Here is a 44492-nt window from a genome sequence, read left to right as displayed (position 1 = left end):
GCCGCCGCCACACCCCTGCCGGTGCGGGCCCCCGCCACCACGCCCGAACGGCGGCCGACCGCCCCCGCGCGGCACGGTGAGCTCCCCCGGCGCGTCCCGCCCCGCACGGACGCGGAGCAGACCGCCCCCGCCTCCGAGGCGCGACCGGCACAGCCCGGCCAGCCGCTGCGCCGGCGGGTCCGGGGGGCGACGCTCGGCAGGACCACCCCGACGGCCGACCGGGGTGCCCAGGCCGTGCGCCGGCCCGTCGACGCCGACGCGGTCCGTTCGGAACTCGACGACTTCGAGGCCGCCGTACGCAGGGCTGAGCAGGACAGCGCTCCCACCCCGACCGATCCAGCACCATCGCACCACCAGCAACCCCGGAAGGAGTCGGGCAGTGACGACGCCGACAGGTAAGAGCAGTTCCGAGCGGGAACCCATGGATCTGACGGCCGCCGCGGCCGACTTCACCTGGCTGCTCGACCGGTTCGCCACCCAGACCGCCGGCGTCGTCGACGCCATCGCGGTGTCCTCCGACGGCCTGCTGATCGCTGTCTCCCAACTGCGCGAGCAGGCCGACTCCGAGCGACTCGCGGCGATCGTGTCGGGTGTCACGAGCCTGGCCGCCGGCGCCTCCGGCAACTACGGCCTCGGCGGCCTCAACAAGGTCATCATCGACTTGGAGGGCGGCCATGTCCTGGTGTCGGCCATCGGCTGCGGTGCCGTCCTCGGCGTGGTGACCTCGAAGGAGGCGAAGCTCGGCAACATCGCCTACGAGATGACCCTCTTCGCCAACCGGGCGGGGAGCGCGCTCACCCCCCAGCTGGTGCTGGAGCTCAAGAAGAACGCCGGCGCCACACCGGCCCGCTGACCCGTCCGACAGCGCGAAGGCAGGGATCCAGGGCGTGAGAAGAGGAGCATGATGGCCGGCGGCGAACCAGGACCGGGCGACGAAGCAGACGGCCGCGCCCAGGGCCCGTCGGAGCCGGCCGGCCGCGCACCCGCGATCCGGCCGTTCCTGCTGACGGCCGGCCGGGTGGCGGGGGGCGGGGCCGGGCCCCCGCTCCCGGTCGAGACCCAGGTCGTGGCGACCTCGGCCGGGCTCGCCGCCCTGCGCTCGCTCGCCTTCGAACAACACGACATCGTCGCCGCCTGCCGCCGGCCGCAATCGGTGGCGGAACTCGCCGCGGGACTGCGCCTCCACCTCAACGTGGTCCGGGTGCTGGCGGAGGACCTGCGGGCCGCCGGACGGCTGGCGGTCCACGTCCCGAACGCCGGGACCACCCAGGACATCTCCGTACTGCGAAGGGTTATTGATGGTCTCCGTGCCGTCCCCGACTCACGGGACACACTCCGTGACAGCGGTTGAACAGCCGCCGGTACCGGTCAAGTTGGTCATCGCCGGCGGCTTCGGCGTCGGCAAGACCACGGCCGTCGGCTCGATCTCCGAGATCCGGCCGCTGACCACGGAGGCCGCCATCACCGAGGTCGCGGCCGGCGTCGACGATCTCTCGCACACCCCGGGCAAGACCACCACCACGGTCGCCATGGACTTCGGGTGCATCACCATCGACCCGACCCTGAAGCTCTACCTGTTCGGCACTCCGGGCCAGGACCGGTTCGGGTTCATGTGGGACGACGTGGTCGAGGGCGCTCTCGGCGGTCTGGTGATCGTGGACACCCGCCGCCTGGACGACTGTTACGCCGCGGTGGACTACTTCGAGCACAAGGACATCCCGTTCGCCGTCGCCGTCAACGCGTTCGACGGCGAGGTCCACCACAACCTCGACGAGGTGCGGTGGGCGCTGGACGTCTCCGACCACGTACCCCTGATCGTCTTCGACGCACGCGCCACCGGCTCGGTCCGCGACGCACTCCTGGTCGTCCTCGAAGTCGCCCTGTCCCGCGCGGAAGACACCATGACGGGCTGAGTGCCGGGGCCGGTGCCCGAAACCACCCGACGTCAGCAGGGCGCCGCCGGCCACAGCGAGCACCCACGATCGGCACATTGACGAGGAACACCGATCCCCACCAGAAGTGCTCGATCAGCAGTCCGCCCAGGAGCGGCCCCACGGAGACTCCCATGCTGTTCGCCGCGGTCCACAGGCCGATCGCCACCGACCGCTCCCGGTCGTCGGGGAACACTGCCCTGATGATGGCGGGCGTGCTCGCCATCATCATCGCGCCCGCGATCCCGAGTGCCGCCCGAGCGGCGATCAACTGCCCCGGGGAGGCCGACAGTGCCGCGCCCGCCGACGCGAGCCCGAAGACCACCATGAGCAGGCTGGCGCACAACACGCCCAAGGCCGCCCATCGGTGGGGGGCGTCTGTGTGGTCTCAGTCAGGAAGTGCCCCCTCGGGTGGAGTACGCACTCACTGGGGCCGGCCAGAGACTGCGGGACATCATCGGTCACCTCGACGCATGGGGCAGCTGGTACCGCCAGCACCTGAAGTCTCAGGTGCGCGACGATGACCAGACGCCGACCGAAACCTGAGCCCCATGGCAGTGGCAACGGTCGTCGTCAAGCCGGCCGAGCTCAGGCGGGCAGGTGGGTGCGGGCGAAGGCGATGGTTGCTTCGATCTGCTTGATGCGTTCGTCGGCGACGAGTGAGCCGTGCCCCGCGTCGTACCGGTACACCTCGTGCCGCTTGCCCAGCGAGGCGAGGCGGTTGACGTAGTTGTCGATCTGCCGGATCGGACAGCGGGGGTCGTTCTCACCTGCGATCACCAGCACCGGTGCGGTGACACGGTCCGCGTACGTGAGGGGGGAGGACGCCCGGTATCGCTCGGGCACGTCATCGGGTGAGCCGCCGAAGAGCGAGCGGTCGTACGCGCGCAGCGCCTCCATCTCGTCCTCGTAGGCTGCGAAGTAGTCCGCCACCGGCATGGTGCTGATGCCGACGGCCCAGTTCCCGGGGCGGGTGCCGAGCCCCAGCAGGGTGAGGTAGCCGCCCCAGGAACGGCCGGACAGGACAAGGCGCTTGGGGATGGCGAGGCCGCTGGCGACGGCCCATGCGCGGACGGCCTCGATGTCCTCCAGCTCGGTCAGGCCGGGGCGCCCCTCGATCGCGTCCCGCCATCGGGAGCCGTAGCCCGTGGAACCCCGGTAGTTCACCTGGACGACCGCGAAGCCGTGGTCGACCCAGGCGGCGACCACGGGGTCGAAGGCGTCGTCGTCGTAACCGATCGGACCGCCGTGTACCTCGAAGACGCACGGGAGCGGGCCGTCAGCCCCCGGGGGCCGGGAGACCAACGCGTGGATACGGCCCCCGGGGCCCTCCACCCAGGTGTCGGTGACGGGGACGGAGGGCGGAGCCGCCGGTCCCGGCGGGGCCAGTACGGTGCCACCCGAGGTGGACCGGACGACCGGAGGGTGCGCGGCGTTCGACCAGACGAACTCCACGCTGCCGTCCGGGCGGGTCCCGGCTCCCCTGATGACGCCCTTCGGGGTGTCCAGGCGGGTCAGGCCGCGGGCTTCCGCGGTGCCGAGTTCCAGCCGGTAGAGCTCGTCACGGGCGTGATGGGTGTGCCAGATCAGCAACGCCGAGCCGTCCTGGTACCAGGCCGCGCTGACCTCGCCGGGCAGGTCGAGTGCGAGCTCGCGCTGCTCACCGGTGGCGACGTCCCAGATCATGGGCTCGGGCCTGCTGCGGCGCTCGTGCTCGATGAGCAGCCTGTTGTCACCCGGGACCGGGGAGAACGCCATACCACCGAGGCCCTTGCCCGGGCCGTCCCAGATACCGCCGAGGCCGCGCCCCTCGCCGTCCCACAGGTCCGCGACAACCCTGCCGTCCAGGCTCAACACGCGCACTGCCTTGTGCCGGCTGTCGCCGTGTTCGCTGTGGCCGATCGCGACGAGGGTGTCGTCGGCGGACATGGCTCCCACGTGGGCGTCCGAGGGGTGGGTGTAGAGCGTGCGTGGTTCGGTTCCCGGGCGGCAGACATGGACGGTGGTCCCGCCGGTCACGGTGGTGCCGAGCACGGCCAGGCCGTTCGCGCCGAGGGCGAGGCCGGCCTGGTAGGCGGGGGCCAGGCCGGGCACGGCGGGTTCCTCGTGCTCCCCGCCGAACGGCCGGCGCATCCAGACGCCGCACTCGTCTCCGCCGGTATCGGCGAACCACCACACCCAGTCGCCGGCCGGGTCGATGAAGCCCAGGGCGGTGCCGTGGGGGCGGTCGGTGAGCCTGCGTCGTGCGTCGCTCGCCCGGTCCCACTCGTACAACTCCCAGGTACCGGTGGCGTTCGACCGGTAGACACAGCGGTCGGGGGCGTCGCGCGCCCAGCGGGGCACCGTCACATGGGCGACTCCGATGCGTGCCTTCCAACGCTCGTCATCGACCCCGTCAACCATCTCAGCCACTGACGACTCCGTCCGCACTCCTGGAACTCCACTTTTCGGCGTCGAACACCGCGCCACGCAGCAGCAGGACGACGGCACACAGACCGGTCACCGCCCCCGCGCAGATCACGGCGCTCGGACTGAACAGCTCTGCCACCGCACCACCCGCGGCGAAGCCGAGCCCCTGCCAGAACATGAGCCCGGCCGTCTGGAGGCCGAGCGCCCTGGCCCGCAGTTCCTCGGGCACCACCCGGAGCAGCAGCCGGTCCTGGCCGAGCTGGGTGCAAAACCCCAGCCCGCACACGAACAGCACAGCGATCGCGGGCACCAGACCCGGGCGGAGCGCGAAGAGGAGCATCGGCACGAACACCAGCAGGGCGGCCGGCCCGATCATGCGGATCTGCCGTTCCTTCGGGACCAGCCAGTTGGTGAGGACCTCGCCGGTCACCGTCCCGAGCGGGATCGCGGTGAGCAGAAGTCCCGCGGCGGTCGCCCCTCCCCCGAGGCCGGCGGTGTACGGCACCGCCAGCGCCTCCGGTATCACTGCCAGTGCGGGGACCGCCCAGCCGAGGAGCAGCATGCGGCGTACGGCCGGGCTCCGCATCACCGCGCCGAGCCCGTCGAGGGAGTCGCGCAGCAGGGAGGTCCGCCCCGTGGTCCCACTGTCGTCGTGGAGCCTTCGTTCCCTGGTCCCCAGCCGCAGCAGGAGGGCCGAGAAGAGGAAGCAGCCCGCGTTGATGAGCAGCATCACCTGCGGCGAGAAGGCCGCCATCAGCAGGCCGCCGACCGCGAATCCGCCCAACTGTGCGCCCTGGGCGACCAGTCGCATGAGGCTGCGGCCCGGCACGTAGGCGTCGCCGGGGAGTACGTCGGGCAGGGTGGCCGCGCGGGCGCCGGAGAACACCGGCTCGATCAGGCCGAGGGCGAAGGCCAGCGCCAATACGGCGGCCACCGGGGTGCCGGACAGCGAGAGGACGAGGACGAGCCCCGCGGAGAGCAGATTGCAGCAGACCAGCAGCCGCCGGGCCGGGAGCCGGTCGATGAGCGCGGACAGCAGGGTGCCCGCGATCAGATGCGGTGCGAGGACCAGCGCGAAGACCAGTGCCGACAGCAGCGACGAGCCGGTGCGGGAGTAGACGAGCATGGTCAGCGCGAAATTCGCGGTGACCGCTCCCGCCATGGAGACGATGTGTGCCGTGAAGATCGCCCGGAATTCGGGTATGCCGAGCGCCGTGCGGTACCTGCTCACGGAGCGAGTTCCAGGGGAAGTTCCGCGAGCGTGCGGACGGTGGCGAGTTTCTTGTGTACCGCGGGACCGGCCGGCTTGATGGTGGTGCCGCGCGCCACCAGTACGGTCAGCAATTCACGCAGGAGCAGATGGGCGAGCAGTGACCCGGTGCAGGCATGGGCGCCGTAGCCGAAGGTGAGATGGTGGTTCGGCCACCGGTCGAGCCGTACCGTGTCAGGGTCGTCGAATTGCTCGGGGTCGCGGTTGGCGGCGGCGAAGAGCATCAGCATTCCCTGGCCGCGGCGCACCTGTACACCGTTGAATTCGAGGTCCCGGACGGCCAGCCGGGTGGTTCCCTGGATCGGCGCCTCATAGCGGAAGAACTCATGGGGCGCCCGGTCGATCGCCTCGGGGCTGCCGAGCTGGTCGGCAAGGAGGCTCGCGTCCCTGGACAACACATTCAGCGCGTTGCCGAGGGAGGCCGGTACGGCGGTGAATCCGTTGACGACGAGGGTACGCAGCGAGTTCATCGCTATGTGGCGTGGGACGCCGGCGGCCATGGCGTGGCCCACCAATGCGCGGATGGGGTGGCCCGCGTCCATCCCGGTCACCCAGCCCTCGATCATCGCGGCCAGTTGACGCTGTGCCGCGACGCCCGGCTCCCTGGCTGCCGGGTTGAGGCCGGAGTCCATGGCCGCGGTGATGGCCTCGGCCATCGGCCGGACGGTGGCCAGGTCGAAGGGCGGAACCCCGATGGCCTCGGGGATGAACCAGCGGGCCAGCGGCTCGGTGAACTCGGTGATCGCATTGAAGGGCCCGTCCGGCCGCGCGTCGAGCATGGCCGCTATGTGGTCCCTGGTGCGGGCGGCGAGGCCGTCCGAGGCCATGTCCCGCAGTGACGCGGCGAGTACTCCGTAGATCGCGGTGTGGTCGGGCGGGTCGATGGTGTGGACGTCCAGCGCGGGGTCGGGGACGGTCTCGCCCGCCCGCCGCCAGTCGGCCGCGAAGTTCTCGTGGTCCAGGAGCACTTGGCGGCAGTCCTGGTACGAGGTGAGCACCCAGCTGTCGAGCTTCTGGTTCCACACGGGTGCGCCGGCCGCCCGCAGGGACGCGTACACCGGATAGGGGTCGAGCAGGGTGTGCGGGTCGAGTGGGTGGTATTCGACGGCGGCGTCGGTTGTCATGGCTCTCACTCTCAGCGTTCAGGCTCAGCGTTCTGGAACGTGACGGGCAGCCGGTCCGGATAGCGCAAGGTGGCACGCGGCACCCTGACGGGCGGGGCGGCGAGTCGCGGGGGCACGGGTGCGGCCAGCAGCTCCTGGACGAGTGCCCGGATGATGATCCGGGCGAGGAGTGCGCCCGAGCAGGCATGAGGGCCCCAGCCCAGGGAGAGGTGCCGGTTGGGGTGCCGGTCGAGCAGCAGCGCGTTCGGTGCCACGAACCGTTCGGGGTCGCGATTGGCGGCACCGAAGAGCGCCAGCACCAGCTGACCGCGCTCGACGGTGACGCTGTCGATCTTGGTGGTTTCCACGCAGGCACGGGTGGTGCCCTGAACCGGGCCGTCGTACCGGAGGAGTTCCTCCACTCCGGAATCCAACCGGGCGGGGTCACGCAGGCGTTCCAGCGCGCCGGGGTGTTCGAGGAGGGCGAGCACGGCGTTGGCGGCCGCGCCGACGGTGGTGCTGAATCCGGCCAGGAAGAGCACACGCACGTTGTTCCACACCGCGTCTTCCGTGATGCCCGCGGCGCCCGCGCCGTCGAGGACCTGGGTGAGGAGACCCGGCCCGCGGCCGGCGGTGAACCACTCGTTCATGAGCTCGTTGATCCGGCTTCGGGCCGCCATCGCCGGTTCCAGCACCTCGGGCAGCAAGCCCGCGTCCATGCCGCGTACGAGCGCGTCGGACAACTCGGCGAAGGCGGCGACCGGCGGGGGATCCACCCCGAGCAGCCGGCACACCGCCTGGAGCGCCACCGGACGGGCCACTTCGGCGGTGAAGTCGAAGGAGGGCGCGTCGGCGAGCCGCTCGAAGACCGCGGCCGTGTCCCGGACCGCGAAGGCCGCGATCCCGTCGAGGTCCTGGTCGCGGAAGGCAGTGGTGAAGAGCCTGCGGACCGGTGTGTGGTCGGGCGGGTCGAGTTCCTGCATGCTCAACGCCGCGGTGGGTGGCGCCTCATGCCCCGCCCTGCGCCAGTCGCTGGCGAAGAGGTCCACATCGCTGAGCACTTTGTGACAGTCCGAGTAGCGCGTCACGATCCACGAGCCGAAGCGCTCACTCCAAAACACCGGCGAATTCTCCCGCAGCCGCTCATAAACGGGATACGGATCGGCCACCGTGGCCGCATCAAGCGGATCGTAGTCAGACACATTCCGTCCCGAGCGAGTGAGATGAACACGAGACCCACGCAAATCAAAAGTCGCGCGGGCCGGGGTCCGGAGACCCCGGCCGACGCCTCATATACCTCAGTACGCGTAACGCATGATGGCACCCCCTTGCCGTAGCGCGACGGCCCATTGCAAACGGAATCCACAAATCCGCAAAGGGGAATCTGAATTTCCGCCCCAAGGGCAACCGGCGAACTCCCGCCGGACGCCAAGACTCTATTCACATGGGAATTCGTCGCACGAGACACCCGATTTGACCGCAATAGTAGATTGCTGAGCTAGGGAAGGTTTTGAGCCATCGTCAAAATCCCACAAAGCTGTACGCATCGACGTCGAAACGTGACCCACATCACGAGTCGCAGTGATGACTATCGGCCACTGAGGCCGAATAACACTCACGGAATGACTAATTCGACCTTGCGAAAATTCCGAAACCGATCTGCCGATTCGCCGCTTCGTTGTGGCGTGAGCGCTCGCCGTGAGCGCTCGACCGTGAGCCCCTGCCGCCTTGGCCGGAGAGACCGCTGGGGCCGGCCCGCTCCGTGGCGGCCCGGCGGTGACTCCCCCCGCGGCCCGGGCCGTCGGTCAGACCTCCGTCGGACTCGGCGTCCGGCATCACCGGCCCCGTCCACGGCCGACGTCGGGTCCGCGGGTGACGTCGTGGACGCGCATGCTCGCCACGCCGGACAACGAACGCACCACGCCCTCCCGGGAATACCGCGCCTCACCTGCGGAGAAGGAAACGGGAAACAGCACCGTTCGCCTTGTCCGTCCGGCCGGGGCTGCTGCACGCTTTCGTGCGCACCCCGTTCGCCCGGATGGACGGTCATGGAGGTTCCCGTGCCACAACCGTCCCTCAAGTTCGGCGAGGAACTGAGGAAACGGCGTTTGGACGCCGGACTCAGCCTCACCGCACTGTCTTCCGCCGTGCACTACAGCAAGGCGCAGTTGAGCAAGGTCGAACGAGGCATCAAGGCGCCCAGCCGCGATCTCGCCCGGCTGTGCGACGCCGCCCTCGGGGCCGGCGGAGCACTGATCGCCCTGGTCGCCACATCCGGTGCCGGCACACCGGATGAACCGGCGGAAGGCGGAATCGATGAGGAGGAGTGGACGATGCAACTGTCACCGGACGGCTCGGGCTGGTTCCAGCCCCTGGGCCGCCGCCGGGTCGTGGCCGCCGGCGCCGCCTCGTTGATGAGATGGCAGACCGGCGGTGCGGGCCCGGTCCCGCAGGCAACGGGGGCCGGAATGCTGGAGGCGTCCCGCTCCCTGTTCACGCACTATCGGCGGCTCGGCCAGAGCGTCGAGCCCGGCGTCCTTCTCCCCGGCCTGATCGCGCAGACCCACACGCTGCGGGAACTCTCGGCGCATGCCGATTCCCGCACCCGCGGGGAGCTGCTGGCACTCGGCTCCCGGTACGCCGAATACGTCGGCTGGCTGGTGCAGGAAACCGGAGACGAACAGGCGGCACTGTGGTGGACCCAGCGTGCGGTGGACCTTGCCGCCGCCGGTGGTGACCGGGCGCTGGCCGGCTATGCCCTGGTCCGTCGGGCGTTGGTCACGATGTACCAGGACGACGCCGAACAGACGGTCGCGCTGGCACAGCGGGCGCAGAGCGGCGCGCTCCCGCCCCGGATCCGCGGGCTCGCCGCACAGCGCGAGGCACAGGGCCATGCGCTCGCGGGCGACCGCGACGCCTGTCAGCGGGCCCTGGACAAGGCCCGGTTGCTGCTCGCCCGCCAGGATGACGATGCCGACGCACCGGTGATCGGCCCCATGCATCTGCCCGACTCGGTCGGCATGGTCACCGGCTGGTGTCTGTTCGACCTGGGCCGCCCGCGGGAGGCGGCCGAGGAACTGAACCGGCAGCTCGCATGGGTCGCCCCCGACGCGGTGCGGACGCAGGTGCGTTACGGCGTACGCCGGGCGCTCGCCTACGCGGCGGACGGCGAGATCGACCATGCCTGCACCTTGACGAAGTCACTGCTCGATGGGGTGGCGGCCGTGCGCTCCGCGACCGTCACGATCGATCTCCGGCGTCTCGCCCGTGTCCTGGCCCGCCATTCGGATCACGCTCCGGTGCGCCAACTGGCGCCGCGCCTGGGCACGTTAACCCGCTTCACCCATTCCTGAGGAGGAACTCCCATGGCCGATGTGTTCATCAACTACCGGACGGGCGACGGCAATGAAACCGCCGCCCTGATCGACAACGAACTCTCCAACCGCTTCGGGAAGGACCGCGCCTTCCGCGCCTCGAAGTCCATCCCTCCCGGCACCGCCTATCCCGACGCCCTGCTCACGAGCTTGCGCCGCAGCGCACTGCTTCTGGCGGTGATCGGGGCCGACTGGATCAACTTCCGGGCCAGGCTCCGTGACCCGGAGGACTGGGTGCGGAAGGAGATCCTGGAGGCGTTCGCCTGCGGACTTCCGGTGATCCCCGTCCTGGCGGGCAGGACGACGGAACGCCTGAAGAAGGACGATCTGCCGGACGAGCTGGCGCGGCTGGCCGAGCTGCAGTCCGTGCGGCTGGACACGCAGAACGCCGAAGCCGATCTGAAGCGCCTCGGTGACCTGGTGGCCGAGATGGTTCCCGAGCTGCATGACCTCGAACACGCCGAGGCACCGGTCCCCGACCCTGGCTCGGTGTCCAACTCGGCCGGTGACATCCACGGAACGGCCGTGCAGAGCCGGGACTTCACCGGAGACGTCGGCGGCACCGTTATCAAGGGCTCGACCGGCCCCGTGCACTCCGGCAACGGCAACCTCTATCAGAATTCCCGCCATGTGTCGGGCGGCCGGCACTACTCGGGCGACGGCATGACGAATGTCGAAGGCGACCATCACGGTGACATCCGGCACCGGTTCGGCGGTCCGAAGCAGAGCGAGGACGACGAGCGGTGAACGAAACGTTCACACGGATCGACCATTCCACCGGCTCGGTGCATGCCGGCTACGGCGATATGCACCACCACAACTACTTCTACAACAGCTACACCGCAAGCCCGTTCGGGCAACAGACGGCCCCCCGAAGTCCCCGCCGCATCGCCGACGACCAACTCCGCCTGCTCAGACAGCGGTTCGTCGACCCCGAGGGGATGGGCGAAGCACGCCGTCTGCTGGCGGAGCGCAGCACCGTGATCCTGCATGGCCCGTCGGGGAGCGGCAGAACCGCCGCGGCACGCGTCCTGTTGTACGAACTTCACCGGGACTCCGGCATCTTCCGCGAATTGCTGCCCGGCGACGAAGGAGAGGCCACTCTCACGGATCCCGGGCTGGTCGGCGCCGGTGACCGGCTGCTACTGGACCTTGCCGAGGCCGACGGCGCCGGATGGGCGAGGAACCGCAGGGACCTGTCCGCGCTCCGCAAAGCCGTACACGAACAGCAGGCCCACCTGGTGGTCGTCATGCCGTACGACGGCACTCTGGAATCCGACCTCCAGTTCTACCGTGCCAAAATCTCCCACCCTCCTGCCCAGGAGGTGTTCCGGCGCCACCTACGGCTCCATCAGATACCGCATGAGGAGTACCTGCAATCCGCGCCCGCATTGGCGGATTTCCTGGACGAGCAGCCTTCGATCGAAGAGATCGCGGACTTCGCGGACCGCGTGCGGCGGGCCCGCGCGGAGCATCGGACGCCCGACGATTTCGCCGGCTGGTGCGAGCAGGCTCGGGACGCGCGGAAGGCCTGGCGACAAGAGGTCGCCGGCCTCGTCGCCGAACAGCCTGAGGCGTCACAGCGAGCCTTGCTGTGCACCACGGCCATGCTGCACGGCGCGCACGCCGACGTGATCCACCACTCCACCGAACTCCTGCTCCGCACCCTCAAGACCCCGCGGAGCACGCTTTCCTCCATCGAAGGCAAGGACCTCGCCGAGCGCCTGAAGGAGATCTCCGCGTCGGCCGGGCGGGACGGCCACGTACGGTTCGACCAGCTGGACTTCGACGCCGCCGTTCGCGCCCACTTCTGGGACCACCTGCCCGACCTCAGGCGCCCTCTCAGCACCTGGGCCCTCCGGACCGCGGAGCTGGTCGATCCACACGTCACCTCGGACCTCCGCGGAGAGCTGGTGCAACGGCTCGCCGACCAGTATCTGCGCACCGGGAAGTGGAGGGAGCTTGCGAACCTGGCCGAGGAATGGGCCGCCGCCGACACCACGAGCCGGGCTCGTCCGGAGGCAGCCGTCCACGCACTCACCTGCGGCCTGGAGAACAAACGGTACGGAGGGGGTTTCCGGCAGCTGATCTACACCTGGTGCCGGGACAAGCAACTGTCGGGAGAGCTCGCGTACGTCCTGCTCCGCGTCTGCACCGACGTGATCGCACCGACGCATCCCGACCAGGCAATGGTCCGGCTGCACCACCTCGCCCGCCGTGAGCGCGGTGCCACGCCCGCACTGGACGCCCTGAGCGATGTGGTGACGACGAGCAGCAGGCTCAGGCGCCGCATGCTCGCCCGCCTCACCCGGCATTCGTCCGTGCCGGCTGCTGACGCCCGTCTCTTCCTGCGGATCTGCGACCCGGTGCCGCTGACGGACCCGGGCGGCGCGCCCCGCGCGCTGGCGGACGAGGACTACGTACAGGGCTGTGTGACCTTCGGCTGGCGGGAGGTGTTCGCCCAGCTGCCGCGGTCGTACTGGCAGCCGTACGCGCAGCGCTGGCTGCACACCGCGTCCGACACCGGCGATCACCACGACCTGCTGCTCGACCTGCTGGTCGACGCCGCCGCCGGGGACGGCAAACGCCTCGCGACGCTGTACGCCGTGGCCCGCTCAGCCGAACCCACCACCTCCGGTGGCCCGGCACGCGGCGTCGCCACCACCGACCGCCTGCTCCAGAAGATCTCTGCGGCGCAGGGACTTGGCCCGTCAGCCGCCCGCTCTCGACCGACACCACCCAGGGGGACCGCACCATGACGACCGGCTGCAAGACGACGACCGTCTTCCTCACCATCCTGTGCGCTCTGCTGCTGACGATCCTCGGCCTGACGCAGGAGTGGCCCCCCTGGGCGTGGGCGACCCTCGCCGTTCTCGTCGTCGCAGTGCCCGCGGCAGCCTTCAAGATCGCTGTGATGCGGCGTGGCTCCGTGCCCGTCGATGTCGAGGAGCAACGCACCGCGGTGCCCATCGAGCGCAGGGAACAGCGCGTCAGCAACGTGGCGGTGCCCAGCCAATGGGCCGACTACGACTTCCTCTTCTCCGCGACCGTACGGTGGTACCCCCTCGATGCCCCCGGCGACGGCCCCGTCGTCAGCCCGGCGGGCCTCGCCGTCGAAGCGGTGCTGGACCGTGCCCGCGCGCTCACGGAGCGGCGGGAGCCCGGCCGGGCCTCACTCGTCCAGCACGAGCTGAGTGGCGCACTCGGCACGATGCGCCCGGACCGCACCGGCCACCTCCAGGTCATGGCGGAGGGTGTCACGCTCACCTTGCGCGAACACGATCAGGAGCGGTTGAACAAGCTCGCTGAAGTGCGCAAGGACAAGGCAGTCTGGGAACACCAGCGGAAGTACGAGCAGAGCAAGCGCGAGTACCTGGGCGAGGACGTGCTCAAGGACACCGGCAGCGCGGTGGTCTGGTGGCTCGCGAAGAACGACGATCACGTGGAGAAGACCGTGGCGGACCTCGGTCTGCTCGCTCAGCTCACGTCCGCCGCCAACGACACCGATGTGCCCCCACGACTGCGGGATCTCATCCCTCAGCCGCAGAGCGAGCGGCCCGACCTGAAAGCCATGGACGCACCACCCGCCTCGTTCGAACGCGAGCCGACAGCCGCTGACCACTTCGAAGCCTTCCTCGCCGGCATGGGATTCACGGACGGAGATGTCCGGCGGGGGATGCTGGCCAAGCAGATCGCCGAGATCATCAAGACGCAGGACCGGAACGAGACGGCCGAGGAACTGCTGAGAAGGTTCGACCCGCCGGCGAGCTACGCACCGGATGACGATGCGACCGACGACACGGCTCCCGGACTCTGACCTTCCCTCAGGAGACACGAAGAGGAACTGACACAGGGTTCGGACACGTCGTTAGGTGATCACGCAACAGGCCAAATTTCGCACGCCTGCCCGACGGAGATCACCTAAGGTGTGCGGCATGACGCTGCAACTTGTTCAGGTGAACTTCAAGGCCCGGGACGACTCGGCGCTCGGCCAGTTCTGGGCGGAGGTGCTCGGCTGGGAGGTTTCCAGCGAAGGGCCCGGCGTCACCAACCTCGTACCCGTGGGCTTCGACTGGCCGGACCCGTCCGCCGTCTGCATCGATCTCGTCCGCGTCCCGGACCCGGAGTCGGTGAAGTACCGCGTGCACATCGAGCTCGCCACCACCTCCGACGCCCATCAGGCGGAGTTGGTCGCACGTCTGACGGAGCTCGGGGCGACGCCCGCCGATGTGGGCCAGGGCGACGTGCCGTGGACGGTGCTGGCCGACCCGGAAGGCAACGTGTTCAGCGTCCTGGAACCCCGGGAGCTCTACCGGGACACCGGGCCGATAGCCGCCGTGGTCGTCGACTGCGCCGACCCACGGGCCATGGTGCGGTTCTGGGGCGAGGCGATCGACTGGACCGTCCACGAGCTGACCGACGACCGCGCCCTGCTGCGCTCCGTCAAGGGCGTCGGGCCGTACCTGGAGTTCCGCCGCACGCCCGACGACGAGATCGTATCGACCCGCATCCATCTCGACGTGATGTCCGACCCCGTCGAAGACCAGGCGAAGGAGGTCGCCCGGCTCGAAGGCCTCGGCGCGGTACGGGCCGACGTGGGTCAGGGTGACGTCTCCTGGGTCGTCCTGGCCGACCCGGCGGGCAACGAGTTCTGCGTCCTCGGCCGGGGCTGACGCGGAACTCCTTCCGCACCCTCATGTCGGTGCGGCAGCACGCGGGCCCCGCCCTCCCCGGCGCCACCTCATGACAGCCTGACCCACGCCTACGGCAGGCACCGGTCACCTGATGGTCACTCCCTGATCCCCGCGATCAGGGAGTGACCAAGGCGGTCAGCCCGTAGTCCAGCTCTGCGCCGTCGACGAGCAGCGCCTCGACCGTGCGCGTACTGGGGTCGATGTCGGCCACCATCCCGTGCCCGATGTAGCGGGGGTAGCCGGAGGCTCCCGTTTCGCCCGTCGCCTCGACGACCGCCGAGCGTACGGCTGAGTCCTCCACGGAGGCACCGCCCCTGTCCTCCACATGTTCGGGGACCAAAAAAATCGTGAAGCGCTGCGGCTCTCTAGTCACGCTCCGATATTTAAGTGCCTGTGGCACGAGCCGTGGGACAGGCGCGCGGTATCGGCCGAGGGCAGACCGTGGCGTACCTCGGTCTGCTCGCCCAGCTCACGTCCGCCGCCAACGACACCGATGTGCCCGACATCCATGAACGCGCCGCCCGCTTCTAGTGGTTCGCGTAGCCCAGCGTCTCCGACAGGCGTTTGCAGGCCGACAGCACCGCCTCGATCACGGGCGGATGCGCCTCCGGCGGCAGCCGCATCGTCGGGGCCGAGATGTTGACAGCGGCGACCGGGGCACCACGGAAGTCGCGTACGGGCGCCGCCACCGCGGTCATGCCCGGCTCGTGCTCCTCGATGGACACCACGTAACCGGCCCGACGCTCCTCGTGAAGTCGCTCCAACAGGGCCGGGACGGTACGGGGTGCGCGCTCGCTTCCGGGCAGTGGCTCTCCCGTCGCGTCCGCGGCGGCGAAGAGCGCGACCACTTCGTCGTCCGGCACGCCCAGCAGCAGCGCGCGTCCGCAGGACGTGCAGTTCAGCGGGGACGTCTGGCCGACCCGCTCGTGCACTTGCAGCGTGCGGACCGGGCGCTCCGACAGCACCGTCACCGCCGCGTTCCCGGCCAGCGTCGTGAGGTGTGCCGACTCGCCCAGCTGCTGAACGAGGGCGCGCAGCACGCGCGGCGCCTCGTGCCGGAGCGGATTCTCCTCGGCCGCGGCGGCGAGGGCGAAGAACTGCCAGCCCAGCCGGTACTCCATCGTTTCGGGGTCACGCACCGCGAAACCCTCTTCGGCCAGGACCTTCAAGGTGCGCGAGACCTGCGTCTTCTCCCTGCCGATCGCGTGTGCCATCGCCTGCACCCGCATCGGCCCCTGCCCGAGGGCACGCAGGACTTCCAGGGCGCGCTTGACGCTACTGAGGCTGTCGTTACTCACAGCTCAACCTTCGCCCATCCGTGCGTATAGCGCAACAGTCGTTGCTGCATGCGCCCCGGTGACGTAATGTCGACCTGCATGTGTGGCATAGCTGCGATTTACCACCAGTCCTCCAAGGACTCCGATCCCCTCCATACCTGCGCCGCGGGCCAGAAGATGCTCACCGGCATCAGGCACCGCGGCCCCGACGAAAGTGACCACTGGCTCCTCGGGCATTCCGCCTGGCTCGGTCACACCCGGCTGTCGATCGTGGACCTCGACGGCGGTCGGCAGCCCCTCGGCCGGCAGGACAGCTGGGCGCTCGTCTGCAACGGTGAGATCTACAACCACGCCGACATCCGCGCCGACCTCGGCGAGTCCGCCCACTTCGCCACGTCTTCCGACAGCGAGTCGGCCCTCGCCCTGCTGAAGCTGTACGGACCCTCCGCCCTCGACCGCCTCCACGGCATGTGGGCCCTGGGTGCCGCAACCCCCGACGGCCGCTTCGTCGCCGCCCGCGACCGCATCGGCATCAAGCCCCTCTACTGGGCACAGCGGGACGGAACCCTCTGGTTCGCCTCCGAGCTGCGCGCCTTCCCGCGCGAAGTGCAGCCCGTCGTCGAGGCATTCCCGCCCGGCTGCTACTGGACGCCCGAGACCGGCCTCGTACGGTTCGCCCACGCCGTCCCGAGCGTCGGCGCACCCGGCGGCGAAGCTGCCGAGGACTGGCTGCAGTTGGCGCCCGAGATCGCCGAGAAGGCCACCCACGAGGTCCTCGTGGACTCCGTACGCCGTCACCTCATGGCCGACGTCGACGTCGGCGTGTTCCTCTCCGGAGGGCTCGACTCCAGCGTGGTCGCCGCCATCGCCGCCCGCGAATACGCGAAGCGGGGCAAGACGCTGAAGACCTTCGCCGTCGGCACCGACGGCTCGCCCGACCTGCTCGCGGCCCGCGAGGCGGCGGCATTCCTCGGCACCGAACACCACGAGGCCGTCTTCGACGCCGAGCAGGCGACCGCCATCCTGGACCAGGTCGTCGCCTCGGTCGAGTCCTTCGACGCCAGCCTCATCCGCAGCGCCGTGCCCAACTGGTTCCTCTCGGAGCTGGCCTCCCGGCACGTCAAGGCGGTGCTGACCGGCGAGGGCGCGGACGAGCTGTTCGCCGGGTACGACTACTACCACAGCGCACACGCCGACCCTGCCGCACTCGACGCCGAACTGGCCCGCACCATCGGCGACCTCCACGGCCTGAATCTCCAGCGCTGCGACCGCGTCACCATGGCCCACGGCCTTGAGGCACGGGTTCCGTTCCTCGACGCGCAGGTCATCGCGCACGCCGTGTCGCTGCCGCCCGAGCTGAAGGGGCTCGAACCGGACGGCATGGAGAAGGGGCACCTGCGCCGAGCCTTCACCGGCTGGCTGCCCGAGCAGCTGCTCTGGCGCCGCAAGGTGCAGTTCGGTACGGGCAGCGGCGCACAGGACGTGCTCGCGCCGCAACCGGGAGCCGGGGACCACGACCGGGTCTCCGATGCGGAAGCGTCGGAGATGGGCCTGCGGACCGAGGAGGAGATCGCCTACTACCGGGCCTTCCGGCGGGCGCTGCCGGACGTACGGCCGGAGGCCGTACTGACGAGGTTCGCCACGGCCTGACATTCGGGCCGATGTGCCTTCTCCGATTCCTGCTCGAACTGCCGTGAGAATCACGCGGGTTCGGCTCCCGGTGACCGCCATGCGCTCTCCGGCCGAGGCGGTGGTCGCGAGCGGCAGAACCGCAGCGTGCATCGCGCACACGTCGCCGGTGACGTGCGGTGCCCGGCAGCGTTCGCGGTCCGCCGCCCCGCCCTGACCAGGGCCCCTGGCTGACGCTAGGTCAGGGAAGACCTGCGGAACCGCTCCTAGGGCTCCTGTTTCAGCGGTGTGTGCCGTCTCACGCACCCCAAAAGCCGCCTAAGTTGCGTGCATCACAGCGGAAATGTCCCTTTGGTGTCCATGCTCGAAACGGATACCGCACCCGAAGTGGGATCTACCGGTAACTCTTGGGCACGAAGCCCAGAGTGACCCATGCCACAGCACTCGGGACATTCCCCCTGCCCTGGAAGGTACCTCCTTATGGCCGCTTACCTCTGTCCTCCTGCCGTCATACACGGCGAGCACACCGTGGAGACCAGCGACATCGTGACGGAGGTGCGCGATCGGCATCCACACGCGGCGTGGGCACCGCGGATCGACGGCATCGCGGCCAGCACGGGCATCGAGACACGTGGGTGGATGCTGCCGCTGGAGGCCGCCGTCGCACCCGGCAATGGCGGCGGCCTGCGGGCTGTCGGCATCGGGTCGGCCCAAGAGGCGTTGGCACGCGACGGGTTCACCCAGCAGGACGTGGACCGCGTGATCACCGCACTTGAGGCGATACCCGCGCCGCAGACCGTCCAGGAGCGCACCGCGCCGGCCTGGGACGCCGTGCAGTCCTACGGGGAGCGTGCGGCGCGCGGGGCCCTGCAGATCGCCGGGCTGGACGCCGCGGACATCGACTGCGTCATCACCAGCCACTCCACCACCCCGGCGCTGCCGGGTCTGGACGTCGCCCTGGCCAACAAGCTTCCGCTCCGCAAGGACGTGCTGCTGCTGCCGGCCACGCAGTGGGCCTGTATAGCGGGGACCCGCTCCCTGGCGCTGGCGGCGGATCTCGTGGCCGCGGACCCCGACCGGGTGGTCCTGGTCGTGATCGCGGAGGCACTGAGCACGACCTACCAGCCCGCGGACGACACTCTGGAGTCCCTGATCGTCCGGTTGCTGTTTGCCGACACCGCGGTCGCCGCGGTGGTCACGGGCCGCCCGAGGCGCGAGTCGGTGCTGCGGCTGGACGCCACCTGGCACCACACCCTGCCCGGCACCCAAGATCTGCACCGCCTGGAGACACGGACGGACGGCACCCACTTCGTGATGGACCGGCGCGGGCCGCGCGCCGTACAGGAGACGGTCGCCGCGATGTGGGAGTGGCTGCGCGTCCGCTACCAGGACGACCCCGACTCCTGGCACCCCGACGTGCTGCTGGCGCACCCCGGCGGGACCCGGGTGCTGGAGTACATGGAGAAGACGATGCCCGACGCGTGGCCGTCGGGGCTGCTGGACTACAGCCGGGACAGCTACACCAGCGGCAACCGCGGAGGCGCCGCCGTGTTCGACATCCTGCGGCGGGCGCACGACGCCGGGCAGAAGCCGGGCAGCCGCGCCGTCCTGTACGCGGCCGCACCGGGCCTCACCGCCACCGCCCTGGAAGGGAAGTGGCTGTAGCGCAAGCCCGCGCCACCCGTACCGGCAAACGGGCCGTCCGCGTCACCTCGCGACTTCCGCCCAGACCACCTTGCCGGTGTCCGTCCACCGCACCCCCCATCGGGTGGTGAGCCTGTGCACGATGTGCAGGCCACGACCGCCGTCGTCGAAGAGGCCGCCCCGGCTCAGACGTGGCCTGCCGTTGCCGGTGTCGCCCACCTCGCACAGCAGGCCGTGACCGGCCCTGATCAGCCGTACCGTGAGGGGACCGGTGGCGAAGCGCACCGCGTTCGTGACCAGCTCGCTGACCACCAGCAGCACGTTGTCCCGGGTGTCGTCCCTGATGCGCCAGTGCCGCAGCAGCGCGGAGACCTGCGCGCGGGCACGGGCGGGGGCGTCGTCGCGGGCGGGCAGCCGCCAGGTCTCGGTGTCCCCCTTGCGGTAGCCGACCATCCGCGCGAGCAGCAGGGTCACATCGTCGCGCTGGCGCCCGGGTGCCAGGGCGGAGACGACGTGCCGTGCGGCCTGCTGCAGGGCGTCCCAGGGGTGCACCCTGGACACGGCGTCCGCCAGCCTGCCGATGCCCTCGTCGATCGACACGTCCGGATCCTCCACCAGGCCGTCGGTGTAGAGGACGAGCAGGGAGCCGGAGGGGGCGCCGAACGTGCGCACCTCGAACGGCTCCCGCAGCGCGAACTCGGCGCCCAGGCCGGGGTGCGGGCGGACCGTGAGCGGGCCCGCGTGCCCGTCCGGCGAGACCAGGACCGGAGGGAGGTGGCCGGCGCTGGACAGCGCCACATGGTGGCTGACCGGGTCGTAGAGGGCGATGCAGCAGGTCGACCCGAGGGCGCTGTAGCCGGCCGCCAGCCCGGACTCCGCGTCGTCCATCAGCGTCACGGTTTCGTCCAGGTGCTCCAGTACCTCGTCGGGCGCGAGCCCCGCGGACAGCAGCGCGCGGGCCTCCATGCTCAGCTGGCCCATGGTCGCCGCGGCTCCCAGGCCGTGCCCGACGACGTCACCGACCACCAGCGCGGTACGGCCGTCCGGCAGCGGAAAGCTGTTCACCCAGTCACCGCCGACGCCCGCGCTGTCCGGGGTGGCGGGCTGGTAAACGCTGGCGATCTCGATGGTGTCGCCGCCGGTCCGGGGCAGCAGCCGGCGCTGCAACGCCAGCACCTGCGTGTGCTCGCGCTGGTGCTGACGGGCCAGGTCGACGTGATGGGCGGTCCGGGCCACCAGTTCCTGCAGGTCGAACAGCTCGCTGTCGCGGAAGGGGCAGTCCGCCCGCCGCCAGACCTCCGCCACGCCCAGCACGACGGGCGGCGCGCCGTCCAAGACCAGCGGTATGCACGCCACACCCGCCGACCGGTCGCCGGGCACCAGGGCACGCATCACCCGTGGACTGCCGAGTACCCGCTCGACCGCCTCCCGGTCGGGTATGACGATGGCCTGCGGAGCGTCGTCCCGCCGTACCGCCTGCGCCAGCAGACGACTCGCGTCGCTGGGAAGATCGCCGCCCGGAGTCACGTAGCCCTCGGGCCACGCCCGGTCCGGCACCAGGGCCGCCCGCCGCAGCCGGATGCGCCCCTGCCCCTGCCCGGTGACTCCCTCGCCCGTCCACACGGCGAAGTCGAGGTCGACGGCAGCCACGTCTCCCCAAGCCAGCAGGGACTGCGCCAGGGACTGCGCGGTGTCCCCGATGTCCAGCGAGGTGCCGATCGCGGTCTCGGCGGCGTACAGGTGCAGCCTCCTGGCCATGGCGATCACGGAGACGGTCAGGCCCTCCTGAGGCACCGCGGCGGGCAGGATGCTCATCGAGACCACCAGCTCCGACCCGTCGCCGCGCCGCAGGCGCTGAATCCGGGCGACGTGCGCCTCACCGGTCTCCAATACCTGCCGCAACCGCCGGGTGACCGTCGGTACGTCCCCCGGGGGCAGGAGATCGACGAAGGGACTCCCGGGCACGGCGTCCAGACCCGCGAACACGGGGGCGTCCAGATTGCAGCGGGTGATGCTCAGATCCCGGTCCAGGTTGACCGCGCCGAGGATCTGATCCTGACGGCCGGCTGCCGGGTTGTCGGGTACGCGCTGGCGGGTGGTGCGGTCGCCCTGCGCGTCGGCGGGACCGGCGGCCGCTGCCGCCCCGCGGCGTGGGATGTAGCGTCCCAGGGCGCTGCTGACCAGGTCGAACGCCGAAGAGGACGAGCGAGAGGGTGTGGAGTCCATGCCGGCTCTCTCAGCAATCCCCGGCACAGCGCCGGGGCCGTACTCGGACCCGTGCGACGGGCCCCGAGATCCTTGGCCACACACTTCATTGAATAACACCGGGGGGCGCTTCGCCCACACCAGCGAATCGCGCGGTGAACGCGGACAGTGAGGGAACGGAACGCCGCGGCAGGTGGGGCCGTGCTCACCCTGCCGGGGGCCGTCGCCCGCCAGGGATTACGGGACACCCCTTGGCCAACCTTGGCAGGGCCGGCCTCGGCATCGGTCCTGGCACGGCCGGGGGTCTTCGCTGCGTGACGGCTACCTCGGGCAGGGCGCCCTGCCGTGCGAGCCACCCGGTCAGCGACCCGAATCCGGAACCTCACGCGGGACGGACGCAGCCGGGTGTCCGGGCCGAGAGACCCAGCCGGCGGTGGCGGCCAGGGTACGCAGGACGGTCGCGCCGGCGAGCACCACCGAGGAGACCGGCCGTCCCATCCATCGCGTCAGATCGCCTCGCAGGTCGGGATCGACCTCGACGGTCACCCGGATGTATCTGCTCTTCAGCCTGGTGACATCGGCGGACCGGGGTGCCGAGACATTCTGCTCGCGCCGCAATGCGGCGCGGTAGTTGTCCTTGCGCTGGCTCATTCCTCATCCTGACGCTTGATCAGTTCCTCCGCGAAGTCCATGTACGCCGAGCCCTTGGCCTGGACCGGGTTCCCGAAAGACTGGGCGTAGAGGTCGAGCCGCGCGATCTGGGTGTCCAGCACATCGAAACCCCGCTCGCCGAGTGCCTCACGAGCGTCGGCATCGGGCCCGGTGCGCGTGGCATCGGGACGGTTGGTGCGATTGAGCAGGACCGCCGTGCGGGCGGGTTCGGCACGCAGGGACTGCACGTCCGCCATCTCAGTAAGGATGGGTGCCATCCGGTCCAGTTCGATGGGGGCGGGGGTCACGGGCACGATCCACTCGCCGGCGTACCTCATGATGCTGCGGGTGATGCGGGGATGGTCCTCCAGCTGGGGCGCATCGAGCACGACGGCCTGTCGGTCGCCGAGGAAGTCGTTCACGCGACGGTGGACGTCCCCCACCGGCAGGGCGATCACCGGAAACGGAAAGCCACTGGCCAGCTCGCTCCAGCGCAGCGCGGAAGCGGCCGGGTCACCGTCGACCAGCAGCGGCGACAGTCCCGACTCATGAAGCGCGTGGGCCAGCCACACAGCACTCGTCGTCTTTCCGACGCCGGGCTTGAGATTCACAAACGCACAGCTCAACGGCACGAGAGCTGACGATAACGGGCACGCTCATCCGGCTTTGGCCGACACGAGGACGCGGCTTCGTGGTTCACCCGCACGCGAGTGAGAAACGGCGGGCACCCAGTTGTTGTCGCACCCGAACATGTCCCCACTTCGCCCACAGTCGTCGTGGTCGCAGCTCACTGGCCAAGGAAACTCAACCGCACCTGACGGTTGACATTGTCGACATTGGTGTCGACCAGGCAGACCGACTGCCACGTGCCCAGTGCCATCCGGCCCGACACGACCGGGAGGGTGGCGTGGGGTGGGACGAGGGCCGGCAGGACGTGGTCGCGGCCGTGGCCGGGGCTGCCGTGGCGGTGGCGCCAGCGGTTGTCGGCGGGCAGCAGGTCGTGGAGCGTGGCCAGGAGGTCTTCGTCGCTGCCTGCGCCGGTTTCCAGTACGGCGATGCCGGCTGTGGCGTGCGGCACGAAGATGTTCAGCAAGCCGTCGCGGCCGTCCGCGTGCTCTCGGAGGAACTCGGCGCAGTCGGCGGTGAGGTCGGTGACGGTCTCGGTCGTGCCGGTGGTGATGTCCAGGGTGCGAGTGGTGAATGCGGCGCTCATGCGGCCATTTTCGTACGGGCGCCCCGGGAAGACATACGGCGCCTCCCGGGTTGGGTGAAGCATGAACCACTTCGGGGTGCGTGACGTCGAGGTCGTGGTGATCGGTGCCGGGCAGGCCGGTCTGGCCGCGGCCTTCCATCTACGGCGGGCCGGCTGGGTTCCGGACCGGGACTTCGTCGTGCTCGATCACTCCCCGCGCCCCGGCGGGGCCTGGCAGTTCCGGTGGCCCACGCTGACGTACGACAAGGTGCACGGGATGCACGCACTGCCGGGCATGGAGCTGACCGGCGCCGATCCGCAGCGCCCGTCGTCCGAGGTGATCGGCGGGTACTTCGGCCGCTATGAGCAGACCTTCGGGCTGCGGGTGCACCGGCCGGTGAGCGTGACGGCGGTGCGGGCGGGCGCCGACGATCGGCTGCTGGTCGAGACGTCCGAGGGCGCTTACGCACCGCGGGCGCTGATCAACGCGACCGGGACCTGGGACCGGCCGTTCTGGCCACGGTTTCCGGGACAGGACGTCTTCGCCGGCCGTCAGCTGCACAGTGCGCAGTACAAGGGGCCGGGGGACTTCCGCGGTGCGCGGGTCGTGGTGGTGGGCGGCGGGACGTCGGCCGTCCAGCAGTTGCTGGAGATCGCGCCGGTCGCGGCCGCCACGACGTGGGTGACCCGCCGGCCCCCGGTGTTCCGTGAGGGGCCGTTCGGCGAGGAGCAGGGCCGGGCCGCGGTCGCGCTGGTGGAGCAGCGGGTGCGGCAGGGGCTGCCGCCGCGGAGCGTGGTGAGCGTGACGGGGCTGCCGATGACCGAGGCGGTCCGGCGGGCCCGGGCGAGCGGCGTGCTGGAACGGCTGCCGCTCTTCGCGCGCCTCACGCCCGGTGGGGTGGTCTGGGCCGACGGCCGTACGGTCGAGGCCGATGTGCTCCTGTACGCGACGGGCTTTCGTGCGGCGCTCGACCATCTCGCCCCGCTGCGGCTGCGCGAGCCGGGCGGCGGGATCCGGATGGACGGCACCCGTACCCTGCGCGATCCGCGGGTGCACCTCGTCGGCTACGGACCGTCGGCGAGCACCATCGGCGCCAACCGGGCGGGCCGTGCCGCGGTCCGCGACATCCGCCGGCTGCTCGACGGGGAGGCTCAACCTGCCCATGGGGAGACGGATTTGGCCGGACGTCTGGCCTCGTGAAGTGTGCCCTGTGCCGCCGTCACAGGGCCCCGTAAAGGCCCCGTCCATGGGAACACGCGGGCGCGGGTGCACGCGTTCGCCGGCACGCATGGTCGCAAAGCTGAGGGATTCAATTGACTCACCGCAACGGGCAATGATGTCGAGGCGCAAGCGGCGGGCTGCAGACCACTGCGGCGCCTCCGGTCGAAACCCCTTGCTGGACCGGAGAGTTGGCTCCCACACCGAAGGAGTAGCCCCGATGAACATCATCACCAACCTGCTCGCGAGCATCCTCCACTTCGTGGGGTGGCTCGTCTGACCGACCCCGCCCCGAAGTGCGCCACCCCTCCCTGCCCCTGGAGGGGCGGCGCCTTCGCGTGCCACCGGGCCGGGGCGGGGCGGGTTCCACGCTCCCGTCCGGCGCGCAACCGCGTAGAACGAACAGGCCCTAGGTGTCCAGCGGCCGTCGGGCGGTTTCCGGGAGGGTGAGGTAGACGAGGAACGAGACGAGGCAGAGGGCGGCCACGTACCAGGGGAAGAGGTCGGGGTGGCCGGCCTGCCGGAACCACGTGCCGACGTAGGGAGCGGTGCCGCCGAAGAGGGCGACGGTGAGGGAGTAGGGGAAGCCGATGCCGGCGGCGCGCACCCGCGCGGGGAACACCTCGGCGTTCACGGCCGCGGCGATCGCGGTGTAGCCGGTGAGCAGCACCATGCCCGCGCACTGCACCAGCAGGAGCGAGAGGAACGCGTCGGTGACCAGGTGCAGCAGCGGTACGGCCAGTACGGCGAAGCCCAGGGAGAATCCGAGCAGCAGCGGTTTGCGGCCGATGCGGTCCGAGAGCAGCCCGCCGAGCGGCTGGAGCAGCGCGAAGAAGGCGAGCGAGAGGGTGCCGACGGTGAGCGAATCGCCCTTGTCGAAGCCGGCGTTGACCTGGGCGTAGGTGGGCAGATAGGTCGTCCAGGTGTAGTAGGCGAGCGTGCCGCCCGCGGTGATGCCGCAGATGAGCAGCGACTGGCGGGGGTGGCGGCGCAGCGCCTCGAAGAGGCCGGGGCGCTCGGCGGCCCGCCGCTCGGTGATGGTCTCCTGGGCCCCGCGCCGGATCCACAGTCCCAGCAGGCTCAGCAGCGCTCCGAGGAGGAACGCCACCCGCCAGCCCCACTGGCCCATCTGCCGTTCGGTGAGCAGCGTCGCCAGCAGCGCGGCGGTCCCGGACGCCAGCAGCTGGCCGGCGGTCGTGGACACGTACTGGAAGCTGGCGAACAGCCCGCGCCGGCCGGGCCCCGCCGATTCGACGAGGAAGGTGGTGGAGGCCGCGAACTCGCCGCCCACCGACAGTCCCTGGACCAGGCGGGCGAGGACCAGGACGACCGGGGCCAGCACTCCGGTGGCCGCGTAGGTGGGGGTGAGCGCGACCAGCAGACTGCCGCCGCCCATGAGCAGGATGGTGAGGGTCAGTGCGGTCCGCCGGCCGCGACGGTCGGCGAGCGCGCCCATCAGCAGTCCGCCGACCGGCCGCATGAAGAAGCCGACCGCGAAGACGGCGAACGTCGACAGCAGGGGCACCAGGGAGTTGCCGGCGCCGTGCGGGAAGACCTGGTCGGCGAAGTAGACGGCGAGGAAGGAGTACGCGTACCAGTCGTACCACTCGACGGCGTTGCCGATGGAGGCTGCGGCCAGCTGACGTAGCCGCGACGGCGGGCGGGCGTCGCCGGGTGCCCGGTCCTCGGCTATGTATTCGGCGTTCGACATGGTCCTCCGCTCCGGGTTCTTCTCCTGGGCCTGCCGCTGGGGCAGGATGAGCCGACAGGTGATCATGTACCGCGGAAGCGGCGGGCCGCCAGGGGCCCAGGGCGGCCGAAAGGAGAGGGCACCGTGCGCGTAGCACTGTTCGTCACCTGTATCAACGACCTGCTCCATCCACGGACGGGGCAGGCGGTGGTGGCGCTGCTGGAACGGCTGGGGGTGGAGGTCGGCTTCCCCGACGGACAGAGCTGCTGTGGCCAGCCCCAGTTCAACACCGGATACCGGCACGCGACCGAACCGCTGGTGCGCCGTTTCGACCGGGTGTTCCGCGACTTCGACCATGTCGTCACCCCGTCCGGGTCCTGTGCCGCGATGGTGCGGGACAACTACCCGCGGATCGGTGCGAAGGCGGCCGCCGAGGGGCGCGGCCGGGAGCTTGCCGACGCGGCGGCGGCCGCGGTGCCCAAGACCTACGAGCTGACGGAGTTCCTGGTGGACGTGCTGAAGGTGGAGGACGTCGGCGCCTACTACCCGCATACCGTCACCTATCACCCCACCTGTCACGGCCTGCGGATGCTGGGGCTGGGTGACCGGCCGCGGCGGCTGCTGGAGCGGGTCAGGGGGCTGGAGCTGCGGGAGTTGCCGGGCGCCGAGGAGTGCTGCGGGTTCGGCGGCACCTTCGCGGTGAAGAACGCGGCGGTCTCGGCGGCGATGGGCGCCGACAAGGTCCGCAATGTCGTCGCGACCGGCGCCGAGGCCCTGTGTACGGTCGACAACTCCTGTCTGCTGCACCTCGGGACCACCCTCACCCGGCAGGGTGCGGCGGTCCGCCCGGTGCATATCGCCGAGATCCTGGCCAGTACGGAAGGGAGGGTGTGGTGAGCGGGACGTACCTGGGCATGCCGGCGTTCCCCCGGGCCGCGGCCGCCGCCACCCGTGACGGCCGGCTGCGGGCCAACCTCACCCACGCCACCCACACCATCCGCGACAAGCGGGCGGCGGCCGTGGCCGAGCTGGACGACTGGGCGGAGCTGCGGGCGGCGGGCGCGGCGGTGAAGGACCGTACGCTGCGCCATCTGGACCACTATCTGGAGCAGTTGGAGGCCGCGGTCACGGCGGCGGGCGGGCAGGTCCACTGGGCGGTGGACGCCGACGAGGCCAATGCGCTCGTCACCCGGCTGGTGCGGGAGACCGGCGAGCGGGAGGTCGTCAAGGTCAAGTCGATGGCGACGCAGGAGATCGGGCTGAACGACGCGCTGGCCCGGGCCGGTATCCGTGCCTACGAGACGGATCTGGCCGAGCTGATCGTGCAGCTCGGCGGGGATCTGCCGTCGCACATCCTGGTCCCCGCGATCCATCGCAACCGCTCCGAGATCCGCGACATCTTCCGCCGGGAGATGGCGGGTTGGGGCCGTCCGGCGCCCGAGGGGCTCTCCGACTCCCCCGCCGAGCTGGCCGAGGCCGCGCGGCTGCATCTGCGGGAGAAGTTCCTGTCGGCGAAGGTCGGGATCTCCGGCGCCAACTTCATGGTGGCCGAGACCGGCACCCTGGTCGTGGTGGAGTCCGAGGGGAACGGCCGGATGTGTCTGACCCTGCCCGAGACGCTGATCTCCGTCGTCGGCATCGAGAAGGTGGTGCCGAGCTGGCAGGATCTGGAGGTCTTCCTGCAGCTGCTGCCCCGCTCCTCCACCGCCGAGCGGATGAATCCGTACACCTCCACCTGGACGGGCACGACGGACGGCGACGGTCCGCAGACCTTCCACCTCGTGCTGCTCGACAACGGGCGGACCGACGCCCTCGCCGACACCGTCGGCCGGCAGGCGCTGCGCTGTATCCGCTGCTCGGCCTGTCTGAACGTCTGCCCGGTGTACGAGCGGGCCGGCGGGCACGCCTACGGTTCGCCCTACCCGGGCCCCATCGGCGCCATCCTCACTCCCCAACTACGTGGTATCGGTGGCCCGTTGGAGGCTTCGCTGCCGTACGCCTCGTCGCTGTGCGGGGCGTGTTACGAGGTGTGTCCGGTCGCCATCGACATCCCCGAGGTGCTGGTGCATCTGCGGGAACGGGTGGTGCAGGGCGGCCCGGTCACCCGGGGCGGGGCGCGGGTCGTCCTCAAACCGGCCAAGGGGCATGCCGCGGAGCGGGCCGCGATGCGCGCGGCGGCCTGGGCGTTCGACCACCCGGGCGCGCTGCGCACCGGGGAGCGGCTGGCGGCCCGCACCCGGCGGCTGCATCCGCGGCGGCTGCCGGGGCCGGGCCGCGCCTGGTCCGCCACCCGCGATCTGCCCGAGGTGCCGGCCGAGTCCTTCCGTGACTGGTGGCAACGCACCCGCCGGACATCGGCCGCACAGCAAGGAGGCAGCGGGTGAGCAGCCGGGACGTGGTGCTGGCGCGGGTGCGCCGGGCGCTGGCGGATGTGCCGCGCGGGGAGCGGCCGGACGAGGCGCCGGTGGCGCGGGACTACCGGCGGGTGCACGGGTCCCGCACGACGGAGCAGACCGTCGAGCTGCTCGCGGAGAACCTCGCGGACTACCGGGCGCTGGTGCACCGCAGCACCGCCGGAGCGCTGCCGGAGCTGATCGGCCGGCTGCTGGCGGAGCGCGGGGCCCGTACGGTGCTGGTGCCGCCGGGTCTGGATGCTTCCTGGCTGGCCGGTTCCGACCTCACCCGTGTCGAGGACCGGGCGTCCGCCACCCCGCGGGAGCTCGACGCCGTGGACAGCGTGCTGACGGGCTGCGCGGTGGCGATCGCGGAGACCGGCACCCTGGTACTGGACGGCGGGCCCGATCAGGGCAGGCGCCGGATCACGCTGGTGCCCGACCATCACCTCTGTGTGGTCCGCGTCCCTGAGCAGGTGGTCGGTTCGGTCCCTCAGGCGCTGCCGCGGCTGGCGCCGGACCGCCCGCTGACCTGGATCTCCGGCCCGTCCGCCACCAGCGACATCGAGCTCGACCGGGTGGAGGGGGTGCACGGGCCGCGGACGCTGGAAGTGATCCTGCTGGCGGGGTCGTAGCCAGCGGACACCGCGGCGGCCGTGCGGGCGGTGGCGGGGCCCACCCCGTCAGCAGGGCGCTGCCGCCGGTCGCGCGCCCTCTCGACAGCCCCGGGAAGAGGATGCGGCGGCCACCCCGACCACTGAACTGGCCGCCGCGCCTCCGACCTTACCCGTGGGTCACTTACGGGGCCATGATCTGCTCCCCGGCCGGGGTGAGGTGTGCGTCACGCCGTACCAGCGCCGCATAGCGCCCCTCGGCGGCGAGCAGTTCGTCGTGGGTGCCGCGCTCGGCGATCCGGCCGGCGTCCAGCACCACGATCTGGTCGGCGTCGCGGACCGTGGAGAGGCGATGGGCGATGGTGAGGGTGGTGCGGCCCGCGGACAGCTCGTCGATGGCCTGCTGTACGGCGTGTTCGGTGTGGGTGTCCAGGGCACTGGTCGCCTCGTCCAGGACGAGGACGGGCGGGTCGCGCAGGATGGTCCGGGCAATGGCGAGGCGCTGTTTCTCGCCGCCGGAGAAGCGGTGGCCCCGCTCGCCGACGAGGGTGTCGTAGCCGTCGGGGAGGGCGGCGATGTGGTCGTGGATCTGGGCGGCCCGGGCGGCGCGTTCGATCTCGTCGTCGGTGGCGTCCGGCTTGGCGAAGCGGAGGTTGTCGGCGACCGAGGCGTGGAAGAGGTAGGTCTCCTGGGAGACCACGCCGACCGCGCGGGCGAGGGTGTCGAAGTCGAGGTCGCGGACGTCGGTGCCGTCGAGGGTGACGCGGCCGCCGGTCACGTCGTAGAGCCGCGGCACGAGGTAGCTCAACGTGCTCTTGCCGCTGCCGGTCGGTCCGACGACGGCGAGGCTGCCGCCGGCGGGGACGGTCAGGTCGATGCCGTCGAGGGTGGGGGCGGCGTCCGGGTCGTAGCGGAACATGACGTTCTCGAAGCGGATTTCCCCCCGCGGGGCCGCGATCCGGACCGGCTCGGCGGGCTCGGTGATGGCCACCGGCAGATCGAGGTACTCGAAGATGCGCTGGAAGAGCGCGAGCGAGGTCTGCATCTGCACGCCGGTGGAGAGCAGGGAGACGGTGGGCCGCAGCAGGCCCTGCTGGAGCGAGACGAAGGCGACCAGGGTGCCCAGGGAGAAGGCGGGGCCGCCGAGCTGGAGGACGAGTCCGGCCGACCAGTAGATCAGCGCGGGCATGGCGGCCATGACGATGCCGATGGTGGCCATCCGCCAGCGGCCCGCCATGTTGGCGCGGACCTCCAGACCGACCAGGCGCTCGGACTCGTCGGCGAAGCTCTGGGTGAGGGAGTCGGCGCGGCCCATGGTGCGGCCCAGGAGGATGCCGCTGACCGAGAGGGACTCGGTGACCATCGCGGACATCGCGGCCATCTGCTTCTGGCGGGTGGAGGTGATCTTCTTGCGTTCCTTGCCGACCCGGCGGCTGATCCAGACGAAGAGCGGAAGCAGCAGCAGGGAGACGACGGTCAGCCGCCAGTCGAGGGCGACCATGGCGCAGACGGTGGCGATGACCGAGGTCAGGTTGGAGACCAGGGAAGTGGCGGTGGAGGTGACCGTCGCCTGCATCCCGCCGATGTCGTTGGCGATCCGGGACTGGACCTCGCCGGTGCGGGTGCGGGTGAAGAAGGCCAGCGGCATCCGCTGGAGCTTGGCGTAGACGGCGGTGCGCAGATCATGCATGACGCGCTGGCCGACGGTGGTGGACACCAGGGTCTGCAGGACGCCGAAGACGCTGGTGGTGATCGCGGTGGCGATCATGCCGAGGGCGAGCAGGGTGAGCAGTCCGGTGCGCCGGCCCGGGATGGCCACGTCCAGGATCTCCCTGAGGAGGAACGGGGAGGCCACCGACACCAGCGAGGAGGCGCCGACGAGCAGGCCGACGAGGGTCAGCCGGCCGCGGTAGGGGCGGAAGAGGGCGAGGATCCGCCGCAACGGGACCGGTTCGTCGGGGTCCTTGGGCGGTGGGGTCCACTGGGGATCGTCGCGGTGCATGGGCTCCTTCGGGAGGGGTGTGGGACATGCCGGCCGGGACCGGCCGGAGGCAAGCGTCGTGGAGCTTAGCTCATTGTTACCTATACTCACAATGAGCCTGGTCCTGATATCCGCTATCCTCGCGGTATGCCCTCCCCCGAGCCGACGGTCAGCACCTCGAACCTCGCCGAGCAGTTGGTTCGGCTGACCCGCCGGATGCACCGCGCCCAGAAGCACCATCTGGAGCACCTGGACATCGCCTTCACGCCGGCGCAGTCCCGGCTGCTGCGGATCGTCGGCCACTACCGCGACACCCCACCGCGGATGGCCGACCTCGCCGAGCGGCTGGAGGTCGTCCCGCGCGCGGTGACGACGCTGGTGGACGCGCTGGAGGCGAACGGCGCGGTGCGCCGGGTGCCCGATCCGGCCAACCGTCGGGTGGTCCGCATCGAGCTGACCGACACCGGCCGGTCCACCCTGCGGGCGTTGCGCAGCGCCCGGCGGGCCGCGGCGGAGGAGATCCTGGCACCCCTGACCGCCGATCAGCGTGAGGTCCTCGGCGGTCTGCTGTCCACCCTGGTCGACGGGCCGGGTGCACCGCATTGAGCTGACGCGGAGTCAACCGGAGGAGTGCCGCCATGCCCCTGCTGGAGCCGGATCCCGCGTCCCTGCGGCCCGCCGCCGCCCCCGGTGCCGCACCCGACCGGGTGCCCGGCCGGCGGGCGGCGGGTACCCCCGAGCGGCTGCGTGCCGACCTGATCGCCCTGCTCGGTGCGGAGAAAGTGCGCCACACGATCTCCGACCTGGTCCGCCATGCCTCCGACGCCAGCCCGTACCGCTTCGTCCCCCAGGCCGTGGTGGTGGCCGAGAACGTCGACGACGTCTCCGCGGTCCTCGCCTACGCCCGGGACCAGGGCCGCCACGTCGTCTTCCGGGCCGCCGGAACCTCGCTCAACGGCCAGGCCCAGGGCGAGGACATCCTCGTCGAGGTACGCCGGCACTGGTCCGGGATCGAGGTGCTGGACGACGGCGCCCGCGCGCGGATCCGGCCGGGCACCACCGTGCTGCGTGCCAACGCCGCGCTGGCCCGCCACGGCCGGCTGCTCGGGCCCGATCCGGCCAGCGCCCTGGCCTGCACCCTGGGCGGTGTGGTCGCCAACAACGCCTCCGGCATGACGGCCGGCACCACCCGCAACTCCTACCGGACGCTGGCCTCGCTCACCGTCGTCCTGCCGTCGGGCACGGTCGTCGACACCGCGCGGCCGGACGCCGATGCCCGGCTGGCGCGCGCCGAACCGGCGCTGTGCGCGGGCCTGCTGGCGCTGAGGGCGGAGATCGAGGCGGATGTGGAACTCGTGGCCAGGATCCGCGCCAAGTACGAGATCAAGAACACCAACGGCTACCGCCTGGACGCCTTCCTCGACGGTGCGACACCCGTGCAGATCCTGCGCGGGCTGATGGTCGGCTCCGAGGGCACCCTCGGCTTCCTCGCCGAAACCGTCTTCGACACCCTGCCCCTGGACCGGCACACCGCCGGGGCGCTGCTGTTCTTCCCGACGCTGCGCGCGGCGGCCGCGGCCGTGCCGCGGTTCAACGAGGCGGGCGCGCGGGCCGTGGAGCTGATGGACGGCAATACGCTGCGCGCCTCGGTGCGGGTGGCCGGGGTGCCCGCCGACTGGGCGGGGCTGCCGCAGGAGACCACCGCGCTGCTGGTGGAGTTCCGCGCGCCCGACGAGGCCGCTCTCGACGCGTACGAGCGGGCCGGCAGGGCGGTACTGACGGAGCTGGAGCTGGTCCGGCCGGTGGCGTCGGTCAGCAACGACTTCACCCGGGATCCGGCGGTCCTCGGCGGCTACTGGAAGGCCCGCAAGGCGTTCGTCACGGCGGTCGGCGGATCCCGGCCGCCCGGTACGACGCTGATCACCGAGGACTTCGCGGTGCCGCCGGCCCGGCTCGCGGACGCCTGCACGGCGCTGCTGGAACTGCAGTCCCGGCACGGCTTTGACACCGCGGTCGCCGGCCATGCCGCCCACGGCAATCTGCACTTCCTGCTCGCCTTCGAAGCGGCCAAGCCGGACGACGTGGCGCGCTATGCCGCGTTCATGGCGGAATTCTGCCGGCTGGTCGTGGAGCGTTTCGACGGGTCGCTGAAGGCGGAGCACGCCACCGGCCGGAACATGACGCCGTTTCTCGCCCTCGAATGGGGCCCGCGGGCCACGGAGTTGATGTGGCGGATCAAGGAACTGGTGGACCCGTGGGGCGTGCTGGCCCCGCGGGTCCTGCTCGACCGCGACCCGCGGGCGCATCTGCGCGGGCTGAAGACCCTCCCCGGGATCGAGGCCGCGGCCGACCCGTGCATCGAATGCGGCTTCTGCGAACCGACCTGCCCCAGCGCGGACCTGACCACCACCCCGCGCCAGCGGATCGTGCTGCGCCGCGAAATGCTGCGGCAGCCGGCCGGCTCCCCGGTCACCACCGCGCTGCTGGACTCCTACGGCTACGACGCGGTGGACACCTGCGCCGGTGACTCCACCTGCGCCCTGGACTGTCCGGTGGGGATCGACACCGGCGCCCTGATGAAGGACTTCCGCCACCAACGGCACACCGCGCGCGAGGAGTCGGTCGCCGCCGGCGCCGCCCGGCACTTCCGGGCCGTCGAGCGGCTGGCCCGGCTGGCGGTGGCGGCAGCGGGCCGGCTCGACGACCGCGTGCTGACCGCGGTCACCGGCGCCGCCCGCCGGGCCGTCCGCCCGGATCTGGTGCCCGAGTGGCTGCCGCGAATGCCCGGTCCGGCGGCCCGCAGGCCGCCCGGGACCCGGCGGGTGGGAGCGGCCGCGGTCTACTACCCGGCGTGTGTGAACCGGATCTTCGGCGGGCCCGCCGGGTACCGGGGGCCGTCGTTGCCGGAGGCGATGGTGGCGGTGTCGCAGCGGGCGGGCCGGCCGGTGTGGATCCCGCCGGACGTGGCCGGGACCTGCTGCGCGACTATCTGGCAGTCCAAGGGATACCGGCGCGGGACCGCGGTGATGGCCAACCGCATCGTGGAGGCGGCCTGGGGGTGGACGGCGGGCGGCAGACTGCCGCTGGTGGTGGACGCCTCCTCGTGCACCCTGGGCCTGGCCCGCGAGGTCGTGCCGTATCTGACGCCGGCCAACCGTGCGCTGCACGACGGCCTGACCGTCGTCGACTCGGTCGTCTGGGCCGCCGAACATCTGCTGCCGCATCTGGCGGTGGTGCGCACGGCCGGTTCCGCGGTGCTCCATCCCACCTGCGCCATGGCGCACCTGGGCGACGAGAAGCAGCTGCGTGAGGTGGCCGAGGCGGGTGCGCGGGAGGTGGTGGTGCCGGACGACGCGGGCTGCTGCGCCTTCGCCGGCGACCGCGGGATGCTGCACCGGGAGCTGACGGAGTCGGCCACCGCGAAGGAGGCGGCCGAGGTGACCGGGCGGCGCTTCGACGCGTATCTGTCGGCGAACCGGATGTGCGAGATCGGGATGGACCAGGCGACCGGACACCCCGGTTATCGGTCGGTCCTGCTGGCGCTGGAGTGGGCCACGCGGCCCGGCCCGCCGGACGGGCACCCGGGCCCGTCCGGCGGATGAGAACGGCGCGCTCAGCGCACCGGCAGCAGCGCCACCGCCCGCTTCGCCGGGACGGTCAGCCGGACCTTCCCGTCGTCTCCGACGGTGACCGTGTGGCCGTAGCACGAGGACGGTGCGGCGGCCACGACATCGCAGTACGTACCGCCGGGCAGCGAGGTCGCGAAGGTCTGGGTGAGCTCCCCCGCGCCGTTGTTGAGCGCGACGAATCCCTTGCCGCCGCGGCCGAAGGCGATCGCGCTGCTCCCGTTGTCCCACCAGTCGGTCAGCGGGGCGGCGCCCACCGCGTTGCGGAACCCGACCATCCCGGTGATCTCCTGCTTGGCGTGCTCGCGGGTCCAGCCGCCGCTGCCGCTGGGCGGTCCGGCGTCCTTGTCGGACCACTCGTAGCCGGAGTAGACGTTCGGTGAGCCGTAGGGCGAGGCCAGCATGAAGACGTTGGCGAGGGTGTAGGCCGCGCCGTCCTTGTAGGTGAGCGTCGAGCCGTTGCGCTCGGTGTCCCAGTTGTCGACGAAGGTACGGGCCTTGTCGCCGCCGAGCTTGCCGTCCGCGACGGCCTTGAGCCCGGCGAGGTTGCCGCCCTGGAAGGCGCTCTTGAGGTGGCTGCCGTAACGGAATTCGTCCACGTCACCGGTGCCGGTGTACTCCTCGGGCTGCACCGCCTCGCCGGCACCGTAGATGACCTCCTGCACCCAGTAACCGGGGTCGCGCATCCTGCCTTTGACGGCGGCGAGGTCGGTGGCGGAGATGTGCTTGGCGGCGTCCACCCGGAAGCCGTCCACCCCCATCGACCGCAGGCCGTCGAGGTACTTGGCGATGGTGGTGCGGACGTACTCGCTGCCCGTGTCGAGGTCGGCCAGGCCCACCAGTTCGCAGGTCTGGACGTCGGTGCGGTTGCCGTAGTCGGAGATGCTCTTGCGGCAGCCGTGGAAGTCCTGGTCCTGATAGACGCCGGGGTAGTGGTACTTGGTGTACCGCGTGCCGCCGGTGCCCGTGCCGGCCCCCGCGGCCATGTGGTTGATGACGGCGTCGGCGATGACCTTGACGCCCGCGCCGTGGCAGGTGCGGACCATCGAGGCGAAGGCGTTGCGGTCGCCCAGCCGTCCAGCGATCTTGTAGCTGACGGGCTGGTACGAGGTCCACCACTGGTCGCCCTTGATGTGCTCGGTGGCCGGCGAGACCTCGACATAGCCGTAGCCGGCCGGGCCGAGCTGGTCCGTACAGGCCTTGGCGACGTCCGCGTACTTCCACTCGAACAGCGTGGCGGTGACGGTCTTTTCACCTGGTGGGATGGCCTGGGAGGGCCACGGCGCGACGGTGGCGAGGCCGGCTGCGGCCAGCACGCCGGCCAGCGCCCCGCCCAGCACACGGGAACGTTGCTGCATCTTGCGGCTCCTTGGTCATGGGGCGCGGCAGGGCACACCGCGCCCACGAGTGCAGCCACGCGCCGGGCCGCCCTGGGGGGATGGTGTACCGGAGCCTGCCGTTTGCCGCGTGGACACGTCAAGGCTTTCCGCAAGGCTTTTCAGGCCCTTGCGAAAGGAGCTGACGGTGCGACATCCGACCGTGCCCGGAGGGTCCCGCGGTGCGGCCGAGAATCCAAGCGTGTCGCGACAAGAGTCCCCTTGGCCCTCTTGTGCCCCGGCCCACCGGCCGACAGGGTCCTGACCGAGGTTCACGTATGCCCCGGTACACCACCGCTCCCTGGAGGATCGATGAACGAGGCGCCATCGCAGAACCACGACGACCACAACGAGCCCGGCCCGAGCCGCCGTTCGGTCCTCTGGACCGCCGGTGCGGCGGGGGCCGGGCTGGGGCTCGGCGGCCTGTCGTCCGGCCAGGCCGTGGCGGCCGCGCCCGGGACGGCCGGCTCCGCCGCCGCACCCGAGGCCAAGGGCAAGACCATGATCGGGGTGCCGTTCGAGCGGCGCAGCACCGTACGCGTCGGCATCATCGGCCTCGGAAACCGCGGCGGCAGCATGATCGACCTGTTTCTCGCGGTGCCGGGCGTGCAGGTCGTCGCGCTGTGCGACCCGGTGAAGGACAAGACCGCCAAGGCCGCCAAGAAGGTCACCGCCGCGGGGCAGCCCGCGCCCGCCGTCTACACCAACGGCGACCACGACTTCGAGAACCTCTGCGCGCGCGGTGACCTCGACTTCGTCTACGCGGCCACGCCCTGGGACTGGCACTTCGAGATGGCGAAGACGGCGCTGCGCAACGGCAAGCACGTGGGCGTGGAGTGCCCGATCGCGCTGCGCCTGGACCAGCTGTGGCAGCTGGTCGACCTCTCCGAGCGGACCCGCAGACACTGCATGCAGCTGGAGAACTGCTGTTACGGCAGAAACGAGATGCGGGTGCTGCGGATGGCGCACGCCGGGCTGTTCGGCGATCTGCTGCACGGCGCCGGCGCGTACATCCACGATCTGCGCGGCCTGATGTTCGACCCGAAGTACTACGAAGGGCCCTGGCGCCGGCTCTGGCACACCCGGCTGCGCGGTGACCTCTACCCCAACCACGGCTTCGGCCCGGTCGCCAACTACATGGACATCAACCGCGGGGACCGCGCCGTCCGCATCTCCAGCTTCGGCACCCCCTCCTTCGGCCTCGCCGCGTACCGCAAGGAGCACATGCCCGCCGACGACCCCAGCTGGAAGGAGTCGTACATCGAGAGCGACCGGACGATCAGCCTCGTCCAGACCGCCAAGGGACGGGTGATCCGGCTGGAGCACGACGTCTCCACCCCGCACCCCTACAGCCGCATCAACAGCCTCGGCGGCACCAAGGGCCTCTTCGAGGACTACCCCGAGCGGATCTATCTGGAGCCGGACCAGAGCAACGATCAGTGGGGCGACTTCGGCAAGTACGCGGAGTGGGACCACTGGCTCTGGAAGGAGCACGCCAACCCGCCCGGCGGACACGGCGGCATGGACTACATGCTGGTCTTCCGGCTGATGCAGTGCATGCGGCTCGGCCTCGTACCGGACTTCGACGTCTATGACGCGGCGACCTGGACCGCGCCGGTACCGCTGAGCGACCTCTCGATCAAGGCGAAGGGCGCCCCGCAGGAGATCCCCGACTTCACCCGTGGACGGTGGAAGCAGGCCCGTCCGGGGATGGATTCACAGAAGCCCGAGGAGTAGGAGCTCGGCACGGGCCCGGCGGACGGTGCCTCCGCCGGGCCCCGCGTCGGCCGGCGGAAGCCGCGCCCGGCGCCGTCCTCCCGCCGGCCGCGCGTGCGGCGCACCGCGTCCGTTCAGGCCGCCAGGTGCGCCTTGTCCCCCATGACCACCACCGGGTTCCGGGCCGGGTCGAGGGCGCGCAGCAGCGCCTGCATCCCGGACTTCGGCACGCTGACGCAGGCGGAGGTGCCGCTGCCGTGGTCCATGTGCAGCCAGACCCCGCCCCCCTTGGACTGCCCCTGCGGACGGGCCGGGTCGAGCGGAGAGGTCCCCTTGACGCGGTTGTAGTTGATCGCGACGACATAGTCGAAGTCGTGGCGGGTGTTCTTGGACCAGTACGACGGCGGGGTGAACGCCGCGGAGTGCGTATAGGGCAGCTTGGCGCCGGGGTCGGCGAGCACACCGCCCGCATCGGTCAGCGTGAACACCCCGACCGGGCTGCGCTTGTCCCCTTCGTGGTGGTTCACCGTCCAGCCGCGCCGGCCGTTGTGCGCAGCCCAACGCCCCTTTTGGTCCCATCCCTTGGCGCCCTTCTCGTAGAGGACGACGGTGGCGTCGGCGGAGTTCACGCCGTCCCCGTAGACCGCGACGACCTGACGGGAGTCGGCGGGGATCCGTGACCGCAGTGCGGCGCCGACCTCGGGGATGTGCGTGAGGTGGGTGGTGGCCGACGCCCCGCGGGCCGGGCCGCCGGGGCGCGCCCCCTTGCCCACGCCGTCGCCCTTGCCGTCGCCCCGTTCGCCGCCCCCGCTGCCGCCGCAGCCCGCCAGAAGGACCAGCCCCGCAGCGGCCACCGCCGCCATCCGCCTCGCACTGCCCGCTGTTCGCATGGCCCCCATGCTCGCACCGCCGGGTGCGCGCACCTCCGGCACCCGCCCGCCGAGGCGCGGACCACCACACGATTGTCCGAAACAAGGGGCCACAGCGGAAAAACCGTTTGAAATCAGACCTCCCGACCGTCCAACCTTCCAGAACCTCCGTCCGCGACACGACTTGGCGCGGGGCACTTCGCCTTGCCGGGAGGCCTGCCGCCATCGGCCCCACCACGACTTCGCCTGGGACATCATGCATATTCGCGACCTTCCGCATCCCGATCCGGGCGTCCCGGACGTCCGTACGGGCGGCGCCTTCCTCCGCTGGCTCTGCGCACAGCAACTCGGCGGACAGCTGTCGGCCCTCGCCTGGGGGCTGCTGAACATCGGCGCCATCGCCGCCTCCCCGCTGCCGGTCGGCCTCGCCGTGCAGGCAGTGGTGGACCGCGACGGCCGCCGGATGCTCCTGGCCGGCGGTCTGGTCCTGGCCCTGGGTCTGTTGATCGCGGTCGGCGGGGTGATGCTGCACCGCGCCGCGGTCACCAACTGGATCACCGCCGTCGCCCGGATGCAGCAGCTGCTCGCCCGCAAAACCACGGAACTGGGCTCCGCCATGACCCGGCGGGTGGCGGCCGGCGAGATCGCCGCCGTCAGCACCGGCGACCTGGAGAAGATCGGCTGGTTCGTCGAAGCGCTCTCCCGGTTCGGCGCGGCGGCCCTGACCACGGTCGGCGTGTGTGTCGCCCTCGTCTGCTACCAGCCGGCGCTGGGTGTGCTGGTCGCGCTGGGCGTCCCCGTACTGGCGCTGGCCGTACTGCCGTTGCTGCCGCCCGCCATCCGGCGCGCCGACGCCCAGCGCGACAAGGCCGGCCGGGCCACCGAGCTGGCCTCCGACACCGTCGCCGGGCTGCGCGTGCTGCGCGGCATCGGCGGTGAGGAACTCTTCCTCGGCCGCTACCGCAGCGCCTCCCAGGAGGTACGCAGGGCCGCTGTCCGCAGCGCCCGGATGTGGTCGCTGATCGCGGCCGTCCAGGTACTGCTGCCGGGCCTGCTGCTGCTCGCGGTGGTCTGGTACGGCGCCCGGCTCGCCCTCGACGGCGCGATCGCCGTCGGCGATCTCGTCGCCCTCTACAGCGCGGTCACCTTTCTGCTCTTCCCGCTCCGGCACTTCGAAGAGATCGCGCAGGCCTATGCCTTCGCCAAGCCGTCGGCGAACCGCACGGCCCGCGTACTGGCCCAGCGGCGTCCGGCCGGCGGGCTGGCCGGGGACCGGACGGCGGCGCCCACCGGCGATCTGCACGACCCGGTCAGCGGTCTGACCGCAGCGGCCGGCCGGCTGACCGCGGTGGTCTGCGGCGACCCCGACGCGGCGGGCCGGCTCGCCGAACACCTCGGCGGGCACCCGCCGTCGGCGGACGACGGCAGCGGGCCCGGCGGTCCGCCGTCCGTCGTCCTCGGCGGCACCCCGCTGGACGATCTGCCGCGCGAGGCCGCCCGCCGTGCCGTACTCGTCCAGGACAAGGACCCGATGCTGCTCTCCGGCACGCTCGGCGAGCTGCTCGACGTACCGGCCTCCGGGCGGGTGGGCGCGGCGGCGGCACTGGCCGCGGCGGAGTGCGGCGACGTACTGACCGCGCTGGCCCAGGCGTCCGCCGACGACTCGGGCGACCCGATGCGCGCCCACATCACCGAGCGCGGCCGGTCCCTGTCCGGCGGGCAGCGCCAGCGGCTGGCGCTGGCCAGATCACTGGTCACCGACCCGGAGGTACTGGTGCTGGACGAGCCGACCAGCGCCGTCGACGCACACACCGAGGCCCGGATCGCGGAGGGGCTGCGGGACCTGCGGAGCGGACGCACGACGGTCGTCCTCACCTCCAGTCCGCTCCTGCTGGACCGGGCCGACCAGGTGGTGTTCCTCCAGGAGGGCAAGGTCGCCGCCCGGGCCACCCACCGCGAACTGCTGCTGCAGCACTCCGCCTATCGCGCGGTCGTCACCCGCGCACCCGACCCCGAGCCGGCGATGTCGGCCGGCCAGACCGAGGAGAGAGCATGATCGGGCCGGCGCCCCCGGAACACGATCCGGACGCCCCGCAGACCCTCACCACCCTGCCCGTCGGCTCACCGGCCACGGTACGCCGCTACGTCGGTGACCTGATCCGCCGTCACCGCAGGGCGTTCACCGTGCTGGTCGCGGTGAACGCGGCCGCGGTGACCGCTTCCATGGCCGGCCCGTACCTGCTCGGCGGAGTCGTGGAGAAGCTGTCCACGGACGACCGCAACCTCCAGCTGGAATGGACCCTGGCGCTGTTCGCCCTCGCGCTTGGCGTCCAGACGGCGTTCGTCCGGATGGTCCGGCTGCGCGGGGCGATGCTCGGCGAGCGGATGCTGGCGGACCTGCGCGAGGACTTCCTCGTACGGTCCGTGGCGCTGCCGCCGGGCGTCCTGGAACGGGCCGGCACCGGCGATCTGCTGTCGCGGATCACCACCGACATCGACCGGCTCTCCAGCGCGATGCGCGAGGCGGTGCCGCAGCTGGCCATCGGCGTGGTGTGGGTGGCGCTGCTGCTCGGCGGGATCACCGTGACCGCGCCGCCGCTCGCTCTGGCCGTCGTACTCGCGCTGCCGCTGCTGATCGTCGGCTGCCGCTGGTACTTCAAGCGGGCACCGAGCGCCTATCGCTCGGAGGCGGCCGGCTACGCCGCGGTGTCCGCCGTGCTCACCGAGTCCGTGGACGCGGGGCGGACGGTCGAGGCACACCGGCTGGGCGCCCGCCGCATCGCACTCTCGGAGCGCCGGATCCAGGAATGGACCCGGTGGGAGCGCTACACACTCTTTCTGCGCTCGGTGCTCTTCCCGGTCGTCGACCTCACCCATGTGCTGCTGCTGGGCGCGGTGTTGCTGCTGGGCGGGGCGTTCGTCATCGGCGGCTGGATCACTCCGGGGCAGCTGACGACGGGGGCGTTGCTGTCGCAGATGATGATCGAGCCGGTCGGCATGATCCTGCGGTGGTACGACGAACTGCAGGTGGCCCAGGTGTCCATCGCGCGGCTCGTCGGCGTCCGGGAGATCGAACCGGAGGCCGCGGATCCGGAGCGGTTCCCCGACGGCCGGGACGTGCACGCCGACCGGGTCAGCTTCGGCTACCGCGCGGACGTGGACGTGCTGCGCGAGGTCTCGTTGCGGATCCGTCCCGGGAGCCGGCTGGCGCTGGTGGGGCCGTCCGGCGCGGGCAAATCGACGCTGGGCCGGCTGCTGGCCGGTATCTACGGGCCCCGCACCGGCACCGTCACCCTCGGCGGGGCCGAGCTCTCCGCGATGCCGGCCGAGCGGATCCGCGAGCAGGTGGCGCTGGTCAACCAGGAACACCATGTCTTCGTGGGCTCACTGCGCGACAATCTCCGGCTGGCGCGGGCCACGGCGGGCGAGGCCGAACTGTGGGCCGCACTCGGCGCGGTGGACGCCGACGGCTGGGCACGGGCCCTGGACGAGGGGCTGGACACCGAGGTCGGCTCCGGCGGCCATGCGCTGACCCCTGCCCAGGCGCAGCAGATCGCGCTGGCCCGGCTGGTCCTCGCCGATCCGCACACCCTCGTCCTGGACGAGGCGACGTCCCTGATCGACCCTCGGGCGGCCCGCCATCTGGAGCGTTCGCTGGGCAGGGTGCTGGACGGCCGTACGGTGGTGGCGATCGCGCACCGGCTGCACACCGCGCACGATGCCGATGTGATCGCGGTCGTCGAGGACGGCCGGATCAGCGAACTGGGCAGCCACGACGAACTGGTCGCCGCCGAGGGCGCCTACGCGGCACTCTGGCGGTCTTGGCACGGCTGATGCGGGTGCGGGCGGCGGGTGTTCGCGCACCCTGCCCGCCGTCTGCCCATCTTCCCGTCTGCTCGTCTCACCGTCTCCACGTCTGCCCGTCTCCACGTCTCCGCGTCGGCCCTCGGCCGCCGTAGGGTGATGCGGGTGCGGGCGACGGGGGCCCCGCGCCTACCGCCGACTCCGCATCAGCCTTCGGCTTGCCGCGGGCTGATGACGGTGCGGGCTACGGGGCCGGGGCCTCCCGCACCGCCGCCGTCTCCGCGTGTCCACGTCGGTCCTCGGGCGGCTCGCCGGGCACGTCAGATATAGCCGAGTGCGCCCAGCCCGCCGAGGCCGCCCAGCAGCATGAACGCCGGCATCAGCACCTTCAACTCCACCCAGCTGCCCGCCTTGAAGCGGATGGCCTGAGGCGGGCCGACGGGGTACCAGCGCTTCCGGCCTATCGGAATCGGCCACAGGACGGGACAGCCCGAGACCGTCAGGGCGTCACCGATGTCATGGACCAGCGCGCCCAGGACGACCGGCAGGCCCAGCCAGAGGTACTGCTGTCCCGGCTCGGTGAACAGCCAACTCGCGCCGTTGCCCGGCTGGTCGAGAATGCCGCCCAGGATCCAGGCCGCGGCAGCGCCCAGCAGCCACACCAGCACATCGCTGGAGACCCGCGCCGCCCGCCACAGCAGCCCCTCGATGGCGAGCACCATATGGACGAAGAGGATGCCGAGCACCGCCCAGCGGCCGCCCTGCATCGCCAGCAGCGACATCCCGCCGCCGACCAGCACGGCCCACAGCCAGGTGTGGGTGAGCGTCCGGTGCCCGCCGTTGCGGTTCGAATCACCGCGCATCTTGGTCGCCTTGTAGACGGCATGCGAGAGGGCGTCGACCACTTCGCACAGAATCCGCGAGAGCGGACCGAAGGCCCGCGAGATGGTCGCGGACTTGTGGTCGAGGTCCGGGGCCAGCGCCGCTCCGGCACAGATCAGCGCTCCGCAGACGAGCACCGGCCAGGGCATCGGATACCCGGCGGCAGCGGCCCCCGCACCCACCCCCAGCCAGGCCGCGGCCCCGGACAGCGAGTGCGCCGGTCCCATCATGATGTGCTCCCACCCTCTTCTCTTGCGCGTCGTCTCCTGCGCGCCCCAAGTGCCTCGCGCGCCCCTTGAGCTGCGCCCCTGACGCCCGTTCGGCGACTCAGCGTAGCGTCAGATGATCTCCCTGGGCGGTTGGGGTGGGGCGTCAGGTTGCAGGGGGACGGGCGAGAGTGGATGACGGGGGACGACAGCGACACCGGCGTTCCGAACGGGGAACGACGAGGGACGAGAGCAACACCGGCGCTTCGGACAGGGCGGGAGGGCGGCCCTTGGTTGGATAGGGCGCGGCCTTGGTCGGGGAGGACGGCCTTGGGGATGTCGATCAGTGCGGATGACCATCAGTGCCGACGCCCGTCAGTGCGGATGACCATCAGCGCGGATGACCATCAGTGCCGACGCCCGTCAGTGCCGACGCCCCTCAGGATGGGCGGGCGTCAGGGTGGGCGGGCGTTGATCAAGGTGGGTGTTTTCTCCGCCGGGGGTGTGTGTCGCATGCGGTGCGTGATGTCTGCCACGTGTCGACCGGCCGGGGCGCGGCGGGTGACCGTCGGTGGCGACGATGCGTCCACGTCCTGGTACGGAACGTGAGGGTGTCGAGCCGCACCGTTCTGTGGCCTGAGTTGCGGAGGCGGGCTTTTGTGCAGCTCAGGGGTGCCGGAGGGGCGTATCGGGGCGGTGACGGCGGATCAGGTCACCGACGTAGCGGCGTACCGTGG

General features: G+C 71.2%; 36 protein-coding genes and 2 pseudogenes. 22 read left to right on the top strand and 16 right to left on the bottom strand.

Annotation, left to right across the window (positions count from 1 at the left end):
- From EST54_RS34285 to EST54_RS19425, 4 genes and pseudogenes are all read left to right on the top strand, one after another.
- Positions 1-399, top strand: a pseudogene (locus tag EST54_RS34285) (ATP-binding protein); the annotation flags it as partial.
- 22 nt (positions 400-421) lie between these two features.
- Complete coding sequence (locus EST54_RS19435; protein WP_006601854.1) at positions 422-853, top strand: roadblock/LC7 domain-containing protein; 432 nt, start codon at positions 422-424, stop codon at positions 851-853.
- Between the two features lie 51 nt (positions 854-904).
- Positions 905-1351, top strand: a complete 447-nt coding sequence (locus tag EST54_RS19430; RefSeq protein WP_129248912.1) for a DUF742 domain-containing protein — start codon at positions 905-907, stop codon at positions 1349-1351.
- Entirely contained in the window at positions 1299-1913 is a 615-nt protein-coding gene (locus EST54_RS19425; RefSeq protein WP_129248906.1) for a GTP-binding protein, read from the top strand. Before EST54_RS19430 ends, EST54_RS19425 begins: the two co-directional genes overlap by 53 nt.
- 73 nt (positions 1914-1986) lie before the next feature.
- Here EST54_RS19425 and EST54_RS19420 read toward each other — a convergent pair.
- Positions 1987-2259: pseudogene (locus EST54_RS19420) on the bottom strand (MFS transporter); the annotation flags it as partial.
- Positions 2260-2330: 71 nt separating this feature from the next.
- Between EST54_RS19420 and EST54_RS36225 the strand changes: the two are divergent.
- Complete coding sequence (locus EST54_RS36225) at positions 2331-2477, top strand: winged helix-turn-helix transcriptional regulator (protein WP_372448143.1); 147 nt, start codon at positions 2331-2333, stop codon at positions 2475-2477.
- A gap of 42 nt (positions 2478-2519) precedes the next feature.
- On the opposite strand, the gene EST54_RS19410 is transcribed toward EST54_RS36225, so the two are convergent.
- From EST54_RS19410 to EST54_RS19395, 4 genes are read right to left on the bottom strand one after another with little or no spacing between them, the layout of a single operon-like run.
- Positions 2520-4334: a prolyl oligopeptidase family serine peptidase gene (locus EST54_RS19410; protein ID WP_129248910.1), complete on the bottom strand. Its 1815-nt coding sequence runs from the start codon at positions 4332-4334 to the stop codon at positions 2520-2522.
- A 1-nt stretch (position 4335) separates the two neighbouring features.
- The gene (locus EST54_RS19405; RefSeq protein WP_129248905.1) at positions 4336-5571 is read right to left on the bottom strand and encodes an MFS transporter; all 1236 of its coding nucleotides are present in this window, start codon (positions 5569-5571) and stop codon (positions 4336-4338) included.
- Positions 5568-6734, bottom strand: a complete 1167-nt coding sequence (locus EST54_RS19400) for a cytochrome P450 (RefSeq protein ID WP_129248904.1) — start codon at positions 6732-6734, stop codon at positions 5568-5570. Before EST54_RS19400 ends, EST54_RS19405 begins: the two co-directional genes overlap by 4 nt.
- 11 nt (positions 6735-6745) lie before the next feature.
- Positions 6746-7834 carry a cytochrome P450 gene (locus EST54_RS19395; RefSeq protein ID WP_129248903.1) on the bottom strand — a complete coding sequence of 363 codons (1089 nt, stop codon included), beginning with the start codon at positions 7832-7834 and terminating at the stop codon, positions 6746-6748.
- A gap of 939 nt (positions 7835-8773) precedes the next feature.
- Here EST54_RS19395 and EST54_RS19390 point away from each other — a divergent pair.
- From EST54_RS19390 to EST54_RS19365, 5 genes are all read left to right on the top strand, one after another.
- Entirely contained in the window at positions 8774-10066 is a 1293-nt protein-coding gene (locus EST54_RS19390) for a helix-turn-helix domain-containing protein (RefSeq protein ID WP_203525349.1), read from the top strand.
- Between the two features lie 12 nt (positions 10067-10078).
- Positions 10079-10834, top strand: a complete 756-nt coding sequence (locus EST54_RS19385; protein ID WP_129248901.1) for a toll/interleukin-1 receptor domain-containing protein — start codon at positions 10079-10081, stop codon at positions 10832-10834.
- Positions 10831-12846 (top strand): P-loop NTPase family protein, encoded by a 2016-nt coding sequence (locus tag EST54_RS19380; RefSeq protein ID WP_129248900.1) that lies wholly within the window; start codon positions 10831-10833, stop codon positions 12844-12846. The genes EST54_RS19385 and EST54_RS19380 overlap by 4 nt, the downstream gene beginning before the upstream one ends.
- Positions 12843-13904, top strand: coding sequence for a hypothetical protein (locus EST54_RS35530; RefSeq protein ID WP_239012639.1), 1062 nt, complete (start codon positions 12843-12845; stop codon positions 13902-13904). Before EST54_RS19380 ends, EST54_RS35530 begins: the two co-directional genes overlap by 4 nt.
- A 118-nt stretch (positions 13905-14022) precedes the next feature.
- Entirely contained in the window at positions 14023-14760 is a 738-nt protein-coding gene (locus EST54_RS19365) for a VOC family protein (protein ID WP_129248899.1), read from the top strand.
- A 136-nt stretch (positions 14761-14896) separates the two neighbouring features.
- Here EST54_RS19365 and EST54_RS19360 read toward each other — a convergent pair whose 3' ends face one another.
- Positions 14897-15154 (bottom strand): hypothetical protein, encoded by a 258-nt coding sequence (locus tag EST54_RS19360; RefSeq protein ID WP_129248898.1) that lies wholly within the window; start codon positions 15152-15154, stop codon positions 14897-14899.
- 14 nt (positions 15155-15168) lie between these two features.
- Between EST54_RS19360 and EST54_RS34125 the strand changes: the two genes are divergently transcribed.
- Entirely contained in the window at positions 15169-15312 is a 144-nt protein-coding gene (locus tag EST54_RS34125) for a hypothetical protein (RefSeq protein WP_154074031.1), read from the top strand.
- Here the strand turns inward: EST54_RS34125 and EST54_RS19355 are convergent.
- On the bottom strand, positions 15309-16079 hold the full coding sequence (locus EST54_RS19355; protein WP_129248897.1) for an IclR family transcriptional regulator: 771 nt from the start codon (positions 16077-16079) through the stop codon (positions 15309-15311). The genes EST54_RS34125 and EST54_RS19355 overlap by 4 nt on opposite strands.
- Positions 16080-16157: 78 nt before the next feature.
- Here EST54_RS19355 and asnB point away from each other — a divergent pair, with 78 nt between their 5' ends.
- Positions 16158-17708 (top strand): asparagine synthase (glutamine-hydrolyzing), encoded by a 1551-nt coding sequence (gene asnB, locus EST54_RS19350; RefSeq protein ID WP_203525350.1) that lies wholly within the window; start codon positions 16158-16160, stop codon positions 17706-17708.
- Between the two features lie 459 nt (positions 17709-18167).
- Positions 18168-19352, top strand: coding sequence for a beta-ketoacyl-[acyl-carrier-protein] synthase family protein (locus tag EST54_RS19345; protein WP_129248895.1), 1185 nt, complete (start codon positions 18168-18170; stop codon positions 19350-19352).
- A 42-nt stretch (positions 19353-19394) separates the two neighbouring features.
- On the opposite strand, the gene EST54_RS19340 is transcribed toward EST54_RS19345, so the two are convergent.
- The 4 genes from EST54_RS19340 to EST54_RS19325 all read right to left on the bottom strand — a co-directional run bounded on the left by EST54_RS19340 (position 19395) and on the right by EST54_RS19325 (position 23400).
- Complete coding sequence (locus EST54_RS19340) at positions 19395-21557, bottom strand: ATP-binding SpoIIE family protein phosphatase (RefSeq protein ID WP_129248894.1); 2163 nt, start codon at positions 21555-21557, stop codon at positions 19395-19397.
- A gap of 339 nt (positions 21558-21896) precedes the next feature.
- Complete coding sequence (locus EST54_RS19335; protein ID WP_129248893.1) at positions 21897-22187, bottom strand: hypothetical protein; 291 nt, start codon at positions 22185-22187, stop codon at positions 21897-21899.
- Positions 22184-22798: a ParA family protein gene (locus tag EST54_RS19330; RefSeq protein WP_129248892.1), complete on the bottom strand. Its 615-nt coding sequence runs from the start codon at positions 22796-22798 to the stop codon at positions 22184-22186. Before EST54_RS19330 ends, EST54_RS19335 begins: the two co-directional genes overlap by 4 nt.
- Positions 22799-22974: 176 nt before the next feature.
- Positions 22975-23400: a secondary thiamine-phosphate synthase enzyme YjbQ gene (locus EST54_RS19325; RefSeq protein ID WP_129248891.1), complete on the bottom strand. Its 426-nt coding sequence runs from the start codon at positions 23398-23400 to the stop codon at positions 22975-22977.
- Positions 23401-23461: 61 nt separating this feature from the next.
- Here EST54_RS19325 and EST54_RS19320 point away from each other — a divergent pair, with 61 nt between their 5' ends.
- Positions 23462-24580 (top strand): NAD(P)-binding domain-containing protein, encoded by a 1119-nt coding sequence (locus tag EST54_RS19320; RefSeq protein ID WP_129248890.1) that lies wholly within the window; start codon positions 23462-23464, stop codon positions 24578-24580.
- Positions 24581-25007: 427 nt separating this feature from the next.
- Here the strand turns inward: EST54_RS19320 and EST54_RS19315 are convergent, their stop codons facing one another.
- Positions 25008-26309, bottom strand: a complete 1302-nt coding sequence (locus EST54_RS19315) for an MFS transporter (RefSeq protein WP_129248908.1) — start codon at positions 26307-26309, stop codon at positions 25008-25010.
- 123 nt (positions 26310-26432) lie between these two features.
- Here EST54_RS19315 and EST54_RS19310 point away from each other — a divergent pair, with 123 nt between their 5' ends.
- From EST54_RS19310 to EST54_RS19300, 3 genes are read left to right on the top strand one after another with little or no spacing between them, the layout of a single operon-like run.
- Entirely contained in the window at positions 26433-27185 is a 753-nt protein-coding gene (locus EST54_RS19310; RefSeq protein WP_129248889.1) for a (Fe-S)-binding protein, read from the top strand.
- Entirely contained in the window at positions 27182-28672 is a 1491-nt protein-coding gene (locus tag EST54_RS19305) for a lactate utilization protein B (protein ID WP_129248888.1), read from the top strand. Before EST54_RS19310 ends, EST54_RS19305 begins: the two co-directional genes overlap by 4 nt.
- Positions 28669-29316 (top strand): LutC/YkgG family protein, encoded by a 648-nt coding sequence (locus EST54_RS19300; RefSeq protein WP_129248887.1) that lies wholly within the window; start codon positions 28669-28671, stop codon positions 29314-29316. The genes EST54_RS19305 and EST54_RS19300 overlap by 4 nt, the downstream gene beginning before the upstream one ends.
- 163 nt (positions 29317-29479) lie before the next feature.
- Here EST54_RS19300 and EST54_RS19295 read toward each other — a convergent pair whose 3' ends face one another.
- Positions 29480-31297, bottom strand: coding sequence for an ABC transporter ATP-binding protein (locus tag EST54_RS19295; protein ID WP_129248886.1), 1818 nt, complete (start codon positions 31295-31297; stop codon positions 29480-29482).
- Positions 31298-31423: 126 nt separating this feature from the next.
- On the opposite strand from EST54_RS19295, the gene EST54_RS19290 reads away from it, so the two are divergent.
- Both EST54_RS19290 and EST54_RS19285 read left to right on the top strand, forming a co-directional pair.
- Positions 31424-31882, top strand: coding sequence for a MarR family winged helix-turn-helix transcriptional regulator (locus EST54_RS19290; RefSeq protein WP_129248885.1), 459 nt, complete (start codon positions 31424-31426; stop codon positions 31880-31882).
- A 32-nt stretch (positions 31883-31914) separates the two neighbouring features.
- Positions 31915-34878 (top strand): FAD-binding and (Fe-S)-binding domain-containing protein, encoded by a 2964-nt coding sequence (locus EST54_RS19285; RefSeq protein ID WP_129248884.1) that lies wholly within the window; start codon positions 31915-31917, stop codon positions 34876-34878.
- 11 nt (positions 34879-34889) lie between these two features.
- On the opposite strand, the gene EST54_RS19280 is transcribed toward EST54_RS19285, so the two are convergent.
- A complete protein-coding gene (locus EST54_RS19280; RefSeq protein ID WP_129248883.1) occupies positions 34890-36260 on the bottom strand; it encodes an alpha-amylase in 1371 nt (456 codons plus the stop codon).
- Between the two features lie 330 nt (positions 36261-36590).
- On the opposite strand from EST54_RS19280, the gene EST54_RS19275 reads away from it, so the two are divergent.
- Positions 36591-38015, top strand: coding sequence for a Gfo/Idh/MocA family protein (locus EST54_RS19275; RefSeq protein ID WP_129248882.1), 1425 nt, complete (start codon positions 36591-36593; stop codon positions 38013-38015).
- A 113-nt stretch (positions 38016-38128) separates the two neighbouring features.
- Here EST54_RS19275 and EST54_RS19270 read toward each other — a convergent pair whose 3' ends face one another.
- Positions 38129-38893: a hypothetical protein gene (locus tag EST54_RS19270; protein ID WP_167511572.1), complete on the bottom strand. Its 765-nt coding sequence runs from the start codon at positions 38891-38893 to the stop codon at positions 38129-38131.
- A gap of 226 nt (positions 38894-39119) precedes the next feature.
- On the opposite strand from EST54_RS19270, the gene EST54_RS19265 reads away from it, so the two are divergent.
- Positions 39120-40919 (top strand): ABC transporter transmembrane domain-containing protein, encoded by a 1800-nt coding sequence (locus EST54_RS19265; protein ID WP_129248881.1) that lies wholly within the window; start codon positions 39120-39122, stop codon positions 40917-40919.
- Positions 40916-42697 (top strand): ABC transporter ATP-binding protein, encoded by a 1782-nt coding sequence (locus EST54_RS19260; protein ID WP_129248880.1) that lies wholly within the window; start codon positions 40916-40918, stop codon positions 42695-42697. The genes EST54_RS19265 and EST54_RS19260 overlap by 4 nt, the downstream gene beginning before the upstream one ends.
- A gap of 290 nt (positions 42698-42987) precedes the next feature.
- On the opposite strand, the gene EST54_RS19255 is transcribed toward EST54_RS19260, so the two are convergent.
- Positions 42988-43779 carry a metal-dependent hydrolase gene (locus EST54_RS19255; RefSeq protein ID WP_129248879.1) on the bottom strand — a complete coding sequence of 264 codons (792 nt, stop codon included), beginning with the start codon at positions 43777-43779 and terminating at the stop codon, positions 42988-42990.
- Positions 43780-44492: the final 713 nt, after the last annotated feature.

Origin of the sequence: Streptomyces sioyaensis (genome assembly GCF_004122735.1) — a bacterium.
In the GTDB taxonomy this organism is placed as follows: domain Bacteria; phylum Actinomycetota; class Actinomycetes; order Streptomycetales; family Streptomycetaceae; genus Streptomyces; species Streptomyces sioyaensis.
Note: the sequence above shows the minus strand (reverse complement) of the source record. Positions and strands in the feature narration are given on the sequence as shown.

What these genes read in the sequence shown, in the direction of transcription:
- EST54_RS19275 (WP_129248882.1), top strand. Translation starts at nt 36,591, where the DNA reads ATGAACGAGGCGCCATCGCAGAACCACGACGACCACAACGAGCCCGGC.
- EST54_RS19285 (WP_129248884.1), top strand. Translation starts at nt 31,915, where the DNA reads ATGCCCCTGCTGGAGCCGGATCCCGCGTCCCTGCGGCCCGCCGCCGCC.
- EST54_RS19400 (WP_129248904.1), bottom strand. Translation starts at nt 6,734, where the DNA reads ATGACAACCGACGCCGCCGTCGAATACCACCCACTCGACCCGCACACC.
- EST54_RS19365 (WP_129248899.1), top strand. Translation starts at nt 14,023, where the DNA reads ATGACGCTGCAACTTGTTCAGGTGAACTTCAAGGCCCGGGACGACTCG.
- EST54_RS19410 (WP_129248910.1), bottom strand. Translation starts at nt 4,334, where the DNA reads ATGGTTGACGGGGTCGATGACGAGCGTTGGAAGGCACGCATCGGAGTC.
- EST54_RS19430 (WP_129248912.1), top strand. Translation starts at nt 905, where the DNA reads ATGGCCGGCGGCGAACCAGGACCGGGCGACGAAGCAGACGGCCGCGCC.
- EST54_RS19315 (WP_129248908.1), bottom strand. Translation starts at nt 26,309, where the DNA reads ATGTCGAACGCCGAATACATAGCCGAGGACCGGGCACCCGGCGACGCC.
- EST54_RS19435 (WP_006601854.1), top strand. Translation starts at nt 422, where the DNA reads ATGGATCTGACGGCCGCCGCGGCCGACTTCACCTGGCTGCTCGACCGG.
- EST54_RS19290 (WP_129248885.1), top strand. Translation starts at nt 31,424, where the DNA reads ATGCCCTCCCCCGAGCCGACGGTCAGCACCTCGAACCTCGCCGAGCAG.
- EST54_RS19255 (WP_129248879.1), bottom strand. Translation starts at nt 43,779, where the DNA reads ATGATGGGACCGGCGCACTCGCTGTCCGGGGCCGCGGCCTGGCTGGGG.
- EST54_RS19335 (WP_129248893.1), bottom strand. Translation starts at nt 22,187, where the DNA reads ATGAGCCAGCGCAAGGACAACTACCGCGCCGCATTGCGGCGCGAGCAG.
- EST54_RS19425 (WP_129248906.1), top strand. Translation starts at nt 1,299, where the DNA reads ATGGTCTCCGTGCCGTCCCCGACTCACGGGACACACTCCGTGACAGCG.
- EST54_RS35530 (WP_239012639.1), top strand. Translation starts at nt 12,843, where the DNA reads ATGACGACCGGCTGCAAGACGACGACCGTCTTCCTCACCATCCTGTGC.
- EST54_RS19325 (WP_129248891.1), bottom strand. Translation starts at nt 23,400, where the DNA reads ATGAGCGCCGCATTCACCACTCGCACCCTGGACATCACCACCGGCACG.
- EST54_RS19385 (WP_129248901.1), top strand. Translation starts at nt 10,079, where the DNA reads ATGGCCGATGTGTTCATCAACTACCGGACGGGCGACGGCAATGAAACC.
- EST54_RS19295 (WP_129248886.1), bottom strand. Translation starts at nt 31,297, where the DNA reads ATGCACCGCGACGATCCCCAGTGGACCCCACCGCCCAAGGACCCCGAC.
- EST54_RS19265 (WP_129248881.1), top strand. Translation starts at nt 39,120, where the DNA reads ATGCATATTCGCGACCTTCCGCATCCCGATCCGGGCGTCCCGGACGTC.
- EST54_RS19280 (WP_129248883.1), bottom strand. Translation starts at nt 36,260, where the DNA reads ATGCAGCAACGTTCCCGTGTGCTGGGCGGGGCGCTGGCCGGCGTGCTG.
- asnB (WP_203525350.1), top strand. Translation starts at nt 16,158, where the DNA reads ATGTGTGGCATAGCTGCGATTTACCACCAGTCCTCCAAGGACTCCGAT.
- EST54_RS19260 (WP_129248880.1), top strand. Translation starts at nt 40,916, where the DNA reads ATGATCGGGCCGGCGCCCCCGGAACACGATCCGGACGCCCCGCAGACC.
- EST54_RS19345 (WP_129248895.1), top strand. Translation starts at nt 18,168, where the DNA reads ATGGCCGCTTACCTCTGTCCTCCTGCCGTCATACACGGCGAGCACACC.
- EST54_RS19340 (WP_129248894.1), bottom strand. Translation starts at nt 21,557, where the DNA reads ATGGACTCCACACCCTCTCGCTCGTCCTCTTCGGCGTTCGACCTGGTC.
- EST54_RS19320 (WP_129248890.1), top strand. Translation starts at nt 23,462, where the DNA reads ATGAACCACTTCGGGGTGCGTGACGTCGAGGTCGTGGTGATCGGTGCC.
- EST54_RS19270 (WP_167511572.1), bottom strand. Translation starts at nt 38,893, where the DNA reads ATGGGGGCCATGCGAACAGCGGGCAGTGCGAGGCGGATGGCGGCGGTG.